The following is a 56,421-nucleotide window of genomic DNA, read 5'->3' on the forward strand; positions in this document are numbered from 1 at the left end:
CGCCGTGACCGCCGCCGTGGCCGTGACCGCCGCCATTACCATCGCCGTCGCCGTGACCGCCACCATGGCCGTGGCCACCGCCGTCACCATCGCCGTGGCCGTGACCGCCGCCGTGGCCGTGACCACCGCCATCACCATCACCGTCGCCATGACCGCCGCCATGGCCGTGACCGCCGCCATCACCATCGCCGTCGCCATGGCCGCCACCATGACCGTGACCGCCGCCGTCACCATCGCCACCACCACCGTGGCCACCGCCACCCGAAGTGCCGCCACCTGAGGTACCACCACCTGAGGTACCGCCACCTGAGGTACCGCCACCCGAGGTACCGCCACCCGAGGTACCGCCACCCGAGGTACCGCCACCCGAGGTACCGCCACCCGAGGTACCGCCACCCGAAGTGCTGCCACCCGAGGTACCGCCACCCGAAGTGCCGCCACCCGAGGTACCGCCACCCGAAGTGCCGCCACCCGAGGTACCGCCGCCCGAAGTGCCACCACCCGAAGTGCCACCACCCGAAGTGCCGCCACCCGAAGTGCCGCCACCTGACCCACCGTTGCCGGACGCATTGCCTCCGCGGCCCGTGCCGCTCGTACTGCCTGACGTTCCACCTGTCGTTCCACCGACACCGGCAGGTCCGACGGCGCCGTTTCCGTTGTTGCCGCCGCTACCGCTGCCATTCCCGTTGCCACTACCCGTGCCACCGCCGTTCCCATTGCCGCTACCGGTACCGCTACCGCTCGCACCGGCACCGCCATTCCCGACGCCGCGGCCGGCAAAAACGTGCACCGCGCACGCAGCCGGATTGGCGGCGCACGGCGATGCGTTCTCGACCAGCGTCATGATGGTGTCCGCGCTGGCATTCGCGTCGGACGCGGCGTCGGGCTTCGTGTTCTGTGCGACGGCATACGAGCAGCAGCACGCAAACGCGGCCGCGGCCAGCAAGGTTGCACGAGGGCGCCGTCCCGCCGCGCGGAACGGTTGTTTCGTCTTATGCATCATGGCCTCCCCATGCGCGCGATGCCTCGTTGTCGCGCGACGATCTACGTGTGGTGCAGGGGGGCGTAAAAGATTCGTTGTCCTATCGTCGGCCGATAGCCTCCGGGCCGGCGCTTGACGCCAGCCGCGGATGCGGATCGGCACGCGGGCCCGCCGTGCGAATCCCTATCAGCGAGATTCGTGCCATCGGCCGCTCGGGCCCGTGGCGAAAGGCGGGGGCCGTCGCGTGATCACGCGTGCAACGTCGTTGGGGAGCGTTTTGTTTCCGGAATGAAACGTAGAGGTGTGTCGTTCAGCGTGCCGGCGCGCCGGCCGCGCGTTGCCAGCGGTGGAACAGGATCGACGCGATCCAGCAGACGAGGAACAGCGCGACGATGCCGTAGCCGATCGACCCGAAGCGTTCGCCGAGCGCATCGAGCGTGTCGCGCACGGGGCCCGTCAGCGACAGCTTGTCGGCCAGCAGGCCGGCCGCCTCGATCCCGCCGATCGCCAGCGCGACGGCCGCCGACACGAACGTGATGCTCGCGTTGTAGAGCAGCTTGCGCCGCGGATCGTCCATCGCCCAGCCGTATGCGTGAATCATCAGGACGTTGTCGGTCGAGTCGATCAGCGTCATGCCGGCGGTGAAAAGCGCGGGGAACAGCATGATCGTATAGACCGGCAGCCCCTGGCTCGCCTGCGCGGCGGCGATCGCGAGCAGGCCGATTTCGGTTGCAGTATCGAAACCGAGCCCGAACAGCACGCCGACCGGATACATGTGCCAGCTCTTCGACACGAACCGGAACAGCGGGCGCAGCAACCGCGATACGAGTCCGGTAGGACGATGATCATGTGCGCCGTCGTGCGTGTGCCCGGATGCACCGCGATAGCGTCGCCACACGTCGCGCAGGATCATCAGGTTCACGCATGCGAGCGCAAGCAGGAACGTGGCCGATACCGCCGTGCCGATCGTGCCGCCGATCTCGCGGAACGCATCGAACCGGTCGCGCAGCGCGAACGCGGTCAGCGCGATGCCGAGCGTCGCGGCGATCACGATCGTCGAATGGCCGAGCGAGAAGAACAGGCCGACGCTCACCGGACGCTGGCCGTCCTGCATCAGCTTGCGCGTCGCGACGTCGATCGCGGCGATGTGATCCGCGTCGACCGCATGCCGCAGCCCGAGCCCGTACGCGATCGCCGCGGTGCCGAGCAGCAGCGGATGGTCGCGCAGCACCGCGAGCGCCCACAGCCAGACGGCGACGTTCGCGGCGATCAGGCCGGCATAGAGAGTCAGCAGGCGGCGCAGGGCAGGGGTGGGAGGCATCGGGCGGTTCCATCTGACGAATCGCCGTCCATTGTGGCACGCGAAAAAAAGCTCGGTGCGCCGACCAACAAGCCGCGAACGCGATGCGCGCCGGATGAAAAAAAGCCCGTCCGGAACCGGACGGGCTTCGCGTGCATGCGCCAGGAAGGGCGCGCGCGGCGCTTACTTCGTCTTCGCGTTGATCACGGCTTCCGACACGTTCGTCGGCGTTTCCGCGTAATGCTTGAACTCCATCGTATACGTCGCACGACCTTGCGTCGCCGAGCGCAGCGACGTCGAATAGCCGAACATCTCCGCGAGCGGCACCTCGGCACGCACCAGCTTGCCGCCGCCGCCCGCGATGTCCTCCATCCCCTGCACGATGCCGCGCCGGCTCGACAGGTCGCCCATCACGTTACCCATGAAGTCCTCGGGCGTCTCGACCTCGACGGCCATCATCGGCTCGAGCAGCACGGGCTTTGCCTTGCGCATCGCTTCCTTGAACGCCATCGAGCCGGCCATGCGGAAGGCGTTTTCGTTCGAGTCGACGTCGTGGTACGAGCCGAACGTCAGCGTGACCTTCACGTCGACAACCGGGTAGCCGGCCAGCACGCCGCTCTTCAGCGTTTCCTGGATCCCCTTGTCGACCGACGGAATGTATTCGCGCGGAATCACGCCGCCCTTGATCGCGTCGACGAACTCGTAGCCCTTGCCGGGGTTCGGCTCGAGCGTGATCACCGCGTGCCCGTACTGGCCGCGGCCGCCCGACTGCTTGACGAACTTGCCCTCGACGTCCTTCGCCGGCGTGCGCACCGTCTCGCGATACGCGACCTGCGGCTTGCCCACCGTCGCTTCCACGCCGAATTCACGCTTCATCCGGTCGACCAGGATTTCGAGGTGGAGCTCGCCCATCCCCGAAATGATCGTCTGCCCCGATTCCTCGTCGGTCTGCACGCGGAACGACGGGTCTTCCTGAGCCAGACGGTTGAGCGCCAGGCCCATCTTTTCCTGGTCGGCCTTCGTCTTCGGCTCGACGGCCTGCGAAATCACCGGCTCCGGGAAAATCATGCGTTCGAGCACGATCGGGTGAGCCGGATCGCACAGCGTGTCGCCCGTGGTCGCTTCCTTCAGGCCGACCGCGGCAGCGATGTCGCCCGCGCGCACTTCCTTGATTTCCTTGCGCTCGTTCGCGTGCATCTGCAGGATCCGGCCGAGCCGCTCCTTCTTGTCCTTCGTCGCGTTGAGCACCGTGTCGCCGGATTCGACCACGCCCGAATACACGCGGAAGAAGATCAACTGGCCGACGAACGGGTCGGTCATGATCTTGAACGCGAGCGCGGAGAACGGGTCTTCGTCATTCGGATGACGTTCCGCCTCCTTGTCGTGCAGGTCGTGGCCGAGGATCGCGGGCACGTCGACCGGCGACGGCAGGTAGTCGATCACCGCGTCGAGCATCGCCTGCACGCCCTTGTTCTTGAACGCGCTGCCGCACAGCATCGGCACGATCTCGTTCGCGATCGTGCGCTTGCGCAGCGCGGCCTTGATTTCGTCCTCGGTCAGCGATTCATGGTCGTGCAGATACTTCTCGAGCAGTTCCTCGCTCGCTTCGGCCGCGGCCTCAACCATCTTCTCGCGCCATTCGTGCGCGAGCTCGACCAGGTTCGCGGGGATGTCCTCGTACGTGAACTTCACGCCCTGGCTTTCGTCGTCCCACACGATCGCCTTCATCTTCACGAGATCGACGACGCCCTGGAAATGATCTTCCGCGCCGATCGGAATCTGGATCGGCACGGCGACGCCTTTCAGGCGCTCGCCGATCTGCTTCTGCACGCGGAAGAAGTCGGCGCCGATCCGGTCCATCTTGTTGACGAACGCGATGCGCGGCACCTTGTACTTGTTCGCCTGGCGCCACACGGTTTCCGATTGCGGCTGCACGCCGCCGACCGAGTCGTAGACCATGCACGCGCCGTCGAGCACGCGCATCGAGCGCTCGACCTCGATCGTGAAGTCGACGTGCCCGGGCGTATCGATGATGTTGATCCGGTGTTCCGGATAGTTGCCGGCCATGCCCTTCCAGAAGGCCGTGGTAGCAGCCGACGTGATCGTGATGCCGCGTTCCTGCTCCTGCTCCATCCAGTCCATCGTGGCCGCGCCGTCGTGCACTTCACCGATCTTGTGGCTCACGCCGGTGTAAAACAGGATGCGCTCGGTCGTCGTGGTCTTGCCGGCATCGATGTGAGCGCTGATCCCGATATTTCGATAGCGCTCGATGGGGGTTTTGCGGGGCACGTGAACCTCCTGGTGGTTCGGATCGTAAGCGGGCCGGCTGGGGCCGACCCGGGCTGAAACAAGCGAGACTTCAAGCATAGCGCTTGCGCGTGGCTTTTGCAGATGCGGCCGGCGCCGGCGGAATCAAGGCGTGCATCGCCGCCGGCGGGCGAAAAAAAGCCGGCGCGCAACGGGCGGCCGGCTTTCGGTCGGTGCGCGGCGCGATGCCGCCGCGCGGGCCGTTGCCGTTATTGGGCCCGCGGCAGGCCGTCGAGCTTCATGCCGGGCTTGATGCCCTTCGCGGCGAACCAGCCCTTGCTCATTTCGAGCGCATAGACGCCGTTGTTGCGCGGACAGTGGTTGTCGGTGGTTTCCGCGCGCATCTCGTCGATGTCGGTGATCGTGCCGTCCGCGCGGATGAACGCGATCGACAGCGGAATCAGCGTGTTCTTCATCCAGAAGCAGTGCACGGCGTTCTCGTTGAAGACGAACAGCATGCCTTCGTTCGGCGCGAGCTGCGAACGGTACATCAGCCCCTGTTCGCGATCGGCGTCGTTGGCGGCGACGGCCGCGTCGATCACATACATGCCGGCGCGCAGCTTCACGCGCGGGAACTCGCTCGGCTGCTTGGCGCCGGGCGGCACTTGCGCGCCGGCGGCCTGCATGCCGAGCGCGAGGACGGCGAGGGCGGCGGGAAACACGGCGGCGCGCGCAAGGCGGCCGAGCGACGAGCGCAGGGAGAATGACACAGCATGGCTCCTGTCTGGAAAACGAGACCCGCATGGTACGCGATGCGCGCCGGCGGGCACAAAAAAGAAAAAGGCAGATCGCCTTGCGGTGATCTGCCTTTCAACGCCGTAAGAACGGCAGAACTGCGTGTTCTTGACTGCGTTATTACAGCTTGCTTACTTAGTTCGAAGCAGCTGCCGGTGCTGCTGCGTCGCTTGCTGCAGCCTTCTTCGATGCCTTGTGGTGCTTCTTGGCAGCGTGGTGCTTCTTGGCAGCGTGCTTGGCCGGTGCCGAAGCAGCTTCTGCTGCTGCCGGAGCAGCTTCCGGAGCCGAAGCTTGTGCGAAAGCAGCCGTTGCGAAGAGGCCAGCGACCAGAGCGGCGATCAGTTTGTTCATGTTGTGTTCCTCAGCTTTAGTTAATTAACCAAATGACCCGGCAATAGGAGTCATGTCGTCTAACGGTGCCATCCACCTTTCGGTTGACAGACGCTTCGAGAAATTTCTCTTTGCGCTGCGGGCGCCGAATCGTATTCGAATAAAACGTCGCTTTCGTGACGCAAACACGGGGTTCGGCTGCCAATGCCGGATAGCTAAGGTTGGCATCTGCGTGGTTTAACGCGCGATCTCGGGGGGCGGTTGACGAAAAAGATGACGAAAAATTCGTGCATTCCCGGATTCGTCATCCGGCGGATGCGAAACCGTCCCACGGCGCGCGCGGCGGCAGGGCGATCGTTTCGCCCGGTGCAATGCCGAGCGCGAATATATCGAGCGCGCCGATGCCGACGCGCACCAGACGCAACGTCGGGAAGCCGACGGCCGCCGTCATCCGGCGCACCTGCCGGTTCTTGCCCTCGGTGATCGCCAGCTCGATCCACGTGGTCGGGATCGCGGCGCGGTAGCGGATCGGCGGATTGCGCGGCCACAGCGTGTCGGGCGGCTCGATGAATTCGGCGCGGCACGGGCGCGTCACGTAGTCGCCGAGGTCGACGCCGCGTGCGAGCGCCTTCAGGTCGGCGGGCCCCGGCGCGCCGTCGACCTGCGCCCAGTAGCGCTTCACCAGCTTGTGGCGCGGCTCCGCGATGCGGGCCTGCAGCGCGCCGTCGTCGGTGAGCAGCAGCAGCCCCTCGCTGTCCGCGTCGAGCCGGCCGGCCGCGTACACGCCGGGCGTTTTTACCCAGTCGCCGAGCGACGGCCGCGTCTCGTGCGCGGAAAACTGGCAAATCGTGCCGAACGGCTTGTTGAGGGCGATCAGGTTCATGGCGGGGCGCCCACCGGCGCCCCGCGGAGAGCGGGGGCGGGCGGTCTATGGCAAATGGCGGAATCTTAATGCATAATACGGAACGGCAAGTCCTCTGTCTTATATAAGACATAAGTGAGGTCTTGATACGCAGTGCCGCGGTTCGCGCCGAAGTGCCCGGTTGGGGCGCTAGAATAGCGGCTCGCTGTTGCCGTCACGGGGTGGCCATGCCGCGCCCCCGCCGCGCGCGCAGCTTCGACCAGCATCACCTGCTCAGCCACGTCACTGGAGTCGATCATGCCGTATCAGCACATCAAGGTTCCGGAGGGCGGTGACAAGATCACCGTCAACAAGGACTTCTCGCTCAACGTTTCCGATCAGCCGATCATTCCCTATATCGAAGGCGACGGTACGGGCTTCGATATCACCCCGGTCATGATCAAGGTCGTCGACGCGGCGGTCGCGCATGCGTACAAGGGCAAGCGCAAGATCCACTGGATGGAGATTTTCGCGGGCGAGAAGGCGACCAAGGTGTACGGTCCGGACGTGTGGCTCCCGGACGAAACGCTGCAGGTGCTGAAGGAATACGTGGTGTCGATCAAGGGGCCGCTCACGACCCCGGTCGGCGGCGGCATCCGTTCGCTGAACGTCGCGCTGCGCCAGGAGCTCGACCTGTACGTGTGCCTGCGCCCGATCCAGTACTTCAAGGGCGTGCCGTCGCCGGTGCGCGAGCCGCAGAAGATCGACATGGTGATCTTCCGCGAGAACTCGGAAGACATCTACGCGGGCATCGAATGGGCCGCGGGCTCCGAGCAGGCGAAGAAGGTGATCAAGTTCCTGCAGGACGAGATGGGCGTGAAGAAGATCCGCTTCCCGGAAACCTCCGGGATCGGCGTCAAGCCCGTGTCGACCGAAGGCACCGAGCGCCTCGTGCGCAAGGCGATCCAGTACGCGATCGACAACGATCGCAAGTCGGTCACGCTGGTGCACAAGGGCAACATCATGAAGTTCACGGAAGGCCTGTTCCGTGACGCCGGCTACGCGCTCGCGCAAAAGGAATTCGGCGGCGAGCTGATCGACGGCGGCCCGTGGATGCGCGTGAAGAACCCGAAGACGGGCAACGAGATCACGATCAAGGATTCGATCGCCGACGCATTCCTGCAGCAGATCCTGCTGCGCCCGGCCGAATACGACGTGATCGCGACGCTGAACCTGAACGGCGACTACGTCTCCGACGCGCTGGCCGCGCAGGTCGGCGGCATCGGGATCGCGCCGGGCGCGAACCTGTCGGATTCGGTCGCGATGTTCGAAGCGACGCACGGCACGGCGCCGAAGTACGCAGGCAAGGATTACGTGAACCCGGGTTCCGAGATCCTGTCGGCGGAAATGATGCTGCGCCACCTCGGCTGGACGGAAGCAGCCGACACGATCATCGCCGCAATGGAAAAGTCGATCCTGCAGAAGCGCGTCACGTACGACTTCGCGCGCCTGATGGAAGGCGCGACGCAGGTGTCGTGCTCCGGCTTCGGCGAAGTGCTGATCGAGAACATGTAAGACCCCTTCCGGGGTGGGCCGGCACGTTGCCGGCCGCTCCGGCGCTGACTGCCGGCGCCGGAGCGTTTCGTGGATGGCAGGTTTGTTGGCAGGGCGGCCCGGCATGCGGGCCGCGGCGCCGCGATGCGGCCCGCGAGCCCTGCAAGGTAAAACATGACGGCCCTCGCAACACCACCGCCCGGCTGAACCGGCGCGCCCCTTTCGCGATCGACCCGGTCGCTCCCCGCCGGTTACCGCCGGCGCTCTTCAGTTCCACCATCACGTAGCAATGCTTTGACCACCATGTCCACTTCGCCCAAGATCATCTACACCCTCACCGACGAAGCGCCGGCGCTCGCGACCTATTCGCTGCTGCCGATCGTCAAGGCCTTCACGCGTTCGTCCGGCGTCGCCGTCGAAACGCGCGACATCTCGCTCGCCGGCCGCATCATCGCGGCATTCGCAGACGTCCTGCCGTCGGAGCAGAAGGGTTCCGACGATCTGGGCGAGCTGGGACAGCTCACGCTGAAGCCGGAAGCGAACATCATCAAGTTGCCGAACATCAGCGCATCGGTGCCGCAGCTGAAGGCCGCGATCGCCGAATTGCAGGCGCAGGGCTACGCACTGCCGGCCTATCCGGAAGATCCGTCGACGGACGAAGAGAAGGCCGTCAAGGCCCGCTACGACAAGATCAAGGGCAGCGCGGTGAACCCGGTGCTGCGCGAAGGCAACTCCGACCGCCGCGCGCCGCTGTCGGTCAAGAACTACGCACGCAAGCATCCGCACAAGATGGGCGCGTGGAAGTCCACGTCGAAGTCCCACGTCGCGCACATGACCGAAGGCGACTTCTACGGCAGCGAGAAATCGGCGCTGATCGCCGATGCCGGCAGCGTGAAGATCGAACTCACGACGACCGACGGCGTGAAGAAGGTGCTGAAGGAAAAGACGGCCGTGAAGGCCGGTGAAGTGATCGACGCATCGGTGATGAGCCGCCACGCGCTGCGCAGCTTCATCGAAGCGCAGATCGCCGACGCGAAGGCGCAGGACGTGCTGTTCTCGGTGCACCTGAAGGCGACCATGATGAAGGTCTCGGACCCGATCCTGTTCGGTCACTTCGTGTCGGTGTTCTACGGCGACGTGCTCGCGAAGCACGCGGACGTGCTGGCGAAGGTCGGCTTCAACCCGAACAACGGGATCGGCGATCTGTACGCGCGCCTGAAGGATCTGCCGGCCGACACGCGCGAAGCGATCGAAGCCGACGTCAAGGCCGAATACGCGGTGCGCCCGCGCCTCGCGATGGTCAACTCGGACAAGGGCATCACGAACCTGCATGTGCCGAGCGACGTGATCGTCGACGCATCGATGCCGGCGATGATCCGCGATTCGGGCGGCATGTGGGGCCCGGACGGTCAACTGTACGACGCGAAGGCCGTGATTCCGGACCGCTGCTACGCGGGCGTCTACCAGGCCGTGATCGAGGACTGCAAGCAGCACGGCGCGTTCGATCCGGTCACGATGGGCAGCGTGCCGAACGTCGGCCTGATGGCGCAGGCAGCCGAAGAATACGGTTCGCACGACAAGACGTTCCAGATCCCGGCGGACGGCGTCGTGCGCGTCGTCGACGAAGCCGGCAACGTGCTGCTGGAGCACGCGGTCGAGTCGGGCGACATCTGGCGCATGTGCCAGACGAAGGACGCACCGGTGCAGGACTGGGTCAAGCTCGCGGTGAACCGCGCCCGCGCCACCGGCGCCCCGGCGGTGTTCTGGCTCGACCCGGCGCGTGCGCACGATGCGCAGATCATCGCGAAGGTCGAACGCTACCTGAAGGATCACGACACGAACGGCCTCGACATCCGCATCATGACGCCGGTCGACGCCACGCGTTTCTCGCTCGAGCGCATCCGCGCGGGCAAGGACACGATTTCGGTCACCGGCAACGTGCTGCGCGATTACCTGACCGACCTGTTCCCGATCATGGAACTCGGCACCAGCGCGAAGATGCTGTCGATCGTGCCGCTGATGGCCGGCGGCGGGATGTTCGAAACGGGGGCGGGCGGCTCCGCGCCGAAGCACGTTCAGCAGTTCGTCGAGGAAGGCTTCTTGCGCTGGGATTCGCTCGGCGAATTCCTCGCGCTGGCCGCGTCGCTCGAACATCTCGGCAACGCTTACCAGAACCCGAAGGCGCTCGTCCTCGCGAAGACGCTCGACCAGGCGACCGGCAAGTTCCTCGACGAGAACAAGTCGCCGGCGCGCAAGGTCGGCGGCCTCGACAACCGCGGCAGCCATTTCTACCTGTGCCTGTACTGGGCGCAGGCGCTGGCCGAGCAGACCGAGGACGCCGCGCTGAAGGCGCAGTTCGAAGGCGTGGCGAAGGCGCTGTCCGACAGCGAAGCGCGCATCCTGGAAGAACTGGCGGCCGCGCAAGGCAAGCCGCAGGCGATCGGCGGCTACTACCGTCCGAACGTCGAGCTGACGAGCCAGGCAATGCGCCCGAGCGCGACGCTGAACGGCATCGTCGACGCGGTTGCCTGACACCGGCCGCGCAATCGCGCGAGCCGATGCAAGTGCCGGCGCGGCGGGTTGAACCTTTCGCCGCCCGGCACTCAAGAAAAACGCCCCGGTCGCCCGGGGCGTTTGTCGTTGCAGGCTTGCCATTCAGACGTGAACGATTTCCCATTCCGTGATTTCGTCCGGCACTTCGAGTGTGGCCGTGTCGAGTTCGGACGGCTGCTCGCAGTCGCCGCGGGAGATGCGGTCGGCAGCCACTTCCGGACACGAGAATGCGCCGAGCAGGGCGTTGCCGAACGTCGCTTCCCAGCCGCCGTTTGCCGGCAGGATGTAGAACGACCCGAGCGCTGAACCAAAGCGAAATCCCTTCATTTCCGTTCTCCCATTCTGATTACGAGCGATTCTGTTGTGCCGCCTGCCGGCTCGGCCGGCTGTGGCCCGACTGGCTGCTTGCGCCGGTGTCCGTATCGAACGGGGTGGCGAAGCGTCAGTGCATGGAACAAAGTCTACGTCCGCGACCTGCTCGGATGGTGCATGTAGAACGGCTTCTCGAAACAAAAATTCTCTTTTAAAAACAATTAATTACTCACGTCGTTTTGCATTGCGGAACGTTTTTCGGCATCGCGAAACGGGAAATTTGTGCCCTGCACCACGAATTTTTATAACGCAGTGACTTATTCCGCATCGTGAAAAAACGGCGGATTGACGGATCGTCGATGCAGCGGGTGCGAACGTGAGGGGCGAGCGGAAGGCGCGAACGGGCGATCGGTGACCGGCAGCGGTTGCCGAAGCGGCGATCGGCGATGTCGGTCGTGGCGCCGTATCCGGCGCGGTAGCGCGGCTTGCTGCGGCGTATCGCCGCCCGACAGGCGGCGGCGTTTTTCGATCGGGCCCTGCGGTTATGATGACGCGACCGCCGCGGCTGTCGCGTGGCGCCGCATGAATAACGAGGATTGATTGATGAGACGGAGAACCTTCCTGTCGCGCGCCATCGGTGTCGCGGCCGCGTCGCTGTTCGCGCGCACTGCATGGGCGCAGCATGCCGGTCATGCTGGCATGGCCGGCATGGATTCGATGGACGACATGCCCGGCATGTCGGGCATGTCAGGGATGCCGGGTCACGCGCAGCACGGCACGCCCGCGCCGGTCGCGCTCGCGCCCGCCGACGCACTGCCGGCCGGCGCGCCGCTCGGGACGTTGCGTACGCTGCCCAACGAAAGTCGTGAGCCCGGCACGTTCCGGGCCACGCTCGTCGCTCAACCGGTGGCGCGACCGCTGCTGCGCGGCGCGCGGCCGACGACGTTCTGGCAGTTCGGCGCGGGCACGCAAGGCCCGGTCGTCGGCCCGCTGATCGACGTGCGCGAGGGCGATACGGTCGAGATCCGGTTCGTGAACAAGCTGCCGCAGCCGTCGACGATCCACTGGCACGGCCTGCCCGTGCCGCCCGATCAGGACGGCAACCCGTCCGATCCCGTCGCGCCCGGAGCGTCGCGCGTGTATCGCTTCACGTTGCCGAAGGGCAGCGCCGGTACCTACTGGTACCACCCGCATCCGCACATGATGACCGCCGAGCAGGTGTTCCGCGGGCTGGCCGGCCCGTTCGTCGTGCGTGCCGCAGACGATCCGCTTGCCGGCTGGCCCGAGCGCCACCTGTTCGTGTCGGATCTGAAGCTTGCACGCGACGGCACGATTGCGCCGAACGACATGATGGACTGGATGAACGGCCGTGAAGGTCAATTCGTGCTGGTCAACGGCGCGCGCCGGCCGCGCATCGACGTCGCGGGCGACGAACGCTGGCGTGTCTGGAACGCGTGCAGCGCACGCTACCTGCGCATCGCATTCGACGACGGCCGCGTGTTCGAGCACGCGGGCACCGACGGCGGATTGTTCGATGCGCCGCGGCGCGTGACGTCGCTGCTGATCGCGCCGGGCGAGCGCGCGGAGGTGCTGGTGCACGCCGGCGACCGCGCGTCGCGCGCGGTGCTGCAGGCGGCCGAGTACGACCGCCGCAAGATGGCGATGTCGCACGACGACGGCCACGGCAGCCTGCCGCCCGATCCGGCGCTCGCGCTGGCCGATGTCGCGTTCGTACCCGCCGAGGCCCGTGCGCTGCCTGCCACGCTGCGCGCGGTGCGGCCGCTGGGCGAACCGGTGGCGCACAAGACGGTCGCGTTCGGCGAGGAAATGGACATGGACGCGATGATGAAGGGCGCGGCGCACGGCCGGCCGGCGGGCATGCGCTTCACGATCAACGGCGACACCTACGCGCCGCACCGCGCGACGCTGACGAGCCGTCGCGGCGACGTCGAGCGCTGGGAGATCCGCAATACGACCGACATGGACCATCCGTTCCATCTGCACGGCACGCAGTTCCAGGTGATCGAGCGGGCGTCGGCCGGTTCGCGCACGAGCGAACCGTTCCGCGCATGGCGCGATACCGTGAACGTGCGCAGCGGTGAAACCGTGTCGATTCTCGTCACGCAAGACATGCCCGGAGAGCGTATGTTTCACTGCCACATTCTCGAACACGAGGATCTCGGGATGATGGGGACGCTGAGGGTCGTCTGAACCGTGGGCGGCGCACGATATGTCATGTGTCGCCGACGGTCGAAATCGAATGCTGCAGACAAGCCGCGCATCGTATTCGGTGCGCGGCTTTTTTCGTATCCCCGCTTGAACGCGCGTTTTATGTCGGCCGCGCATACGACCGGCACGTGGTTTAAAGGGACTCTTAGTCGCCGGAACGCAAAATAGAACTTGTCCTATTTTCCGGGGCGTCTGTGCTTCCTATACTGGTCCGCGATCACCTTGGAAGGTGACACGCTCGGATTGCCAGGCGCGGCGGAAGGGCGACATTTCGGGAATACCGGATGCATGGTCAACCCCCGATGTTTCGGCAAAACGCGGAAGTGCGGCGCTAACAATATTGAGATTTGCTGGGTGGAGTCTCACGCCGGAATGTTTGATGTGGATTTGGTTAGGAATATCATGAAAATAATTAGTAATCCGAATGGAATGCGGGAAATGAAAGGCGGGCGCTCTGTTTCGGATGCCGCACGTGTGCTCGCCATGCGTGCGATCGCGTCCGGTGTGGCTGGCATGCTCGGATTGATGCTCGTGGACGCGAACGCTCAAACGATTAGCGAACGGGTGGACTCGCTGGAAAACAGTGTGTCGACGATCAACGGTAGGCTGTCGGGCCTGCAGAGCGATGTCTCCAACCTGAAGAATCGCCTCGAAGGTTCGCTGCCGTCTCCCGGCACTGGCAAGGACAGTGTCGCGGTTGGCAAGAATTCGAATGCATCCGGGGCGGGGAGTACGGCAGCGGGTGTGAACGCCTCGGCGACGGGCGACTCGAGCACGGCAAACGGGGCGCGGTCGAAGGCGACCGGCCAATCGAGCGTGGCCGCCGGTGCCGATTCGGAGGCGTCTGGTACGGACAGCACGGCCAATGGTGCGCGGTCGAAGGCAAACGGCGAATCGAGCACGGCCGCCGGTGCTGATTCGGAGGCGTCCGGTACGGACAGCACGGCAAACGGCGCCCGCTCGAAGGCAAACGGCGAATCGAGCACGGCCGCCGGTGCCGATTCGGAGGCGTCTGGTACGGACAGCACGGCCAATGGTGCCCGCTCGAAGGCAACCGGCCAATCGAGCGTGGCCGTCGGTGCCGATTCGGAGGCGTCTGGTACGGACAGCACGGCAAACGGTGCGCGGTCGAAGGCAAACGGCGAATCGAGCACGGCCGCCGGTGCCGATTCGGAGGCGTCCGGTACGGACAGCACGGCAAACGGTGCGCGGTCGAAGGCGACCGGCGAATCGAGCACGACGACGGGCGTCAATTCGGAGGCGTCCGGTATGAACAGCACGGCAAACGGTGCGCGATCGAAGGCGACCGGTGAATCAAGCACAGCCGCCGGTGCCGATTCGGAGGCGTCGGGCACGAACAGCACGGCGAACGGTGCACGCGCGAGGGCGACCGGCCGCGACTCGACGGCAATGGGCGTGAGCGCAGAGGCGCTCGGCGACGGCAGTTCGAGCTTCGGTGTCGGCGCGTCGTCATCAGGCACGAATAGCACGGCGCTCGGCACGGACGCGGTCGCGGCCGGCCGGAATTCGGTTGCGCTCGGGCACGGCTCGATTGCCGATCGTGACGACACCGTGTCGATCGGGGCGCCGGGCCAGGAGCGCAAGCTCGCGAACGTCGCCGACGCGGTTCTGCCTCACGATGCGGTCAACCTGAAACAGTTGAACGCAGTAGCCCGGCGGGCGTACAGCGGTGTGGCCGCGGCGACCGCATTGTCGATGATTCCGGATGTCGATCTGGGCAAGACGATCGCAGTGGGCGTCGGCATGGGCAGCTATCTCGGCTACCAGGCCGTCGCGCTGGGTGCGTCGGTGCGGCTCGGCGAAAACCTGAAGGTGCGCGCCGGAGCCGGCATGAGTTCGGCTTCGACGACGTGGGGTGCGGGCGCGTCGTACAGCTGGTAAGCCACGCGGGGCAGGCGCAGGCTTTGACTGCTGCGGCAAGCCCGTTAGGTCGCCGCACGGCAGTCCTCCGTGCGGTGACAACTGACGATCTGTATGCCTGACCCGACAATCGCACTTCTTTCGCTGAAATTGTGCGAATCCGGCAGCTAATCGAAAAAGAAAGTGCCGATTGCAATAACAAAAATCCAATAGACAAAAAAGAAACCCGGCGCGGTGCGCCGGGTTTCTTCGTCCGATATCCGATGCCTTTATGCGGCCTGGATGTTCGACGCTTGCTTGCCCTTCGGTCCTTGAACGACGTCAAAGCTCACCTTCTGGCCTTCCTTCAGCGTCTTGAAGCCATTCATGGTGATAGCCGAGAAGTGCGCAAACAGATCCTCACCGCCCTCGTCGGGAGTGATGAAACCGAAGCCCTTCGCGTCGTTGAACCACTTAACGATACCAGTTGCCATTTTCCTACTTCCCCTGTCACACAGTCGCTGCTACTTACCACGAGCACGCTCGAAAAGCTAAACGACTGAAAATACAGTCGTTCCCCCCTCACAAGCTCACCTCGGCCTCTTTCGTTTCGCCAATCGGCGAATTGAAAAAAGTGCCAGCTTGATTGTTGGCGCTCTTTATTGGAGTGTCAAGTGGAATTTTTAGACGTTTAGAGGGTCGTTGTAAAGAACCCATTTTCAGGGTTTTTCCGGCTTTGCTTTGCAGCATGCGGCCAAGCGCGGGGGCTTGAAAAGCCGCATAATCGGCTCATATACCAGGCTCGAGTGACACGCGTTCGAGTCGTCCCGGCTTGTGGGATACTGGATGCGGACACGACGTTCCGGTGCGATTCCCCCTGACGGTTCGTGTTCCGCGCCATGCGTGAAAGCCGGCACCGCAGCCGGCTTTCGTATGGCGCGAGGACGATCGCGTGTTCCGGGATACCGGGGAGGGCGCCGGCCGGTCGGTCGGGTAATGGCAGGATTGCGGGCCTGTCCGAGTTGTTTAGAATGGGTGTATGGCGATTATCCCGGACAAGCAGGACAGTACCGTCCTGGAACGCAAGCAGCAGAAGCTCAAGCCGCCTTCGATGTACAAGGTGGTGCTGCTGAACGACGACTTCACGCCGATGGAGTTCGTCGTGATGGTGGTCCAGGAGTATTTCAAGAAGGATCGCGAGACGGCCACGCAGATCATGCTGAAGGTCCATCGCGAAGGGCGAGGGGTTTGTGGGGTCTATACGCGGGACATCGCGTCGACCAAGGTTGAGCAAGTCGTTACCCATGCGCGGCAGGCAGGGCATCCGCTGCAGTGCGTGATGGAGGAAGCATGATTGCCCAGGAATTGGAAGTCAGCCTGCACATGGCGTTCATGGAAGCACGCCAGGCGCGCCATGAGTTCATTACGGTCGAGCATTTGCTGCTCGCCCTGCTGGATAATCCGACGGCGGCCGAGGTGTTGCGCGCGTGCGCGGCAAACATCGAGGACCTGCGTCAGAACCTGCGCAATTTCATCCACGACAACACACCTACCGTCCCGGGCACCGACGATGTCGACACCCAGCCGACGCTCGGTTTCCAGCGCGTGATCCAGCGCGCGATCATGCACGTCCAGTCGACGTCGAACGGCAAGAAGGAAGTGACCGGCGCGAACGTGCTGGTCGCGATCTTCGGCGAGAAGGATTCGCACGCCGTGTACTACCTGCAGCAGCAGGGCGTCACGCGCCTCGACGTGGTGAACTTCATTTCGCACGGCATCGCGAAGACGAACAACGGCGAAGCCGCGAAGTCGACCGACGCGAACGCGGAAAGCGAAGACGCGAATGCGCAGAAGGAAACGCCGCTCGCCCAGTTCACGCAGAACCTGAACCAGATGGCGAAGGACGGCCGCATCGATCCGCTGATCGGTCGCGAGCCCGAGGTCGAGCGCGTCGTGCAGGTGCTGTGCCGCCGCCGCAAGAACAATCCGCTGCTCGTCGGCGAAGCCGGCGTCGGCAAGACCGCGATCGCCGAAGGGCTCGCGTACCGGATCACGCGCGGCGAGGTGCCGGACATCCTCGCGAACGCGCAGGTGTACTCCCTCGACATGGGCGCGTTGCTGGCAGGCACCAAGTATCGCGGCGATTTCGAGCAGCGCCTGAAGACGGTGCTGAAGGAGCTCAAGGAGCGCCCGCACGCGATCCTGTTCATCGACGAAATCCATACGCTGATCGGCGCGGGCGCCGCATCGGGCGGCACGCTCGACGCGTCGAACCTGCTGAAGCCGGCGCTGTCGTCGGGCACGCTCAAGTGCATCGGCGCGACCACGTTCACCGAATATCGCGGCATCTTCGAGAAGGATGCGGCGCTGTCGCGGCGCTTCCAGAAGGTCGACGTGACGGAGCCGAGCGTCGAGCAGACGGTCGCGATCCTGCGCGGGCTGAAGTCGCGCTTCGAGGAGCACCACGGCGTGAAGTATTCGTCGGGCGCCCTGTCGGCCGCGGCCGAACTGTCGGCGCGCTTCATCACCGACCGTCACCTGCCGGACAAGGCGATCGACGTGATCGACGAGGCGGGCGCCGCGCAGCGCATCCTGCCGAAGTCGAAGCAGAAGAAGACGATCGGCAAGGGCGAGATCGAGGAAATCATCTCGAAGATCGCGCGCGTGCCGGCGCAAAGCGTGTCGCAGGACGATCGCAGCAAGCTGCAGACGCTCGATCGCGACCTGAAGAGCGTCGTGTTTGGCCAGGATCCGGCGATCGACGCGCTCGCGGCCTCGATCAAGATGGCGCGCGCGGGCCTCGGCAAGATGGACAAGCCGATCGGCGCGTTCCTGTTCTCCGGCCCGACGGGCGTCGGCAAGACCGAAGTGGCGCGCCAGCTCGCGTTCACGCTGGGCATCGAGCTGATCCGCTTCGACATGTCGGAATACATGGAGCGTCACGCGGTGAGCCGGTTGATCGGTGCGCCGCCGGGCTATGTCGGGTTCGACCAGGGCGGCCTCTTGACCGAAGCCGTCACGAAGAAGCCGCATTGCGTGCTGCTGCTCGACGAAATCGAGAAGGCGCATCCGGACATCTTCAACGTGCTGCTGCAGGTGATGGACCACGGCACGCTGACGGACAACAACGGCCGCAAGGCGGATTTCCGCAACGTCATCATCATCATGACGACGAACGCGGGCGCCGAGTCAATGCAGAAGGCGACGATCGGCTTCACGACGCGCCGCGAAACCGGCGACGAGATGACCGACATCAAGCGCCTGTTCACGCCGGAGTTCCGTAACCGGCTGGATGCGATCATCAGCTTCCGCTCGCTCGATGAGGAAATCATCATGCGCGTGGTCGACAAGTTCCTGATCCAGCTCGAGGAACAGCTGCACGAGAAGAAGGTCGACGCGCTCTTCACCGACGCGTTGCGCAAGCATCTCGCGAAGCACGGCTTCGACCCGCTGATGGGCGCGCGGCCGATGCAGCGGCTGATCCAGGACACGATCCGGCGCGCGCTGGCCGACGAACTGCTGTTCGGCAAGCTGCTCAACGGCGGCCACGTGACGGTCGACGTCGACGAGGGCGACAAGGTGCAGCTGTCGTTCGACAAGCTGGCGAATCCGCCGCACAAGCCGAACGAAGAGACGGTCGAAGTCGAGTAAGCGATAATTCGTTGTTCATGCGAACGGCGCGGGAAGTTCTCCGCGCCGTTTCGTTTTATCCGGCGCCGGCGGCGCGATGGTGGTGCAGGGGAGTGGTAACGCAGTGACACAACAACAACGGTCGTTCGACGATATCGTCGCGCGCGAACAAGGGTTGCGCCACGCGCTGACGTCGGGGCAGATGGCGATGATCGCGATCGGCGGCGCGATCGGCACGGGGCTGTTCCTCGGCAGCGGGTTCGCGATCGGGCTCGCCGGCCCGAGCGTGCTGGTTTCGTATGCGATCGGCGCGCTGATCGCGCTGCTGCTGATGGGCGCGCTCGCGGAAATGACGGTCGCGCATCCGACGGCCGGCTCGTTCGGCGCCTATGCCGAGCACTACGTCGGCCCGCTCGCGGGTTTTCTCGTGCGTTATGCGTACTGGTTCGCGGTCGTGTTCGCGATCGGCACCGAGATCAGCGCGATCGCCGTGTTCATGAAGTACTGGTTCCCGGCGGTGCCCGGCTGGTACTGGGTGATCTGCTTCTCCGCGCTGCTGATCGCGGTGAACCTCGCGAGCGTCACGTTGTACGGGACGGTCGAATACGCGTTTTCGCTGCTGAAGATCGCGGCGATCGTCGTGTTCATCGTGCTCGGCGCGTATCTCGTCTGGTCGGCGCCGGCCGCATCGGGCGTCGGTTTCGCGAACTACACCGCGCACGGCGGCTTCATGCCGAAGGGGCCGTGGGGTACGTGGGTCGCGGTGATCGTCGCGATCTTCAGCTACATGAGCATCGAAGCCGTCGCGATCGCGGCCGGCGAGGCGCGCGATCCGCAGCACGCGGTCACGCGCGCATTCCGGTCGACCGTGTTCCGGCTCGTGCTGTTCTACCTGCTGACACTCGCGCTGATGCTCGCGATCGTGCCGTGGACGCAGGCCGGCACCGACGAAAGCCCGTTCGTGAAGGTAATGGCCGCGACGCACGTGCCGTACGCGGCGGGCGTGATCAACTTCGTGCTGTTGATCGCGGCGCTGTCGGCGATGAACAGCCAGCTCTACGTGACGACGCGGATGATGTTCAGCCTGTCGCGCGCGCGTCTCGCGCCCGCGGTGTTCGGCCGGCTCGGCACGAACGGCGTGCCGCGCGCGGCGCTGTGGATCTCGACGAGCGGCGTCGCGGTGGCGGCCGTGCTGGTCGCGCTTGCGCCCGACACCGCGTTCACGGTGATGATGGCGATCGCGATGTTCGGCGCGCTGTTCACCTGGCTGATGATCTTCGTCACGCACCTGCGGTTCCGTTCGCGGTATCGCGGCCCCGCGCTCGCGTTCCGGATGTGGGGACACCCGTTCGGCAGCCTGCTCGGCGCGGGGCTCGTGGCCGCGATTCTGCTGACGACCGCTTTCACGCGCGAGTTCCGGATGACGATGGTGGTCGGCGTCGTATTCGTCGTGCTGCTGACGCTCGCCTACGCACTGCATTACCGGCACCAACACGCGCGCTGAGCGCGCCGGCGTGGCCGCCCACGCCGTTCTTCAGTCGCTAAGGTTCCGTTAAGCGAGCGGCGACTACATTCGATCCTGTCTGCAAGGCGTGCGGGTCCGTACCGGCGCGCCATTTCCTGTAAAAAGGGGTTCGAATGAACAAACTTCCCGAAATCACGCTCGCGTTCTGGATCATGAAGATCTGCGCGACGACGCTCGGCGAAACGGGCGGCGACCTGCTGTCGATGACGCTGAACGTCGGCTACGCGGTGAGCTCGATCCTGCTGTTCGGCTTCTTCCTCGTGACGCTGGGTGCGCAGCTCAGGACGACGCGTTATCGTCCGGCGATCTACTGGGCCGTGATCGTCGCGACGAGCACGGCCGGCACGACAATGTCCGATTTCATGGATCGCACGCTCGGGCTCGGCTATGCGGCCGGCTCGTCGATTCTGGTCGCGATCCTGCTGGCGATCTTCGCGGTCTGGCGCCTCAGCGGCGAATCGCTGTCGGTCGACCTGATCCGGACGCGCAAGGTCGAGCTGCTGTACTGGATCGCGATCCTGTTCTCGAACACGCTCGGCACCGCGCTCGGCGACTTCCTCGCCGACAGCTCGGGGCTCGGTTTCGGCGGCGGCGCACTGCTGATCGGCGGCCTGCTGGCGGCGATCGTGCTCGCGCACTACTTCACGCGCATTTCCGGCGTGCTGCTGTTCTGGGCCGCGTTCGTGCTCACCCGTCCGTTCGGTGCAACGGTCGGCGACCTGCTGACGAAGCCGGTCGCGAAGGGCGGCCTCGCGCTCGGTACGGTCGGCTCGTCGGCCGTGCTGCTCGGCGTGCTGGCGGCGATGGTCGTCTATGCGAGCATCGCGCAGGCGCAGCGTCGCGAGCCGGCGCTCGCGCGAATCGCGCAATCGAGTGGCAAGTGAGTGATGGCGCGTGAAAAGGAAAGGGGCCGCGAGGCCCCTTTTTTCGTGCTGCGTGGCTCAGTGGCGGCCGGTGCTGCCGAAGCCGCCTGTGCCGCGATCGCTCTCGGCGAATTCGTCGACGATGTTGAACTGCGCCTGCACGACCGGCACGATCACGAGTTGCGCGAGCCGTTCGAACGGGTTCAGCACGAACTCGGTCTGGCCGCGGTTCCACGTCGAGACCATCAGCTGGCCCTGGTAGTCGGAGTCGATCAGGCCGACGAGGTTGCCGAGCACGATCCCGTGCTTGTGGCCGAGGCCCGAGCGCGGCAGGATCAGCGCCGCATAGCCGGGATCGGCAAGGTGGATCGCGAGGCCGGTCGGCACGAGCGTGGTTTCGCCCGGCTGCAGCGTGACCGGTGCGTCGAGGCATGCGCGCAGGTCGAGGCCGGCGCTGCCGGTGGTCGCGTAGGCGGGCAGGTAGTCGCGCATGCGCGCGTCGAGGATCTTCAGGTCGAGTTTCATGCGGTCGTCGAATCGGTCGGGAAGGGCGCGGCGGTGATGGCCGCCGCGCGGTAGATCAGATCAGGCGGTTGTCGGGCAGGCGCTTCGCGATTTCCGCGACGAGCGCATGCGCGAGTTCGTCTTTGGGCGCGCGCGGCAGGCGCGTGAGGCCGGCGGCCTCGAACAGCACGACTTCGTTGTCGTCGAGGCCGAACGTCAGCGGGCCGAGATTGCCGACGAGCAGCGGCACGTTCTTGCGCTTGCGCTTCTCGTCGCCGTGCACGTCGAGGTCGCCGCTTTCGGCCGCGAAACCGACGCAGAATGGCGCATCGGGCAGCGCCGCGACCGACGCGAGGATGTCGGGATTCTCGACGAACGCGAGCGCCGGCATCTTGTGGTCGGCCGTCTTCTTCATCTTGTGCTCGGCCGGCTGTTCGACGCGCCAGTCGGCGACCGCGGCCACCGCGATGAAGATGTCGGCGTCGGCGACCGCGTGCATCACCGCGTCGTACATCTGCTGCGCGGTCTGCACGTCCTGACGGTAGACGCCCCACGGCGTGTCGAGCGCCACCGGCCCGGCGACGAGATGCACGTCGGCGCCGGCCTGCTGCGCGGCGCGGGCGAGCGCGAAACCCATCTTGCCGCTGGAGCGGTTCGTCAGGCCGCGCACCGGGTCGAGCGGTTCGAACGTCGGCCCGGCCGTGATCAGCACGCGGCGGTGCGCGAGCACCTTCGGCGCGAAGTGCGCGACGATCGCTTCATAGATCGCCTCGGGCTCGAGCATGCGGCCATCGCCGACTTCGCCGCATGCCTGCGCGCCCGAATCCGGGCCGAGCACCGACACGCCGTCGGCGCGCAGCTGCGCGGCATTGCGTTGCGTGGCCGGGTTCTGCCACATCTGGCGGTTCATCGCGGGGACGACGAGCAGCGGACAGTCGCGCGCGACGCACAGCGTCGACAGCAGATCGTCGGCGAACCCATGCGCGAGCTTGGCGAGGAAATCCGTCGACGCGGGCGCGATCACGATCGCGTCGGCTTCGCGCGACAGGTCGATGTGCGCCATGTTGTTGTCGATGCGCGCGTCCCACTGGCTCGTATAGACGGGCCGGCCCGACAGCGCCTGCATCGTGACGGGCGTGATGAACTGGGTGGCGGCGTCGGTCATCGCGACCTGCACGGTCGCGCCGGCCTTCACGAGCAGCCGCGTGAGTTCGGCGATCTTGTAGCAGGCGATGCCGCCCGTCAGGCCGAGAACGAGGTGTTTTCCTGCGAGTTCTGCGTGTGCCAACTCAGGCCTCCTGGGGTCAAACGGAACGGCCGGCGCGAAGCCGGCCGTCGACACGGAGTATGCGCGCTCAGCGCGAGCCGCGCACGCGCCGCAGCTCGTCGTAGATCAGCAGCACCGCCCCGATCGTGATCGCGGAATCGGCGAGGTTGAACGCCGGGAAGTGCCACGCGCCGACGTGGAAATCGAGGAAGTCGATCACGTGACCGTAGACGAGCCGGTCGATCACGTTGCCGAGCGCGCCGCCGAGGATCAGCGCGAGCGACAGGCTGAACAGCCGCTGCTGGCCGTGACGGCGCAGCAGGAAGCAGATCACGAGCGTCGCGCCGATTCCGAGCGCGGTGAACGCCCAGCGCTGCCAGCCGCTCGCGGTCGACAGGAAGCCGAACGCGGCGCCGCGGTTGTACACCAGCACGAGGTTGAAGAACGACGTCAGCGCATGCTGCGCGCCGTACGCGAACGTTTTCAGGATCGCGATCTTCGACAACTGATCGAACAGGATCACGATCAGCGAAATACCGAGCCAGGGCGCGAGCGCGCCGCTGGCCGGTTTCGACAGGGTTTTCGCCATGGTTAAGCAGCGCTCCGGATTTCGCCGTTTTCAAACAGGTTCGAGAAGCAGCGGCCGCACAGCGTCGGATGCTCGGCGTGCGCGCCGACATCTTCGCGGTAGTGCCAGCAGCGCTCGCATTTCTGGTACTTCGACGCGGCCACGTCGACGCTTTCCTGCGCTTCGTCGTCGACCTTGACGACCGTCGCGGCCGACGTGATCAGCACGAACTTCAGGTCGTCGCCGAGGCTCGTGAGCGCGTCGTAGCGCGCGCCGCTCGCATGCACGGCCACTTCGGCCTGCAGCGACGAACCGATGCGGTTCGCGGTGCGCGCTTCCTCGAGCGCCTTCGTCACGTTGCCGCGCACGTCGCGCAGCAGCGCCCACTTCTCGATCAGCGCGGCCGAGCCGGCGACTTCCGGATACGCGTAGTAGGTTTCCGTGAAGATCGTGTCGCTCGCCGGCTGGAACACCTTCCATGCTTCTTCCGCGGTGAACGACAGGAACGGCGCGAGCACGCGCAAAAGGCCGTGCGTCAGGTGGTACAGCGCGGTCTGCGCGGAGCGGCGCGCGCGCGAATCGGCGGCGCTCGTGTACAGGCGATCCTTCAGCACGTCGAGGTAGAAGCCGCCGAGGTCTTCCGAGCAGTACGTCTGCAGCTTCGCGACGACCGGGTGGAATTCGTACTTTTCGTAGTGGCCGAGCAGCTCCGTCTGCAGTTGCTGCGAGAACGCGACCGCATAGCGGTCGATCTCGAGCCATTCGTCGACCGGCACCGCGTGCTGCGCGAAGTCGAAATCCGACAGGTTCGCGAGCAGGAAGCGCAGCGTGTTGCGGATGCGGCGATAGCCTTCGGTCACGCGCTTCAGGATCTCCTCGGAGATCGCGAGCTCGCCCGAGTAGTCGGTCGACGCGATCCACAGGCGGATGATTTCCGCGCCGAGGCGGTTCGCGACTTCATGCGGGTCGATGCCGTTGCCGAGCGACTTGCTCATCTTGCGGCCTTCGCCGTCGACCGTGAAGCCGTGCGTGAGCAGGCCCTTGTACGGCGCGCGGCCGTCGATCATCGATGCCGTGAGCAGCGACGAGTGGAACCAGCCGCGATGCTGGTCCGAGCCTTCGAGGTACAGGTCGGCCGGGAACTGCAGCTGATCCTTGTGCGAGCCGCGCAGCACGTGCCAGTGCGTCGTGCCCGAGTCGAACCACACGTCGAGCGTGTCGCGGTTCTTTTCGTACAGGTTCGCATCGTCGCCAATCAGCTCGCGCGGGTCGAGCGACTGCCACGCCTCGATGCCCGACTGCTCGACGCGCTTCGCGACTTCCTCGAGCAGCTCGAGCGTGCGCGGGTGCAGCTCGCCGGTTTCCTTGTGCACGAAGAACGCCATCGGCACGCCCCACTGGCGCTGGCGCGACAGCGTCCAGTCCGGACGGTTCGCGATCATGCTGAACAGGCGCTGCTTGCCCCAGGACGGGTAGAACGCGGTCGCGTCGACGCCTTCGAGCGCCGTCTCGCGCAGCGTCTTGCCGCCGTCGCGCGGCGTCACGTCCATGCCCGCGAACCACTGCGACGTCGCGCGGTAGATGATCGGCGTCTTGTGGCGCCAGCAGTGCATGTAGCTGTGCGTGTACTTCTCGCTGCGCAGCAGGGAGCCGGCCGCGTGCAGCGCGTCGACGATCTTCGGGTTCGCCTCCCAGATCGACAGGCCGCCGAACAGCGGCAGCGATTCGATATAGCGGCCGTCCCCCATCACCGGGTTGATGAAGTCGGAATCGGTCATCCCGTGCGCCTTGCACGACATGAAATCCTCGATACCGTACGCGGGCGACGAGTGCACGACGCCGGTACCGGTGTCGGTCGTCACGTAGTCGCCGAGGTAGACGGGCGCGGTGCGCTTGTAGCCGGGGTGAGCCGACGCGAGCGGGTGGTGGAAGCGCAGGTTCGCGAGCTTCACGCCGGGCGCGGTCGCGACGACGCGGCCGGTCAGCTTGAAGTCGGTCATGCAGGCTTCGACGCGCTCTTCGGCGATGATCAGCAGCCCGCGCTCGGTGTCGACGAGCGCGTAGACGATTTCCGGATGGAGGTTCAGCGCCTGGTTGGCGGGAATCGTCCAAGGCGTGGTGGTCCAGATCACGATGCCGCCCTCGGCGCGCGGCAGCGCCGGCAGGCCGAACGCCTGCGCGGTCTTTTCCGGTTCCGCGAACGCGAACATCACGTCGATCGTCGGATCGGTGCGGTCCTTGTATTCGACTTCCGCTTCCGCGAGCGCCGAGCCGCAGTCGAAGCACCAGTTGACCGGCTTCAGCCCGCGGTACACGTAGCCCTTCTCGATGATCTTGCCGAGCGCGCGGATTTCTTCCGCCTCGTTGACGAAGTTCATCGTCTTGTACGGGTTGGCCCAGTCGCCGAGCACGCCCAGGCGCTTGAAGCCGACCTTCTGCTTCTCGATCTGCTCGGTCGCGTACGCGCGCGCCTTGCTCATCACTTCGGCCGCCGGCAGCGACTTGCCGAACTGCTTCTCGATCTGGATCTCGATCGGCATCCCGTGGCAATCCCAGCCCGGCACGTAAGGCGCGTCGAAGCCGGCCATGTTGCGCGACTTGACGACGATATCCTTCAGGATCTTGTTGACCGCGTGGCCGAGGTGGATGTCGCCGTTCGCATACGGCGGGCCGTCGTGCAGGATGAACTTCGGGCGGCCCTGGCTGGCCGCGCGGATCTTGTCGTAGATGCCGCGCTCTTCCCACTCCTTGACCCACTGCGGCTCGCGCTTGGGCAGGTCGCCGCGCATCGGGAACGGCGTGTCGAGCAGGTTGACCGGATACTTGGCCTGCGGTTTCGAATCGGCTTTCTTGTTGCTCATGATGGGATCGCTATCTAAATCGGGGAGACGCTCGGGCGTCGTGAATCGGGGATGCGCGCGAGAGGGCGGCGCGAGGGTGCGGCGCCAGGGCGCCGCCGTCCGGATCAGCTAATTCGGTCGGTGGCCGACGTCGCGAAGCCCGTCGCGCGGCTGCCCGGCGCACGGTCGCGCTCGATGAAGTACGCGCGCGCATTCGCGACGTCCAGCGCGATCGCGCGCGACAGCGCCTCGAGATCGTCGAACTTCGCCTCGTCGCGCAGCTTCTTCAGGAATTCGACACGGATCAGCTTGCCGTACGCATCGCCGTGCCAGTCGAGCAGATGGACCTCGAGCAGCACGCGGCCCGAATCGTCGACGGTCGGGCGCAGCCCGAGGCTCGCGACGCCCGGCAGCGGCGCGGGGCCGAGGCCGTGCACCTGCACGACGAAGATGCCCGCGAGCGCCGGCCGCTTGTGCGCGATCGGCAGGTTCAGCGTCGGGAAGCCGAGGTCGCGGCCGAGCTTCAGCCCGTGCGCGACGTGGCCGCTGATCGCGTAGCCGTGGCCGAGCGCTTGCGCGGCCGTGTCGAGGTCGCCCGCGGCGAGCGCCGCGCGCACGCCGGAGCTGGAAATGCGCGTGCCGTCGCTGCCGGCCACCGTGCCCATTTGCTCGACCTCGAAGCCGTGCTGCTCGCCGGCCGCCTTCAGCGTGTCGAAGGTGCCCGCGCGCTTCGCGCCGTAGCAGAAATCGTCGCCGACCATCATCCAGCGCGTGTGCAGCCCGTTCACCAGCGTGCGCTCGACGAACGCCTGCGGCGACTGGCTCGCGAAGGTGTGGTTGAAGTGCTCGACGACGACGCGGTCGACCCCGTGGTCGCGCAGTGCCTCGAGCTTGTCGCGCAGCATCGCGATGCGCGGCGGCGCGCCGGCCGGGTTGAAGAATTCGCGCGGGTGCGGCTCGAACGTCATCACGCACACGGGCAGGCCGCGTGCGTCCGCTGCCGCGCGCACGCGCGCGAGCAGGGCCTGGTGGCCGCGATGGACACCGTCGAAGTTGCCGATCGTCAGCGCGCACGGGGCGCGGCTCTCGGCGTTGGGCAGGCCGCGGAAGACTTTCACGATAGCGGATGCAGCGTCGGGGGAATGGGCGGTGGGATGCCGCAAAGCAGAAGATTATAAACGTTCGGGCGGGCCGGCGGCCGAGAAGGCGGGAAACGCGAGGGCGAATGGTAAAATTCGCGGATGAAAAAAATCGTGATCCTGATTTCCGGTCGCGGCAGCAACATGGAGGCCATCGTCCGCGCGTGCGCGCGGGAACGCTGGCCGGCCCGGATTGCCGCCGTGATCGCCAACCTGCCCGATGCGGCCGGACTGGCTTTTGCCGCGTCGCACGGGGCGGCGACGGCGGTGGTCGACCACCGGTCGTTCGATGGCCGCGACAGCTTCGACGCGGCGCTCGCCGCCGAGATCGACCGTTTCGCGCCCGATCTCGTCGTCCTCGCCGGCTTCATGCGTATCCTCACGCCCGCATTCGTCAGACGATACGAGGGCCGGCTGCTGAATATCCATCCGTCGCTGCTGCCGAGCTTCAAGGGCATCCATACGCACCAGCAGGCGCTGGATGCCGGCGTCGCGCTGCATGGCGCGAGCGTGCATTTCGTCATTCCCGAGCTCGACAGCGGCGCGATCGTCGCGCAGGGCGCGGTGCCCGTGCGCGCCGGCGACGACGCGGCCGCGCTCGCGCAGCGCGTGCTGACGATCGAGCACGTGCTGTATCCGCGTGCGGTGCGCTGGTTCGTCGAGGGGCGCCTGCGCCTCGAGAACGGCCGTGCAGTGGTGGCGCCCGACGAGGCGCGCTGGATTTTCGCGGATCAACCGCATACCGAAACGAGTGAGGGTGTATGAAGCTGCACGGATTCCTGATCGGCCAGACCGAGACTTTGCTGGCCGAGGTGCTGAAGTTCGCCGGCCCCGCCGACGCGACGACGAGCCGGTTCTTCCGCGCGCATCCGAAGCTCGGGCATGCCGAGCGCGGCGTGATCGCGGAGGCCGTGTTCGCGGTGCTGCGCCGGAAGATGGAGTTTTCGCATCTGGCCGAGAGCGGCACGGGCACGCCCGCGCGGCGCCTCACGCTGCTCGGCCTGATGCAGACGGTCGGTCGCAATGCGCTGAAGCCATTCCTGTCCGACACCGAGTCCGCCTGGCTCGAGCACGTGTCGAAGATCGACCCTGCGAGCCTGCCTGTGCGCATTCGCACGAATCTGCCCGACTGGATTCACCAGGCGCTGTCGGCCCGTTTCGACGCCGACGAGCTCGCGCAACTCGCCGCCGCGCTGAACTACCCGGCGCCGCTCGACCTGCGTGCCAACGCGCAGAAGGCGACCCGCGACCAGGTGATCGAAGCGCTGCGCGTGAGCGGCATCGAGGCGGGCGCGACGCCGTTCGCGCCGTTCGGCGTGCGCGTGGTCGGCAAGCCGGCGCTGACGCGCCTGAAGCTGTTCGAGGAAGGCGCGATCGAGGTGCAGGACGAAGGCAGCCAGCTGCTGTGCTCGCTGGTCGCGCCGCGGCGCGGCGAGATGGTCGTCGATTTCTGCGCGGGCGCCGGCGGCAAGACGCTCGCGCTCGGCGCGATGATGCGCTCGACCGGGCGCCTCTATGCGTTCGACATCTCGGAGAAGCGCCTTGCGAAGCTGAAGCCGCGCCTCGCGCGCAGCGGGCTGTCGAACGTGAACCCGGTGCTGATCGACAGCGAGCACGACGCGAAGATCAAGCGGCTCGCCGGCAAGATCGACCGCGTGCTGGTCGACGCGCCGTGCAGCGGCCTCGGCACGCTGCGCCGCAATCCTGACCTGAAGTGGCGGCAGACGCGCACGGCGATCGACGAGCTGACGCCGAAGCAGGCGTCGATCCTCGCGAGCGCCGCACGGCTCGTGAAGAAGGGCGGCCGGCTCATCTACGCGACCTGCAGCGTGCTCGACGCCGAGAACGAGCGCATCGTCGAACAGTTCCTGGCCGATCACCCCGAGTTCGTGCTGGTGCCGGCGCAGCAGGTGCTGGCCGACCAGCGCATCGAGCTCGAGACGGGCGACTACCTGTCGCTATGGCCGCACCGTCACGCGACCGACGGTTTCTTCGCGGCGGTGCTCGAACGCCGCGCCGCGCAGTAACGACGCGCGGACGGACGATGGAGAATCTGCAGAGCCGCCTGCTGTCGCACCGGCTGGCATCGGTGATTCGCGATTTCCACCAGCCGGTGATGATCTGGCAGGCGGCGCTCCTCGTCGGGGCGCTGTGTTTCGCGTGGGTGGCCGCGCGCTTCGTGCACGGCCGGATCGACGCTCGGCGCCGGGCAGCCGGACGCGCGCCGGGCGCGGGCGCGCAAAGCCTGAAGCGTGCGCTGTTTCCGCTGTTCGGCAGCGTGTTCGTCGGCGCCGCGCAGCTCGCGTTCGACCCGTTCATGTCGACGTCGCTGCTGTCGCTCGCGCTCGTGCCGCTGTTCGGCATCGGGCTGATCTACGTGCTGTTCTTCTTCGCGCGGCGCGTGTTCGCGCGCGACGGCCACACGCACGCATGGCTGTCGATCGTCGAGAAGATCGTGTCGACCGTCGTGTGGGCCGCGATGGCGATGACCGTGCTCGGCATCCAGCGCGACGTGCTCGGCTGGCTCGACAGCGTGCAGTTCCGGGTCGCGACCGCGCACCTCACGCTGCTGTCGGTGATCTCCGGTGCGCTGTGGGTATGCGTGACGCTGATGGTCGCGATGTGGCTCGGCTCGGTGCTCGAGGATCGCCTGTCGCGCGCGAGCACGCTCGACGCGAACCTGAAGGTCGTGCTGTCGCGGGTCGGCCGCGCGCTGCTCGTGTTCGCGGCGATCCTGATCGGGCTGTCGCTCGTCGGCATCGACGTGACGGTGCTCGGCGTGTTCGGCGGCGCGGTGGGCGTCGGCCTCGGTTTCGGGCTGCAGAAGATCGCGAGCAACTACGTGTCGGGCTTCATCATCCTGGTCGACCGCTCGCTGCGGCTTGGCGATGCGATCAGCGTCGGCGGGCTGCAGGGCGTCGTCACGCAGATCCGCACGCGCTACACGGTCGTGCGCGGCCTCGACGGCAACGAGACGCTGATCCCGAACGAGAAACTGATCACCGACGTCGTGCAGAACCAGTCGTCGTACCTGACGCGCGGCTATGCGAAAGTCGCGGTGCAGGTCGCGTACACGAGCGACGTCGAGCAGGCGCTCGCGTTGCTCGTCGCTGCCGCGAAGGACGTGCCGCGTGTGCTGGCCGAGCCGGCGCCGACCCCGTACCTCGTGAGTTTCGGCGCGGACGGGATCGACCTGGAGCTCGGCTTCTGGATCGAGGATGCGGCGAAAGGCACGTCGGGCGTGCGCTCGAGCGTGAACCGCAACATCTGGCGGCTGTTCAGCGAGCACGGGATTTCGATTCCGTTTCCGCAGCGCGAGGTGCGCGTGGTCGGGCTGCCGGACGGCTTTCCCGCGCCGGGCGTGGCGGCCGGGCTCGATCCGGCGCCCGCCGACGGTGCGCTGAACGGGCGCGCGCCGGCGGCGTAGCGGGCGGGCGCGGTCAATCGTACCGATTCCCCGGTCGAAACCGGATCGCGCGCCTTTCCGAGTCCGCCGGTGGACCGCGCGGATTGCGTCAGGGCAAGAAAATATTCATTTTTTACAAAGACTTGGAACGGTTGAAGTAAAATTCTGGTCTACACGCGGTATGCTTTCATTTTTATGACGCTGGCATGAGCCGGCGTCGCTCTCATCACGGGTAACTGCCTTGTTGAATTCCCTGCTCGATTTTCTTTCCCACGGGCTCCTGCGTTTTTCGTGGTGGCAGGTCGCGCTGTTCGCGCTTGCCGTCACGCACGTCACGATCATCGGCGTGACGGTCTACCTGCATCGCTGCCAGGCGCACCGCGCGCTGGAGATGCATCCGATCGCGAGCCATTTTTTCCGTTTCTGGCTGTGGATGACCACCGGGATGCTGACCGGCCAGTGGGCGGCGATCCATCGCAAGCACCACGCGAAGTGCGAAACCGAGGAAGATCCGCACAGCCCGCAGACGCGCGGCATCTGGAAGGTGTTCCTCGAGGGCGCCGAGCTGTATCGCGCGGAAGCGAAGAATGAAGAGACGATGCGCAAGTTCAGCCACGGCACGCCGAACGACTGGCTCGAGCGCAATCTCTACTCGAAGTACCCGATCCTCGGCATCAGCATGATGATGGTGATCGACGTCGCGTTGTTCGGCGTGCTCGGCCTGACCGTGTGGGCCGTGCAGATGGTGTGGATCCCGTTCTGGGCGGCGGGCGTCGTCAACGGCTTCGGTCATTTCTGGGGTTATCGCAACTTCAACTCGGCCGACGCCAGCACGAACCTGTTCCCGTGGGGCATCCTGATCGGCGGCGAAGAACTGCACAACAACCACCACACGTTCGCGACGTCGGCGAAGCTGTCGAACAAGTGGTACGAGTTCGATATCGGCTGGATGTACATCCGCATCATGTCGGCATTCGGTCTCGCCAAGGTGAAGAAGGTCGCGCCCACGCCGCGCCTGAACAAGCCGAAGACGGTGCTCGACCAGGAAACGCTGCAGGCCGTGCTGTCGAACCGCTATGAAGTGATGGCGAGTTACGGCAAGGCCGTGAAGCGTGCGTACCGCCAGGAGCTCGCGCACCTGAAGGAACTCGGTTCGAGCGAGAAGTACCAGCTGATGCGCGGCGCGCGCAAGTGGTTCCACAAGGACGCCGACGGCCTCGACGAGCCGCAGAAAAAGCTGCTGCCGGAAATCTTCGCGAACAGCCAGAAGCTGCATACGTACTTCCAGCTGCGCCAGGATCTCGCCGCGATCTGGGATCGTTCGACCGCGTCGCGCGAACAACTTCTCGCGCAATTGCAGGATTGGTGCCATCGCGCGGAACAAAGCGGCATCAAGGCGCTGCAGGAATTCGCGACGCGCCTGCGTCGCTACGCCTGATTCGAAATCGATTAGAATCTCAGGACGTCACAAACCCCGCGTTGGCGGGGTTTTTTCATTTGGGGCGCCGGTTTTTGACGGATCGGCGGCGCCGGTATTGGTATGAAGCTTTGGGGCGTGGCGAGTGGGTGCCCCGGACGAGTGCAAGGGATGGGATCGGGGCAGGCGCCAAAGCGCCGACGCTGATCGACCGCGAAGCATGGGATCAGAGTAAGCGCTGAAGCGCCAACTCTGATCGACAGGAGATATGGAGATGCAATCGACGATCAAACCCGTCGAGTACGACCGGCCCGTCGCAGCTGGGACCGTGTGCGGCGTGGGACAGGCATGGGCCAAGGTGCCCGAGGCGCCGTCCGCCGAGGAGCGCGCTTCGCTGAAGGCACGCATCAAGGCGTTGCTCGCCCGTGAAAAGGCCGTGCTGGTCGCCCACTACTACGTGGATGCCGAACTGCAGGAACTGGCCGACGAAACGGGCGGCTGCGTGGCCGATTCGCTCGAAATGGCCCGCTTCGGCCGCGATCACGACGCGCAGACGCTGGTCGTCGCGGGCGTGCGCTTCATGGGCGAAACCGCGAAGATCCTGAGCCCGAACAAACGGATCCTGATGCCCGATCTCGACGCGACCTGTTCGCTCGACCTCGGCTGTCCGGTCGACGAATTCTCGGCGTTCTGCGATGCGCATCCGGACCGTACCGTCGTCGTCTACGCGAACACCAGCGCGGCCGTGAAGGCGCGCGCGGACTGGATGGTCACGTCGTCGATCGGCCTCGAGATCGTGGCCGATCTGCACGCGCGCGGCGAAAAGATCATCTGGGCCCCGGACCGCCATCTGGGCAGCTATATCCAGAAGAAGACCGGCGCGGACATGCTGCTGTGGCAGGGCTCGTGCCTCGTCCACGACGAGTTCAAGGGCATCGAGCTCGACCTGCTGCGCGCCGAATATCCGGACGCGAAGGTGCTCGTCCATCCCGAGTCGCCGGAAAACGTCGTGGCGCAGGCCGATGTCGTCGGTTCGACCACGCAACTGATCGACGCGGCCGTCAAGTTCGACGCGAAGCGCTTCATCGTCGCGACCGATCTCGGCATCCTGCACAAGATGCAGCTCGCAGCGCCCGGCAAGACCTTCATCGCGGCGCCGACGGCCGGCAACAGCGCGACCTGCAAGAGCTGCGCGCACTGCCCGTGGATGGCGATGAACGGCCTCGCGAATCTCGCCGACGTGCTTGAACGCGGTCACAACGAGATCTTCGTCGATCCCGCGATCGGCGAGCGTGCGCGTTTGCCGATCGACCGGATGCTCGAATTCGCGGCTGCGCACAAGAAGCGCGTGCAGGCGAGCGGCGACTTGCAGCGCGACCAGCAACTGTTCGCGAACGTGGGGGCGGCGTAATGAACGGCCCCCACGCTCACATTCGTTCGCTGTCGACCGGAGTTGGCGCTTCAGCGCTTACTCCGGTCCCATGCACGGCTCCCCCCGAGGGGGCGGCCGCCTTCCTTGGGGGCGGCCCGGCGGAAGGCGCCGCGACTGCAGTCTCCCCTCTGTTCGAAGCCGTCCGCGCCCAATACGGCGCGGCATTCGACGAAGCGATCGCGCGCAACGTGGCCGATGCGATCGCCGAAGACGTCGGCACCGGCGACCAGACCGGGCGGCTCGTGCCGGCCGGCGAGCGCCGCCGTGCGCGGATCATCGTGCGCGAGGAAGCCGTGCTGTGCGGCGTGCCGTGGTTCGACGCCGTGATCGCCCGGATCGATCCGTCGATCGTCGTGCAATGGCGCTATCGCGAAGGCGACCGGATGACGGCCGATTCGACCGTGTGCGAACTCGAAGGGCCGGCGCGCTCGCTCCTGACCGCCGAGCGCAACGGGCTGAACTTCCTGCAGCTGCTGTCGGGCGTCGCGACCGCGACGCGCCGCTACGTCGATCGCGTCGAAGGCACGCGCGCGAAGATCCTCGATACGCGCAAGACGCTGCCGGGGCTGCGGCTCGCGCAGAAGTACGCGGTGCGCGTGGGCGGCGGCGAGAACCAGCGTCTCGCGCTGTACGACGGCATCCTGATCAAGGAGAACCACATCGCGGCGGCAGGCGGTGTCGGCGAGGCACTCGATGCGGCGTTCGCGCTGGAATCGGGCGTGCCCGTGCAGATCGAAGTCGAGACGCTCGCGCAGCTCGACACGGCGCTCGCGCATCGCGCGCAGTCGGTGCTGCTGGACAACTTCACGCTCGACATGATGCGCGAAGCGGTGAGTGTGGCTGCGGGCAAGGCCGTGCTCGAGGTATCGGGCGGCGTCAATCTCGATACGGTGCGCGCGTTCGCGGAGACGGGCGTCGATCGCATCTCGATCGGCGCGCTGACGAAGGACGTGCGGGCGACGGACTATTCGATGCGGATCGTCGACTGACCCAACGTCGTTCAATCAGACAAAAAGCCGCTGGCGCGCGAACGCCGGCGGCTTTTTTCTTGTGCTGCGGCCGCAGCGGGAAAGGGCGGCGTGCGGCTCAGCGGCGCACGCGCGGCGTGAGCACGCTCGGCAATGCCTTCGGCAGCGTATGCGGCCAGTCGCGGCTGTAGTGCAGCCCGCGGCTTTCGCGGCGGGAGTGCGCGCTCTTGACAATCAGCGTTGCCACGTCGACGAGGTTGCGCAGTTCGAGCAGGTCGCGCGTCACGCGGAAATTCGCGTAGTACTCGTGGATCTCGTCGCGCAGCAGCGACAGCCGGTGCTTCGCGCGCTCGAGGCGCTTGTCGGTGCGCACGATGCCGACGTAGTTCCACATCAGGCGGCGCAGTTCGTCCCAGTTATGTGCAACGACGACTTCCTCGTCCGCATCCGATACGCGGCTTTCGTCCCACGCGGGCAGCGTGGCGGGCGTGTCGGTATCGAAGCCGGCCGCCTCGATCGCCTCGGCTGTCGCGCGGCCGATCACGAGGCATTCGAGCAGCGAGTTGCTCGCGAGCCGGTTCGCGCCGTGCAGCCCCGTGTACGATGTTTCGCCGACCGCATACAGGCCGGCGAGATCGGTGCGCCCCGCGAGATCGGTGACGACGCCGCCGCACGTATAGTGCGCGGCCGGCACGACGGGGATCGGCTGTTTCGCGATGTCGATGCCGAATTCGAGGCAGCGCGCATGAATCGTCGGGAAATGTTCGCGCAGGAACGCTTCCGGCTGATGGCTGATGTCGAGATACACGCAGTCGATCCCGCGCTTCTTGATCTCGAAGTCGATCGCGCGTGCGACGATGTCGCGCGGCGCGAGCTCGGCGCGCGGATCGTGCGCGGGCATGAAGCGCGTGCCGTCGGGCAGCTTCAGCAGGCCGCCTTCGCCGCGCACGGCTTCCGAAATCAGGAACGACTTCGCGTACGGATGGAACAGGCAGGTCGGGTGGAACTGGATGAATTCCATGTTCGACACGCGGCAGCCCGCCCGCCACGCCATCGCGATGCCGTCGCCGGTCGCGGTGTCGGGGTTCGTCGTGTACAGGTAGACCTTGCCGGCGCCGCCGGTGGCGAGCACCGTATGCGGCGCCTCGATCGTAATCGTACGGTCGTTGTCGACGTCGAGCGCATACAGGCCGTGACAGCGGCGGCCGGGCAGGCCGAGGCGGTCCGACGTGATCAGGTCGATCGCATGGTGGTTTTCGAAGAACGTGATGTTCGGATGCTGGCGCGCGCGCTCCGACAGCGTCGCAAGCACCGCATGGCCGGTCGCATCGGCCGCATGGATGATCCGGCGATGGCTGTGGCCGCCTTCGCGCGTCAGATGAAAGCCGAGTTCGGCCGCGTCGTCCTTCGTGAACGGCACGCCTTGCGAGATCAGCCATTCGATTGCTTCGCGGCCGTGCTCGACGATGTAGCGCGTCGCGCCTTCGTCGCACAGGCCGCCACCGGCGACCAGCGTGTCGTCGACGTGGTTCTCGATGCTGTCCGTCGAGTCGAGGACCGCCGCGATGCCGCCCTGCGCGTTATCGCTCGCCCCCTCCATCATCGAACGTTTCGCGATCAGCGCGACACGTCGCGTGCTGGCCAGGTTGAGTGCGACCGATAGCCCTGCCAGGCCGCTGCCGACGATCGCCACGTCGAATTTCATGCTGCATCTCCATCGTTACGCTTTTGATCTTGTGCGTTCCGGCGGCCGCGGCCGCGGAAAGGGGAGAGCATACCGCGTCGGGCCCGAGCGTGCGCGCAAAACAAAAAGCCCCGCAGGAGCGGGGCTTTTCGGTCGCCGTCAGGCTGGCAGAAACCGGAGATTACTTGATCTTGGTTTCTTTGTATTCCACATGCTTGCGGACGACGGGATCGAACTTCTTGATCGCCATCTTTTCCGGCATGTTGCGCTTGTTCTTCGTGGTCGTGTAGAAGTGACCCGTACCAGCGGTGGACTCGAGCTTGATCTTGTCGCGTGCGCCTTTTGCCATGATTGTGCTCCTTGGGCTTAGGCTTCGCCGCGTGCGCGCAGGTCAGCGAGCACGGAATCGATGCCGTTCTTGTCGATCAGGCGCAGGCCGGCGTTCGAGACGCGCAGGCGCACCCAGCGGTTTTCGCTTTCAACCCAGAACCGGCGGTTTTGCAGGTTCGGCAGGAAGCGACGCTTGGTCTTGTTGTTGGCGTGGGAAACGTTGTTGCCGCTCATCGGCGCTTTCCCAGTTACTTGGCATACGCGTGCCATGAGAGCACTCCTAATACGCTAAATTCGGGGTTCGATCGCCGGTGAAGGTTCCATCGCGCCGCCACGTGATCCATGGTTGCACTCAGAACGCCGTAGCCCTTGCAGACGAGGCCCTTCGATGGCTAGAACTGGTTGGAAAAAATACAGACGGCGATTCTAGCAGAAAAAGTTCAGAAAAATCAAACCTAATTTCACTTCGCCGTTGCGGCGCCCTGGGACGGGCCGCCGCGCCACAGTTTACAGCCAACCGGCCCGCGCGAACGAAAAAGTATCGCTGACGCCGACGACGACGTGATCGAGCAGCCGCACGTCGACGAGTTCGAGCGCGTCTTTCAGCACGCGGGTCAGGCGGCGGTCTTCCGCGCTCGGCTGCACCGCGCCCGACGGATGGTTGTGCGCGACGATCAGCGCCGCGGCGTTATGTTTCATCGCGCGGCGCACGATCTCGCGCGGATAGACGGCCATGCGCGTGAGCGAGCCGCGCGCGATTTCCTCCATGTCGATCAGGCGGTTGCGCGCGTCCAGATAGACCGCGATGAACACTTCGTACTGGCGCGTGCCGATCTTCAGTCGCAAACAATCCTCGACGGCACCGGGCGAGTCGATCGGCGTCCGTTCCTCCGCTTTCTCCACCAGCATGCGCCGCGCGATCTCGGTGACCGCGACGAGCCGCGCGGAGCGCGCGGGACCGATGCCGGGGTGCGCCTCGAAATCGCCGGTGGTCGCTTCGAGCAGCCCGCTCAGCGTGCCGAACTGCTCGACCAGTTTGCGGGCGGTGACGAAGACATCGTGACCGGGCTTGCCGGTGCCGAGCAGCAGCGCGATCAGCTCGTCGTCGGTCAGCGCGGTCGGCCCGCGTTCCACCAGCCGTTCGCGCGGCCGCTCGGGCCGCCAGCCGGCCGGGCGGCGCCTGTGCCGGTTGATCGGGATGACGCGGCCGGGCGGATCGGTCGGCGTGTCGGCGGTGTCGCGGCATTCGGCCGACGGCAGGATGAGGCGGGGTGACGGCATGCTCGGAACTCCATTGGGCGCGGGCGGCGTGCGCGACGTCGTCGCACTTTCCTCCTTGCCCGCTCAGGTGACTTACAATATTGGCTTTGCGCCGGGCCATTCGGCCGTATCGGGCGCCGACTGAACGAGTAATTCATGAGCCTCATCGATCTATCCGAAGTGAAGCCCGGTTCCCACGTCACGTTGCATTACCGGCTGGCACTGGCCGACGGCGCCGACATCGTCAACACCTTCTCGGACAAGCCGGCCACGCTGCTGCTGGGCGCGGGGCAACTGGCGCCGTCGCTGGAACAGATTCTGCTCGGGCTCAGGGTTGGCGACCACTCGACTTTTCAGCTAGCCCCCGATCAGGGGTTCGGCCCCCGCAATCCCGACATGCTCCAGCGCGTGACGCTGTCGACGCTGCGCGAGAACGGGATGGTCGGCGACGATTTCACCCCGGGCGAACTCATCGAGTTCAATGCACCGGATGGCGGTCGCTACGCGGGGGTGCTGAAGGAAGTCAGCGAGACCTCGGCGCTGTTCGACTTCAATCATCCGCTCGCGGGCCAGGCGCTCACGTTCGAAGTGAAAATCATCGGAATCCTGTAATCATGAGTACCACCGATACGCTGTCCGGGCAGACCGTCGCCGCCGACGCCGAAATCCTGCTGGCCCAGCCGCGCGGCTTCTGCGCGGGCGTCGACCGCGCGATCGAGATCGTCGAGCGCGCCATCGCGATGCACGGTGCGCCGATCTACGTGCGTCACGAAATCGTCCACAACAAGTACGTGGTCGAGGATCTGAAGAAGAAGGGCGCGATCTTCGTCGAGGAACTCGAGGAAGTGCCGGCCGGCAACACCGTGATCTTCAGTGCGCACGGCGTGTCGAAAGCCGTGCGCGACGAGGCCGACGTGCGCGGGCTGCGCATTTACGACGCAACCTGCCCGCTCGTCACGAAGGTGCACGTCGAGGTGGCGAAGATGCGCCAGGACGGCGTCGACATCGTCATGATCGGGCACAAGGGCCATCCCGAAGTCGAAGGCACGATGGGCCAGGTCGAGCGCGGCATGCACCTCGTCGAAAGCGTCGAGGACGTGCAGAAGCTCGAACTCGCCGATCCCGAGCGCATCGCGCTCGTCACGCAGACGACGCTGTCCGTCGACGACGCGGCCGAGATCATCGGTGCGCTGAAGGCGAAGTATCCGAAGATCCGCGAACCGAAGAAGCAGGACATCTGCTACGCGACGCAAAACCGCCAGGACGCGGTGAAGTTCATGGCGCCGCAATGCGATGTCGTGATCGTGGTCGGGAGCCCGAACAGCTCGAACTCGAGCCGGTTGCGCGAAGTGGCCGAAAAGCGCGGGGTGGCCGCGTACATGGTCGACGCGCCCGACCAGATCGATCCGGCATGGGTCGCCGGCAAGCGCCGCATCGGCGTGACGGCCGGCGCGTCGGCGCCCGAGGTGCTCGCCCAGGCCGTGATCGCACGGCTGCGCGAACTCGGCGTGCGCAACGTCCGGGCGCTCGACGGCATCGAGGAAAACGTGTCGTTTCCGCTGCCGCGCGGGTTGAACCTGCCGCCCGCCGCCTGATTGCCGCATCGCACTCGCGGAACACCGAAGCGCGCCTCCCGGCGCGCTTTTTTTGTGGTCTCGAAATTGCAATCGCAACCATTATTCCCAATCGTGGTGCAACCCGGTTGCTCCCGCCGCGCGTAATCGTGTCTCAAAATTGGTTGCAATGCAGGAAAACCCCATCGAATCAGGAATATTGGCGTCCTATAAATGGAGTTACAATGCGCCCGTTTTCAAGCCGGAATGGCTTTGAAATCGGGTTTTTGGCAAGGCGCGGGAGACCATTCAATGCATGTGAAGTTGGCTTACGCCGTGTCCGTCGCCGCACCGGTTGCAATCCATGCCGGCTGCAGCAAAAAGAGCGACGACGGGGCGGGCAGGGAGGCGGCGGGGTTCGCGGCGCCATCGGCCAGCGGCGTGCGCGTCGCCGGAAGCGGACGCGCGGCGCCATCGGCACGCCGTATCGCGCAACTGGGCAGGGACAAGGAACACGGGGCACGTTTGACGATCGAGGAAATCAACGCGCGCGGCCCGACGACCGGGCCGGCAGCGGGCATGCAGGCTGCGCCGCGGCCAGCGGCCGGTCGATGGATGCCGGACGATCGCGGCGTTGCCGGCAGCGTGCCGATGCCACTGTCCCGCCTTCAATTCGATTCGACGAAACAGCGCGTTGCCGCGACCGCCCATGGCGTGGCGCGCAGTCTGGTTCGTACGATGGATTCCGATGCAGTCCTGACGCAAGTCGGGCGCGGCTGCCGCAACGCCTTGCCGGGCGACGCGGCGCGGAATCCGCTCCGTCCGGGCGCGATGCTTGCATGGCACCGGACGGGCCAGGGCACGGATGCCGGGAAACCGGACGACGGCCGTCTCGGCATGCTGCCCCACGACTTCAAGGAGGCCACGAACACCGTCCTCGATGTCGTGACGATTTAGCGACGGGACTCATGACGGCACCGAAACAGTGCGGTGCCGTTTTTGTATCCGCTCCGGCGGCAGGTCCGGCCGTACAGGCCGGGCGGCGCGCGCCGGGACGATCCACCCTTACCGGTATCGACTAGTACCCGCAGTGTCGCCGAGAAGGCGCGATGCCTCGCTTACCCGCGGCGCAACGACCTCCGGCAGCATGGGCCAAGGAGCTTTAAATGGATATTTTCGTCCAGCAGGTTCTCAACGGGCTGGTGCTCGGCAGTGTGTACGCCATCATCGCGTTGGGATACACGATGGTGTACGGCATTCTCGGCATCATCAACTTCGCGCACGGCGACGTGCTGATGATCGGCGCGATGGTCGCGCTGTCGGCCATCACCGTGCTGCAGAACCACTTTCCCGGCCTCGGCAACGTCGCGACGCTGACGATCGGCCTGGGCATCGCCGCGGTCGTCTGTGCGTTCGTCGGCTTCACGATCGAACGGGTCGCGTACCGGCCGCTGCGCCGCGCGCCGCGCCTCGCGCCGCTGATCACCGCGATCGGCGTGTCGATCCTGCTGCAGACGGCTGCGATGATCATCTGGTCGCGCAACCCGCTGCCGTTCCCGCAATTGCTGCCGACCGACCCGATCAACGTGATCAAGGCCACCGACACCACGCCTGGCGCCGTGATCTCGGTCACTGAAATCGTGATCATCGCGGTCGCGTTCCTCGTGATGGCAGGCCTGCTGCTGCTCGTGCACAAGACCAAGCTCGGCCGCGCGATGCGCGCGATCGCCGAAAGCCCGAACACCGCCAGCCTGATGGGCGTGAACCCGAACTTCGTGATCTCCGCGACGTTCATGATCGGCTCCGCGCTCGCCGCGCTGGCCGGCGTGATGATCGCGTCCGAATACGGCAACGTGCACTTCTACATGGGCTTCATCCCCGGCATGAAGGCGTTCACCGCGGCGGTGCTCGGCGGGATCGGCAACCTCGGCGGCGCGATGGTCGGCGGCGTGCTGCTCGGCCTGATCGAGCAGCTCGGGGCCGGCTACATCGGCAACCTCACGGGCGGCGTATTCGGCAGCAACTATCAGGACGTGTTCGCCTTCATCGTGCTGATCATCGTGCTGGTGTTCCGTCCGTCGGGGCTGCTGGGCGAACGGGTCGCGGATCGCGCGTAACGGAAGGGGAGCAAACAACATGACATCCATTCAACCGATCGAATCGTCGACGTCGCTCGTCGAAGAGCGCAACACCGCCAAGACCGTGGTCATCGGCCTCCTCACCGCGGTCCTCGTGATCGCCGCGCCGATCCTGATCGGCTCTGCCGGCGGCAACTACTGGGTCCGCGTGCTCGACTTCGCGATGCTGTACGTGATGCTCGCGCTGGGCCTGAACGTGGTGGTCGGCTTCGCCGGCCTGCTCGACCTCGGCTACATCGCGTTCTATGCGGTGGGCGCATACGTGGCGGCACTCCTGAGCTCGCCGCACCTGACCTCGCAGTTCGAGTGGATCGCGGCGCTCGCGCCGAACGGCCTGCACGTGCCGTTCCTGCTCATCGTGCCGATCGCGATGGCGCTGGCGGCGACCTTCGGGATCCTGCTCGGCGCGCCGACGCTGCGCCTGCGCGGCGACTATCTGGCGATCGTGACGCTCGGCTTCGGTGAAATCGTCCGGATCTTCATGAACAACCTCGACCGTCCGGTGAACATCACCAACGGCCCGAAGGGGATCACGGGCATCGATCCGGTGCACGTCGGCGGCTTCAACCTGTCGCAGACGCATACGCTGTTCGGCTTCCAGCTGCCGTCGGTGTACATGTACTACTACCTGTTCGTGCTCTGCTCGCTGCTGGTGATCTGGGTGTGTACGCGTCTGCAGCACTCGCGTATCGGCCGCGCGTGGGCAGCGATCCGCGAAGACGAGATCGCCGCGAAGGCGATGGGCATCAACACCCGTAACGTGAAGCTGCTCGCGTTCGCGATGGGCGCGTCGTTCGGCGGCCTGTCGGGCTCGATGTTCGGCGCGTTCCAGGGCTTCGTGTCGCCCGAGTCGTTCACGTTCTGGGAATCGATCGTCGTGCTCGCCTGCGTGGTGCTCGGCGGCATGGGTCATATCCCGGGCGTGATCCTGGGTGCGGTGCTGCTCGCGATCTTCCCGGAATTCCTGCGCTCGACGATGAGCCCGCTGCAGCATGCGCTGTTCGGTCACGACATCGTCGATACGGAAGTGATCCGTCAGGCGCTGTACGGCCTCGCGATGGTGGTCATCATGCTGTACCGCTCGGAAGGCCTGTGGCCCGCGCCGAAGCATGAGGACAAGATCGCGAAACTGGCGAAGCGCAACAGCAAGAAGCCGGTGCGCGCTTAACCAACGGACAAGGGGATAACACACATGAGCGACAAGCAAATCCGACTGTCCGTGCAGGGCGTGAACAAGCGCTTCGGCGGGCTGCAGGCACTGTCCGACGTCGGCCTGCAGATCCGCGAAGGCGAGATCTATGGCCTGATCGGCCCGAACGGCGCCGGCAAGACGACGTTCTTCAACGTGATCACGGGCCTCTACACGCCGGACTCCGGCGACTTCAAGCTGGACGGCACGAACTACACGCCGACGGCCGTGCACCAGGTGGCCAAGGCCGGCATCGCGCGCACGTTCCAGAACATCCGCCTGTTCGGCGGGATGACGGCGCTCGAGAACGTGATGGTGGGCCGCCACGTGCGCACCAAGCACGGGCTGCTCGGGGCGGTGTTCCAGACGCCGGCCGAACGTCAGGAAGAGCGCGAGATCAAGGAACGCGCGATCGAGCTGCTCGAATACGTCGGCGTGCTGCAGTACGCCGACTACACGTCGCGCAACCTGTCGTACGGTCACCAGCGTCGTCTGGAAATCGCACGGGCCCTGGCGACCGACCCGAAGCTGCTCGCGCTCGACGAGCCGGCAGCCGGGATGAACGCGACCGAGAAGGTCGAACTCACGCGCCTGCTCGACAAGATCCGCTCGGACGGCCGCACGATCCTGCTGATCGAGCACGACGTGAAGCTCGTGATGGGGCTGTGCAACCGGATGACGGTGCTCGATTACGGCAAGGTGATCGCCGAGGGTCTGCCGCAGGACGTGCAGAAGAATCCGAAGGTGATTGAGGCATATCTCGGCGCAGGGGTGCACTGATGGCAGCGGCAATGTTGAAAATCAAGGGCTTGCAGGTCAACTATGGCGGCATCCAGGCCGTCAAGGGCGTTGACATGGAAGTCCGTCAGGGCGAGCTCGTGACGCTGATCGGCGCGAACGGCGCCGGCAAGACCACGACGATGAAGGCGATCACCGGCCTGAAGCCGTACTCGGCGGGCGACATCGAGTACGACGGCAAGTCGATCAAGGGCGTGCCGTCGCACGAACTGCTCAAGCGCGGCCTCGCGATGGTGCCGGAAGGCCGCGGGATCTTCGCGCGGATGTCGATCATCGAGAACATGCAGATGGGCGCGTACCTGCGCAACGACAAGGAGCAGATCAAGAAGGACGTCGACCGGATGTTCGGCTTCTTTCCGCGCCTGAAGGAACGGGCGACGCAGCTCGCGGGCACGCTGTCGGGCGGCGAGCAGCAGATGCTCGCGATGTCGCGCGCGATTCTCTCCAAGCCGAAGCTGCTGCTGCTCGACGAGCCGTCGATGGGCCTGTCGCCGATCATGGTCGAGAAGATCTTCGAAGTGGTGCGCGAGATCTCGAAGGAAGGCATCACGGTGCTGCTGGTCGAGCAGAACGCACGCCTCGCGCTGCAGGCGGCCGACCGCGGCTACGTGATGGATTCGGGCACGGTCACGATGGAAGGCGACGCCAAGCAGATGCTCGACGATCCGAAGGTGCGCGCCGCGTATCTGGGCGAGTAAGCGATCGAATGAACGGGCCGGTTGCGCAGGTCGCACCCGGGCTTTCAAAAAGCCGTCACGGGATAGCCGTGACGGCTTTTTTTTCGTATCGTGCGATTCGCGTCGAACTGTGCGCGCAAAGGCGACTCCATTCGATTGTTGCGCCGGCTAGCGTGCGGTCGTCCGCATGCGGTCGCCCGCAGCCGGTCGCCCGCAGCCGGTCGCCCGCAAACGGACACACGGGCCGCGTAGCATCGGCGGCTCATCGGGACACGGAGAACACGCATGAGTCTGGACTACGGTTTCGTGAAGGCGAAGGTGACGTCGGTGGCGCGGCTGAAGGGTTCGCCGCACGGCAGCGAGATCCAGTATCACATCCACCTGACGCTGGCGCTGCCGGCGGGCGACTGGGATGTCGCGATCAATGTCGGCACCAACGACGCGGACGACCTGCTGAACTACAAGCTCGTCTACGATTTCCACCATCCGGTCACGCAGACGCTCGCCGCCGCGGCCGAAGGCTTTACCGATCTCACGGGGCAGGCCGCGCTGCCCGCGCTCGACTACCTGCGCAGCGACATCCTGAACGAGACGGGCGCGTGGCGCGCGAGCGCGGTGATGGACGGCACCGAGCATCCGGAGCCGATCCCGTCGCTGCTGCGGCTCGTGAACGCCGCGCAGTCGCAGGGCCTCGACGTCGTCGTGTTCGGCCGCACCTATGCGCAAGGCAACGGCATCCACGACACGCACATGAACCAGGGCTCGACCGGCCCGAACTACCTGCATCGCGCGGGCGACGATCACAACGACCACAACGACGTGTGGCAGGACGGCGCGCTGATCGTGCGCGTGAGCGACACGCAGTGGGCCGCGTATTTCGCGGCGTTCGAGCAGCAGGCCGTGCCGACCGACGCGCTCGGCAACCCGCTGCCGGGCGCGGGGCCGATCACGCGCTGAGCCGTGCCGCTGCCGGCGGCCGCGTTACGCGGCGGGCAGCGTCTTGCCGAACGAGATGCGTTCCTCGACGCGATAGCCGAGCGCCGCGTAGAAGCGGCATGCGTCCTCGTTGCCGGGCAGCACCTGGAGGTTGATCTTCAGGCAGCCGCGCGCGGCGAGCGCGCGTTCCGCATGCGCGATCAGCGCGCGGCCGACGCCGAGCCGGCGTGCGTCGTTCGCGACGCCGAACGAGTAGAGCCAGCCGCGATGTCCGTCGAAACCGGCCATCAGCGTGCCGACGACGCGCGCCCCGCTGGTCGCGACGAAGAACAGTTCCGGCTGGGTCGCGAGCTTCAGCTCGATCGATCGCAGCGGATCGCGGTGCGGCGGCGCACCGGCTTCGTCGTACTGCGGGAACGCGTCGCGCCATACCGCGAGCACGGCATCGGTGTCGGCGCGTTCGAACGGGCGGATAGCGACAGCATCGGCGGCGGCATCCATCGCGGGGTCTCCTTACAGCGTGTCGAGGATCGACCGCAGCATCGCCATCATCCGGTCGATTTCTTCGGTCGTCACGTTCAGCGCGGGCATGAAGCGCAGCAGGTTCGGCCGTGCGGCGTTCAGCAGCAGGCCGTCGGGCTGCATGTCGCGCGCCTTCTCGACGATCTGCGGGCCGATGTCCTTGCCGAGCAGCAGCGCGCGCAGCAGGCCTTCGCCGCGTTCGCCCTCGAAGCCGCGCTCCTCCGACAGCTCGAGCAGCTTGCGCTTCAGGTATTCGCCGCGCTCGCGCACGCCTTCCAGGAAGCCGGGCGCGACGAGCTGCGAGATGACCGAATGACCGGCCGCCGTCATCAGCGGGTTGCCGTTGTACGTGCCGCCCTGGTCGCCGGCCTCGAACACCGCGACATCGGCCTTCGACAGCAGCGCCGCGAGCGGCACGCCGCTGCCGATGCCCTTGCCGAGCGTCATGATGTCCGGCTCGATATCGGCGAGTTCGTACGCGAACAGCGTGCCCGCGCGGCCGCAGCCGCTCTGCACTTCGTCGACAATCAGCAGCAGGTTGTGCTGTTTCGTCAGCGCGCGCAGCTCCTGCATGAATTCGCGCGTGGCCGGAATCACGCCGCCTTCGCCCTGGATCGGTTCGAGCATCACCGCGACGGTCTTGTCGGTGATCAGCTTCTCGACCGAGTTGATGTTGTTCAGTTCGGCCTTCGGGAAGCCCGGCACCTGCGGCGCGTAGATCGTGTCCCAGCCCGGCTTGCCGCTGGCCGACATCGTCGCGAGCGTGCGGCCGTGGAAGCTGTGGTCGAACGTGATGATCTCGTACGCGCCGTTCCTGAACTTGCGGCCCCACTTGCGCGCGAGCTTGATCGCGCCTTCGTTCGCCTCGGCGCCGCTGTTCGTGAAGAACACCTTGTCGAACACGCTCTGCTGCGTGAGCAGGGCCGCGAGCTTCGCCATCGGCTCGTTGTAGAACGCCGGCGACGGGTTCAGCAGCTTTTCGGCCTGCGTTTTCAGTGCTTCGACGACACCGTCGTTGCAATGGCCGAGGCTGTTGACGGCCCAACCCTGGATGAAGTCCAGATAGCGCTTGCCCGTGTGATCGTAGAGCCACGAACCCTTGCCGTGCGTAAACACGATGTCGGGGCGGTTCGTGATGTACATCAGCGAGTCGATCGGATAATCGTTCAGGGGCATGGCAGCAGACTCCAGCGGGCGTTGAAAGGGAAACGGGCAATAAAAAAGCCACGGAAGGCCGTGGCTGGTGGGTCGAACAGCTTGTGCGTAACCGGTGAAGCGGAGGAGGGTTACGCGCGAGTCCGTGACGAGCCGGCGGCATCCGGGCGGAGCGGCGAGCGGCGACGTCGGAGAGCGGACAGGAAGCGGTTCATGTGCGCAAGCATAAGGCATCCCGCGCCCCACTGTAAACCGCCGCGATGCCACGGATGTGACACGGGCGGCGCGCGGCGGGGACGCGGGCGCGCCCGGTGCTCAGACCGGATGCGCGAGATCGGCGGCGCTCGTGAACGAGTCCGCGTAGAACTCCTCGGCCGGCAGCGCGTGGTGCTGCGTGAAGTCGCGCTGCGCGGATTCGACCATCACCGGCGCCCCGCACGCGTACACCTGGTGGCCGGACAGATCGGGCAGATCATCGATCACCGCGCGATGGACGAAACCGGTGCGGCCCGTCCACTGGTCGGCGTCGTCCGGCTCGGAGAGCACCGGCACGTACTTGAAGTTCGGGATGTCGCGCGCCCACTGCTCGGCGAGCTCGGCGAGGTAGATGTCCTTCTTGCGGCGCGCGCCCCAGTAGAGCGTCATCGGGCGCGTGATGCCCGAGTGCTTCACATGCTCGATGATCGCCTTGATCGGCGCGAAGCCGGTGCCCGACGCGAGCAGCACGATCGGCTTGTCGGAGTCCTCGCGCAGGAAGAACGTGCCGAGCGGGCCTTCGAAGCGCAGGATGTCGCGCTCCTTCATCGCGCCGAACACGTGGTCGGTGAACTTGCCGCCCGGCATGTGGCGGATGTGCAGCTCGATCGGGCCTTCCTCGTGCGGCGCGTTCGCCATCGAGTAGCTGCGGCGCGAGCCGTCCTTCAGGATGAATTCGACGTACTGGCCGGCGAGGTACTGCAGGCGTTCGTTGGCTGGCAACTGCAGCTTCACGACCATCACGTCGTCCGCCTTGCGTTCGAGCGCGGCGATCCGACACGGCAGCTTCTTGACCTGCACGCCGTCGACGCCGGCGATCTCGCGCACGTCGATCTCGAGATCGCATTGCGCCTTCGAGCAGCACAGCAGCGCGAGGCCGCGCGTGCGTTCGTCGTTGGACAGCGCCGACGCGGCGTGCGGGCCCTGTTCGATCTGGCCCGACACGATCTGGCCCTTGCAGGAGCCGCACGCGCCGTTCTTGCAGCCGTACGGCAGATGGACGTTCTGACGCAACGCGGCCGCCAGCACGGTTTCGTCCGACTCGACCTGGAATTGCCGGCCGCTTTGCTTGAGAGTGACGTTGAATGCCATAGAACCAAACTAGAACAAAATGGGGGAACCGTGCATGTCGCGCACGGCAGCTACAATGCAAAACCGTTGCGCGTCGCGCAACGGCGGCTACTGATTTCGCAACCAACATGATCGCGACACGAATCCTGCGCCGGCCGCGCGTACTGATCGTCGGCTGCGGCGACGTCGGCATGCGCTGCGTCGCGCAATGGCGTGACGCGCGCCGCGACTTGCGCATCCTCGCGCTGACGAGCCACCCGGCCCGCTGCGACGAATTGCGCGCCGCGGGCGCCACGCCGATCGTCGGCGATCTCGATCGCCCGGCGACGCTCGGCCGTCTCGCGGGCCTCGCCCGCACGATCCTGCATCTCGCGCCGCCGCAATCCGACGGCCGCGACGATCGACGCACGCGTGCGCTGATCGCCGCAACGTCCATGCCCGCGCGTCGGCCGGCGGCACCGCCGGCATCGGCGGTCGGCCGGCTCCGAACGCTGCGCATCGCGGCGCGACAGGCCGGCGCGCCCGTTCGGGCAGCGCGTATTGTACCCGAGGGTCTTCGCGCGCCGAGGCTCGTCTACGCCAGTACGACGGGCGTCTACGGCGACTGCGGCGGCGCGCGCATCGACGAAACGCACCCGCTGCGCCCCGCGAATCCGCGCGCGTTCCGGCGCGTGTCGGCCGAGCGACAACTGCGCGCGGCGACGGTGCGCGGCGTGCTGTCCGCGCGCATCGTGCGCATTCCCGGCATCTACGCGGCGAACCGCCTGCCGGTCGCGCGGCTCGAGCGCGGCACGCCGGCGCTCGAGCCGGCCGACGACGTGTACACGAACCACATTCACGCGGACGATCTCGCGGCGATCCTGCGCCGTGCGGCCGAGCGCGGCAAGCCGGCGCGCGTCGTGCACGCGTCGGACGACACCGAACTGCGGATGGGGGAGTATTTCGACCGGGTCGCGCAGGGGCTCGGCCTGCCGAGGCCGCCGCGCGTCAGCCGCGCGGACGCGGAGCGCCTGCTCGAGCCGACGCTGCTGTCGTTCATGCGCGAGTCGCGGCGCCTGTCCAACGCACGGCTCAAGGCCGAATTGTGCGTGACGTTGCGCTATCCGACCGTAGACGATTTCCTTCAAACGCTCGCGCCGGGCAGCGCGTCAGGTGAGCGCCGGTAACGCCTCGATCAGCAGGAAGCACAGCAGCGCACCGATCAGCGCGCCGATCAGGTTCGGATGATATTTGTGCTTCAGATGCATCGTGGCCAGCAGGCCGCCGATCACGATGACGCCGATGACCGCGAACGCGATCATCGCCGACGACAGTGCGAAAGAATGGTTGATGTTCATGATGTCTCCCCCTGCATCGCTGCTCTTGCAGCTTGTGATTTCAGTATAGCGGGGGAACCTGCGGCGCAGGGGCGGCCGGACACCGAGCGGTCGTGCGGATTTTCCCTTACAGGGTTTGGACGGGATTGCGCAGCGCGGCAAGGTCGGCTTCGTCGAGCCACCGCCATGCGCCGGGTGCGAGGTCGGCCGGCAGCACGAAGCCGCCGATGCTTTCGCGGTGCAGCAACTCGACGCGATTGCTCGCCGCCGCGACCATCCGCTTGACCTGGTGGTACTTGCCTTCGAGCACGGTCAGCGCGAGCGCGTGCGTGTCGCGGGCGTCGGCGGCGACGGCCGCGATCGGCTTCGGCTCGCCATGCAATTGCACGCCGGTGCGCAGCGCGTGCAGTTGCGCGTCGTCGAGCGGGTGGCGCACGGTCGCGACGTAGGTCTTCGGCACCTTGCGCTTGGGCGACGTGTACGCGTGCACGAACTGGCCGTCGTCGGACAGCAGCAGCAGGCCGGTCGTGTCCTGGTCGAGCCGGCCGACGCATTGCACGCCGCGCGCGACGAGCGGCGCGGGCAGCAGGCTGAACACGCTCGCATGGTGCTGCGGATCGCGCGAACACTCGTAGCCGGCCGGCTTGTTGAGCGCGAGATACGCGCGCGCATGGAACGGCCATGCCGTATCGTCGACCGAGAACACGAGGCCGTCGGTGTCGAAGGCGGCGTCCGGGTCGGTCGCGGCGGCGCCCGCGACGGCGACGCGGCCCGCTTCGATCAGGCCGCGGCACTGGCGGCGCGAGCCGAAGCCCTGAGTGTAGAGAATGCTTTCGAGATCCATAGCGCGCGCATTCTATCAAGCACCGGCGCATGGCCGGCATGAACCCGCATGCGCTGGTAAGCTGCCGGAACGCTGCGCGGCGCGCGGCGCCGTTCATTCTTCACGGAAAGTCCATGCCTTTCGATTCATTCCCGTTCGGCCGCCAGGCTGCCGCCGTCATCGTCGCCGCGACCGTTTCGTCGACCGCGTTCGCGCATGCGCATCTCGCGAAGAGCGACCCGGCGGCGGGCGCCGCGCTGGCTGCCGCACCGGCGGCCGTCACGCTCGACTTCACCGAGCCGCTGGAGCCGGCATTCAGCTCGATCGTCGTCGTCGATGGCGAGGGCAAGACGGTGTCGGACGGCCGAGCGCGGATCGACGCGTCGATGCGCAAGCGGATGACGGTGCCGCTCGCGGCGCTCGGCACGGGCGCGTACATGGTGAAGTGGGTGGCCGTCGCGACCGACGGGCATCGCACGCAGGGCGCTTACGGCTTCAGCGTGAAGTGACGCAACGGCGGCGGCAGGCCCGTGCCAGGGTTGCCGCCCGCCTTATCCGACCAGGAGTCCTGCATGAATCCGACGACGCTCGACGCACTCGCCGATTTCCCCCGTCAGCTCGAAGCGCATTTCGCGGCCGTGCCCGACGGCTATGCGCGCTGGACTCCCGACGACTGGGCCGGCATCCCGAGCGAGCATTTCTCGCCGCTCGGGCAGCTCTGCCATGTGCGCGACATCGAGATCGACGGCTATCACGTACGGCTGCGGCGCATGCTCGACGAGGACCGGCCGCTGCTCGTCTCGATCGACGGCGACGCGCTCGCGACCGAGCGGCGCTACAACGACGCGTACGCGTCCGACGTGCTCGCGGCGATTCGCGACGCACGACGCGAGACGCTGGCGCTGCTGTCGAGCCTCACGCCCGAACAGTTCGAGCGTACCGGCGAGTTCGACGGCTACGGTTCGCTGACCGTGCGCGGGCTCGTCCATTACCTGTGCAGCCACGACCAGCAGCATCTGGCCGGCATGCAGTGGCTGCTCGGCAAGATCGACGCGGCGCTGTACGCGCGCTGAGCCGGCCGGCGGCCGCGCTTCGATAGCGGAATCGGGTGCCGCCGTCGGTGCGGCAGACCACATTGCACGGCTTCGATTGGATCGATTTTCTGGATAATCCATCCAGCCGCGGCCGGCTGACCGGCGCGGCGCGCATGCCTACACTCCTAGCTTCGTTCAACGAAAAAGGAGTCAACCGTGGCAACTCATACGCTCGCAGACAAGGTCGTCCTGATCGCAGGCGGCGCAAAGAATCTCGGCGGCCTGATCGCCCGGGACCTGGCGGGCCACGGCGCGAAGGCGGTGGCGATTCACTACAACAGCGCGGCGTCGCAGGCGCAGGCCGAGGAGACCGCCGCCGCGGTACGTGCGGCCGGTGCTCAAGCGGCGACGTTCCAGGCGGACCTGACGACCGCCGCCGCGGTCGAGAAGTTGTTCGACGACGCGAAGCAGCGCTTCGGCAAGATCGACATCGCGATCAACACGGTCGGCAAGGTGCTGAAGAAGCCGTTCACCGAGATCAGCGAAGCCGAGTACGACGAGATGTTCGCGGTCAACAGCAAGTCGGCGTTCTTCTTCATCAAGGAAGCCGGGCGGCACCTCGAGGATCACGGCAAGCTCGTCACGCTCGTGACGTCGCTGCTCGGCGCGTTTACACCGTTCTACGCGGCGTACGAAGGATCGAAGGCGCCGGTCGAGCACTTCACGCGCGCGGCGTCGAAGGAATACGGCGCGCGTGGAATCTCGGTGACGGCCGTCGGGCCGGGCCCGATGGACACGCCGTTCTTCTATCCGGCCGAAGGCGCCGATGCGGTCGCATATCACAAGACGGCCGCCGCGCTGTCGCCGTTCAGCAAGACAGGGCTGACCGACATCGAGGACGTCGTGCCGTTCATCCGTCATCTCGTGACCGACGGCTGGTGGATCACGGGCCAGACGATCCTGATCAACGGCGGCTATACGACCAAGTAACCGGCCCGTTTGCGGCAGCGCGGCGCACCGCAATGGCGCGTTTGCGTGGACAATGGACGGGCGCGTGGCCACGAGGCCGCGCGTCCGTTTTCTCCGTGTCGCCGAAGCCGGCCGGCCGCGATGCGCGCCAGCCGGCTGGCGACTGCCGTTCGAACCCGGGTTTCCCGCCGATGGACAAGCTGGATCAGGTCAGGATCTTCCTGCAGGTTGCCGAGATGGGCAGCTTCATCAAGGCCGCGCATGCGCTCGGCGTGCCGCGCGCGACCGTGTCGGCGGCCGTCCAGCAACTCGAGACGGCGCTCGGCACGCGTCTGTTGCACCGCACGACGCGTCAGGTGCAGCTGACCGCCGACGGCGCGCTGCTGCTCGAACGCGGCCGGCGCCTGCTCGCGGAGGCCGACGAGCTCGACCGTCTGTTTCGGCGCCGCGACCGCGACGTGGTCGGGCGGCTGAACGTCGACGTGCCGAGCCGGATCGCGCGCCGCGTCGTGGCACCCGCGCTGCCGTCGCTGTTTCGCCGCCACCCGAAGCTGCAACTGTCGCTCGGCTCGACCGACCGCACGATCGACCTCGTGCAGGAGGGCGTCGATTGCGCGATCCGCGTCGGGCGGCTCGCGGACAGCAGCCTCGTCGTGCGGCCGCTCGGGCAGTTCACGCTGATCAATTGCGCGAGCCCCGACTACCTGCGCGAATGCGGCGTGCCCGAGCATCCGGATGCACTCGCGCACGGGCACTGGGCGATCGGCTATGCGTCTCCGACGACGGGGCGCGAGCTAGGCTGGGAATACTGCGCGGACGGACGGCGGCACATGCTGACGCTGCCGAGCCGCGTGATCGTCAACAACGCCGAGACCTATATCGCCAGCTGCATCGCGGGAATGGGGCTGATCCAGATTCCGCGCTTCGACGTCGAGCATCTGCTGGCAAGCGGCGCACTCGTCGACGTGATGTCCGGCCACCGCGCCGAGCCGATGGACGTGGCGGCCGTGTATCCGCACCGCCGGCATCGTTCGAGGCGGCTCAACGCGTTCATCGAGTGGTTCGGCGAGTTGATGGCGGAGGCATTGAACGACGCGGGTGCGAGCGGCAGCGGCGACTGAAAGCGGCATCGTGCCGGTGCCTGCGGGCCGTCCCGCGCCGTTCTCCGGCTCGTGACGCCGCCCGATCGGTACCGGCGCGACGTGGCACCTGCGGCGACTGCGGCGACTGCGCCGCGCGTGCTCAGGCAGCGAACTGCCGCGTGCGCCCGGTGGCCCGAACCGCGTCGATCAGCGCGGCGCCGACGCCCGAGGGTTTCGACGCGAATGCGTAAAAGCGTGCGGCCGGCAGCGCCGGGAGGCCGTCGTGCGGCCCGCACTCGCGCAGGCCGTCGCGTAGTTGGCTGCGCGCGAGCGCCGTGACCGCGAAACCGGCGAGCGCGGCTGACATGCACCCGGCCATGCTCCCGCTTTCGAACAGCACGCGAAACGGCTGCAGCGCCGCGGCGAGCGCGGAAACCGCGGCTTGCCGATACACGCACGGCTCCGGAAACAGCGCGAGCGGCACGCCTTCTTCGGCATCGAGCGCCGTATCGGCCGCGAATGCCCACACGAGCGGCTCCTCCCACAGCAATTCGCCGGGCGTGTCGACCTGTCGGCACTGCTTGCCGAACACGACGTCGAGCCGGCCCAGCGATTGCTCCCGCAGCAGCGACGCGGTGATGCCGACCTTCAGTTCGATCGAGGTGCGCGGATGGCTGTCGCGGAACGTGCGCAGCACCTGCGGCAGCCACGTGCCCGCGAAATCCTCCGATGCGCCCACCCGCAGCGGCCCGTGCGCCGGCGCGCCGCGCAGCCGCGCGCGCACTTCGCGCTCCATGTCGACGATGTTGCGCGCGTACGCGTACAGCGTGTCGCCGGCCGGCGTCAGCGCGATACGGCGTGTCGTGCGCGCGAGCAGCACGGTGCCGGCCGCCTGTTCGAGCCGCTTGATGTGGCCGCTGACGGCGGACGGCGTCAGCGCGAGGCGTTCCGCGGCCGGCGCGAATCCGCGGCTGTCGACCACTTCGAGAAAGGTGCGCAGCAGCCCGATGTCGAGCGCGGTCGACGCAGGATTGGTCGGCGGTTCCATGGATCGATTCAACGCGATATCTAAAGAGTAAATCATGATACTCCGTGAATCGTGATGAAAGGCCGACCTACCATCGTAGGTTCATGCTGACTGACGGAGTACCCGATGACGACCTATGCACATGCGACGACCGCGTCGCTCGACATTGCCTATCTCGAATGGAATCCGCACGGCGAACACGTGGCCGTGCTGCTGCACGGATGGCCGGACAGCCCGGTCGGCTGGGAGGCGGTGGCATCGGCACTCGTCGCACGCGGCTACCGCGTGCTCGCGCCAGCGCTGCGCGGTTTTGCGCCGACGCGCTTTCGCGACGCGTCCGTGCCGCGCAGCGGCCAGCTCGCGGCGCTCGGGCGCGACCTGCTCGAATTCGTCGACGTGCTCGGTATCGAGCGGCCCGTGCTGGTCGGGCACGACTGGGGCGCCCGCGCGGCCGCGAACGCCTGCGGGCTGCGCGGCGGTGCCGCATCGCAGCTCGTGATGCTGTCGGTCGGGTACGGCACCAACGATCCCGCTCAGCCGCTGTCGCTGCAGCAGGCGCGCAACTACTGGTATCACTGGTTCATGGCGACGCCGCGCGGCGAGCAGGCGCTGCGCGACGACCGCCGTGCATTTGCGCGCCTGATGTGGGATACGTGGTCGCCGCCGGGCTGGTATCGCGACAGCGATTTCGACGCGGCGGCCGTTGCGTTCGACGGACCCGACTGGATCGACGTCGTGCTGCATTCGTACCGGCAGCGCTGGGGCTTCGCGGCGGGTACGCCGGCCTATGCCGCCGACGACGCGCGGCTGAACCCGGCGCCCGTGCTGACGGTGCCGACGCTCGTGCTGCATGGCGGCGCGGACGCCTGCAATCATCCGGACAGCTCGGCCGGGCGCGAACGGTTCTTCGCCGGGCGCTACGAGCGGCAGGTGCTCGACGGAGTGGGGCACTTCCCGCAGCGCGAGTCTCCGGCGGCGGTCGCGGACGCGATCCTCGGGTTCTGCGAGCGGGATTGACCCGCGCCGGCCGGCCCGGCGCGGGAAGGATCAGCCGCCCGCGCGCGGCGCGAGCAGGTCGCCGAGGCCGAGGTTCCGGAACATCTCGCGGCGGATGCGATCGCCGACGCGGAATACTTCCTCCGCGCCGTCCTGCGACGGATCGACGAAGACGCGGTATGGGCGCTTGCCGTGCGGAGCGGCGACGATATCGACGATCGCCGTCGCGACCGCGCCGGCATCGGCGTCCGCGGGTTCGAGCGCAGCGAGGCCCTTCAGCGCCTGATCGGCAACGCCCGCATAAGGGCCGCTGTCGTAGAGCGCCTCAGCCGCCGCATCGGCCGGCTTGCCCGCATGGGCGAAGTGATTCGTCCCCTTGGTGAATGCGCCCGGCACGACGATCGACGTTTCGATGCCCCAGCGGGTGAGCTCGGCAGCGTAGGACACCGCGAGCGAGTCCATCGCGGCTTTCGCGGCGAAGTAGGGGGCCAGGAACGGCGGGGTGCCGCCGCGCGCCGACGAGGACGATACCCATACGAGCAGGCCGCGGCCCTGGCCGCGCAGGTGCGGCAGCGCCGCGCGGTTCACGCGCTGGGTCGACACGACGTTGATGTCGTAGAGCTGCGCCAACTGCTCGGGCGTGAACGCTTCGGCCGGCCCGAACACCATGTGGCCGGCGTTGTGAACGACGACGTCGAGGCGGCCGTGGTCGGCGATCACGCGATCGATCGCGGCGTCGACCGATGCGTCGTCGCCGACGTCGAGTTCGAGGCTGCGCAGGTCGACGCCGTGTTCTTGCGCATAGGTGGCGACGGCGGCGACGCGCGGTGCGTTGCGCCCGGCGCTCTCGCGCATCGATGCGTAGACCGTGTGACCGGCGCGGGCGAGCGCCTGGGCCGTCAGCAAGCCGAAGCCGCTGGACGCGCCGGTGACGAGGACGACTTCCTTCATGAGCGATCTCCTGGTGGAAAGACGAGGGGCAGCGGGCGGTCCGTTAGCACATGCCGCCGTTGGCGCGCAGGATCTGGCCGTTGATCCACGCGC

54 protein-coding genes (1 of these 54 only partly in view) are annotated in these 56,421 nt (G+C 66.4%); 29 read left to right on the forward strand and 25 right to left on the reverse strand.

All coding sequences use genetic code 11. The features are described 5' to 3' along the window. Positions 1-280, forward strand: a 280-nt coding sequence (locus tag HWX09_RS28900) for a hypothetical protein (protein ID WP_175888614.1), incomplete at its 5' end; no start/stop codon positions are given. A gap of 1,012 nt (positions 281-1,292) precedes the next feature. Here HWX09_RS28900 and HWX09_RS28905 read toward each other — a convergent pair. The 5 genes from HWX09_RS28905 to HWX09_RS28925 all read right to left on the reverse strand — a co-directional run bounded on the left by HWX09_RS28905 (position 1,293) and on the right by HWX09_RS28925 (position 6,537). Further along, on the reverse strand, positions 1,293-2,303 hold the full coding sequence (locus HWX09_RS28905) for a HoxN/HupN/NixA family nickel/cobalt transporter (protein WP_027785221.1): 1,011 nt from the start codon (positions 2,301-2,303) through the stop codon (positions 1,293-1,295). Positions 2,304-2,465: 162 nt separating this feature from the next. Beyond that, positions 2,466-4,571, reverse strand: coding sequence for an elongation factor G (gene fusA, locus HWX09_RS28910; RefSeq protein ID WP_027785220.1), 2,106 nt, complete (start codon positions 4,569-4,571; stop codon positions 2,466-2,468). Positions 4,572-4,798: 227 nt separating this feature from the next. After that, positions 4,799-5,299, reverse strand: a complete 501-nt coding sequence (locus HWX09_RS28915; RefSeq protein ID WP_027785219.1) for a DUF192 domain-containing protein — start codon at positions 5,297-5,299, stop codon at positions 4,799-4,801. A 160-nt stretch (positions 5,300-5,459) separates the two neighbouring features. Next, positions 5,460-5,675, reverse strand: a complete 216-nt coding sequence (locus HWX09_RS28920) for a hypothetical protein (protein ID WP_011352970.1) — start codon at positions 5,673-5,675, stop codon at positions 5,460-5,462. A 283-nt stretch (positions 5,676-5,958) separates the two neighbouring features. After that, positions 5,959-6,537 carry a pseudouridine synthase gene (locus HWX09_RS28925; protein WP_027785218.1) on the reverse strand — a complete coding sequence of 193 codons (579 nt, stop codon included), beginning with the start codon at positions 6,535-6,537 and terminating at the stop codon, positions 5,959-5,961. 276 nt (positions 6,538-6,813) lie between these two features. Here HWX09_RS28925 and icd point away from each other — a divergent pair, with 276 nt between their 5' ends. Further along, on the forward strand, positions 6,814-8,070 hold the full coding sequence (gene icd / locus HWX09_RS28930) for an NADP-dependent isocitrate dehydrogenase (protein ID WP_027785216.1): 1,257 nt from the start codon (positions 6,814-6,816) through the stop codon (positions 8,068-8,070). A gap of 282 nt (positions 8,071-8,352) precedes the next feature. After that, the gene (locus tag HWX09_RS28935) at positions 8,353-10,581 is read left to right on the forward strand and encodes an NADP-dependent isocitrate dehydrogenase (protein WP_027785215.1); all 2,229 of its coding nucleotides are present in this window, start codon (positions 8,353-8,355) and stop codon (positions 10,579-10,581) included. A gap of 123 nt (positions 10,582-10,704) precedes the next feature. Here the strand turns inward: HWX09_RS28935 and HWX09_RS28940 are convergent, their stop codons facing one another. Further along, positions 10,705-10,929 (reverse strand): hypothetical protein, encoded by a 225-nt coding sequence (locus tag HWX09_RS28940; protein ID WP_027785214.1) that lies wholly within the window; start codon positions 10,927-10,929, stop codon positions 10,705-10,707. 588 nt (positions 10,930-11,517) lie between these two features. Here HWX09_RS28940 and HWX09_RS28945 point away from each other — a divergent pair. Together HWX09_RS28945 and HWX09_RS28950 are read left to right on the forward strand one after the other, a co-directional pair. After that, positions 11,518-13,125, forward strand: coding sequence for a multicopper oxidase family protein (locus tag HWX09_RS28945; protein ID WP_027785213.1), 1,608 nt, complete (start codon positions 11,518-11,520; stop codon positions 13,123-13,125). 306 nt (positions 13,126-13,431) lie between these two features. Then, entirely contained in the window at positions 13,432-15,045 is a 1,614-nt protein-coding gene (locus HWX09_RS28950) for a YadA C-terminal domain-containing protein (RefSeq protein ID WP_230469136.1), read from the forward strand. 248 nt (positions 15,046-15,293) lie between these two features. Here HWX09_RS28950 and HWX09_RS28955 read toward each other — a convergent pair whose 3' ends face one another. Continuing rightward, the gene (locus HWX09_RS28955; RefSeq protein WP_006478030.1) at positions 15,294-15,497 is read right to left on the reverse strand and encodes a cold-shock protein; all 204 of its coding nucleotides are present in this window, start codon (positions 15,495-15,497) and stop codon (positions 15,294-15,296) included. Positions 15,498-15,585: 88 nt separating this feature from the next. Next, positions 15,586-15,753, reverse strand: coding sequence for a hypothetical protein (locus HWX09_RS28960; protein ID WP_154316536.1), 168 nt, complete (start codon positions 15,751-15,753; stop codon positions 15,586-15,588). A 289-nt stretch (positions 15,754-16,042) separates the two neighbouring features. On the opposite strand from HWX09_RS28960, the gene clpS reads away from it, so the two are divergent. From clpS to HWX09_RS28980, 4 genes are all read left to right on the forward strand, one after another. Beyond that, a complete protein-coding gene (gene clpS / locus HWX09_RS28965) occupies positions 16,043-16,357 on the forward strand; it encodes an ATP-dependent Clp protease adapter ClpS (protein WP_006398529.1) in 315 nt (104 codons plus the stop codon). Beyond that, a complete protein-coding gene (gene clpA, locus HWX09_RS28970; protein ID WP_027785211.1) occupies positions 16,354-18,654 on the forward strand; it encodes an ATP-dependent Clp protease ATP-binding subunit ClpA in 2,301 nt (766 codons plus the stop codon). The genes clpS and clpA overlap by 4 nt, the downstream gene beginning before the upstream one ends. A 103-nt stretch (positions 18,655-18,757) precedes the next feature. Next, positions 18,758-20,137, forward strand: a complete 1,380-nt coding sequence (locus HWX09_RS28975) for an amino acid permease (RefSeq protein ID WP_027785210.1) — start codon at positions 18,758-18,760, stop codon at positions 20,135-20,137. A 134-nt stretch (positions 20,138-20,271) separates the two neighbouring features. Beyond that, positions 20,272-21,042, forward strand: a complete 771-nt coding sequence (locus tag HWX09_RS28980; RefSeq protein WP_027785209.1) for a membrane protein — start codon at positions 20,272-20,274, stop codon at positions 21,040-21,042. A 57-nt stretch (positions 21,043-21,099) separates the two neighbouring features. Here the strand turns inward: HWX09_RS28980 and dut are convergent, their stop codons facing one another. The 5 genes from dut to HWX09_RS29005 form a co-directional block, all read right to left on the reverse strand. Further along, a complete protein-coding gene (dut, locus tag HWX09_RS28985) occupies positions 21,100-21,546 on the reverse strand; it encodes a dUTP diphosphatase (RefSeq protein ID WP_027785208.1) in 447 nt (148 codons plus the stop codon). Between the two features lie 55 nt (positions 21,547-21,601). Beyond that, positions 21,602-22,813, reverse strand: a complete 1,212-nt coding sequence (coaBC, locus tag HWX09_RS28990; RefSeq protein ID WP_027785207.1) for a bifunctional phosphopantothenoylcysteine decarboxylase/phosphopantothenate--cysteine ligase CoaBC — start codon at positions 22,811-22,813, stop codon at positions 21,602-21,604. A 67-nt stretch (positions 22,814-22,880) separates the two neighbouring features. Continuing rightward, positions 22,881-23,381: a signal peptidase II gene (gene lspA, locus HWX09_RS28995; protein ID WP_027785206.1), complete on the reverse strand. Its 501-nt coding sequence runs from the start codon at positions 23,379-23,381 to the stop codon at positions 22,881-22,883. Positions 23,382-23,383: 2 nt separating this feature from the next. Then, positions 23,384-26,221 (reverse strand): isoleucine--tRNA ligase, encoded by a 2,838-nt coding sequence (gene ileS, locus HWX09_RS29000; RefSeq protein WP_027785205.1) that lies wholly within the window; start codon positions 26,219-26,221, stop codon positions 23,384-23,386. 104 nt (positions 26,222-26,325) lie between these two features. Further along, positions 26,326-27,318: a bifunctional riboflavin kinase/FAD synthetase gene (locus tag HWX09_RS29005; RefSeq protein WP_027785204.1), complete on the reverse strand. Its 993-nt coding sequence runs from the start codon at positions 27,316-27,318 to the stop codon at positions 26,326-26,328. A gap of 123 nt (positions 27,319-27,441) precedes the next feature. On the opposite strand from HWX09_RS29005, the gene purN reads away from it, so the two are divergent. The 6 genes from purN to nadC all read left to right on the forward strand — a co-directional run bounded on the left by purN (position 27,442) and on the right by nadC (position 34,583). Then, entirely contained in the window at positions 27,442-28,104 is a 663-nt protein-coding gene (gene purN / locus HWX09_RS29010) for a phosphoribosylglycinamide formyltransferase (protein WP_027785203.1), read from the forward strand. Continuing rightward, positions 28,101-29,366 (forward strand): RsmB/NOP family class I SAM-dependent RNA methyltransferase, encoded by a 1,266-nt coding sequence (locus tag HWX09_RS29015; RefSeq protein WP_027785202.1) that lies wholly within the window; start codon positions 28,101-28,103, stop codon positions 29,364-29,366. The genes purN and HWX09_RS29015 overlap by 4 nt, the downstream gene beginning before the upstream one ends. A gap of 17 nt (positions 29,367-29,383) precedes the next feature. Further along, positions 29,384-30,766, forward strand: a complete 1,383-nt coding sequence (locus HWX09_RS29020) for a mechanosensitive ion channel domain-containing protein (RefSeq protein ID WP_027785201.1) — start codon at positions 29,384-29,386, stop codon at positions 30,764-30,766. Between the two features lie 220 nt (positions 30,767-30,986). After that, the gene (locus tag HWX09_RS29025) at positions 30,987-32,183 is read left to right on the forward strand and encodes an acyl-CoA desaturase (protein ID WP_027785200.1); all 1,197 of its coding nucleotides are present in this window, start codon (positions 30,987-30,989) and stop codon (positions 32,181-32,183) included. A gap of 253 nt (positions 32,184-32,436) precedes the next feature. Next, positions 32,437-33,573, forward strand: a complete 1,137-nt coding sequence (nadA, locus tag HWX09_RS29030) for a quinolinate synthase NadA (protein ID WP_027785199.1) — start codon at positions 32,437-32,439, stop codon at positions 33,571-33,573. After that, positions 33,573-34,583, forward strand: coding sequence for a carboxylating nicotinate-nucleotide diphosphorylase (nadC, locus tag HWX09_RS29035; RefSeq protein WP_080681360.1), 1,011 nt, complete (start codon positions 33,573-33,575; stop codon positions 34,581-34,583). The genes nadA and nadC overlap by 1 nt, the downstream gene beginning before the upstream one ends. A gap of 97 nt (positions 34,584-34,680) precedes the next feature. Here nadC and nadB read toward each other — a convergent pair whose 3' ends face one another. From nadB to radC, 4 genes are all read right to left on the reverse strand, one after another. Further along, positions 34,681-36,267, reverse strand: coding sequence for an L-aspartate oxidase (nadB, locus tag HWX09_RS29040; RefSeq protein ID WP_027785197.1), 1,587 nt, complete (start codon positions 36,265-36,267; stop codon positions 34,681-34,683). A 160-nt stretch (positions 36,268-36,427) separates the two neighbouring features. After that, positions 36,428-36,595, reverse strand: coding sequence for a 50S ribosomal protein L33 (gene rpmG / locus HWX09_RS29045; protein ID WP_006478046.1), 168 nt, complete (start codon positions 36,593-36,595; stop codon positions 36,428-36,430). A gap of 17 nt (positions 36,596-36,612) precedes the next feature. Next, positions 36,613-36,846 carry a 50S ribosomal protein L28 gene (gene rpmB, locus HWX09_RS29050; protein ID WP_004186391.1) on the reverse strand — a complete coding sequence of 78 codons (234 nt, stop codon included), beginning with the start codon at positions 36,844-36,846 and terminating at the stop codon, positions 36,613-36,615. A gap of 237 nt (positions 36,847-37,083) precedes the next feature. Beyond that, complete coding sequence (radC, locus tag HWX09_RS29055) at positions 37,084-37,857, reverse strand: DNA repair protein RadC (RefSeq protein WP_027785196.1); 774 nt, start codon at positions 37,855-37,857, stop codon at positions 37,084-37,086. Between the two features lie 135 nt (positions 37,858-37,992). Here radC and HWX09_RS29060 point away from each other — a divergent pair, with 135 nt between their 5' ends. The 8 genes from HWX09_RS29060 to HWX09_RS29095 all read left to right on the forward strand — a co-directional run bounded on the left by HWX09_RS29060 (position 37,993) and on the right by HWX09_RS29095 (position 45,148). Continuing rightward, complete coding sequence (locus tag HWX09_RS29060) at positions 37,993-38,448, forward strand: peptidylprolyl isomerase (RefSeq protein ID WP_006488950.1); 456 nt, start codon at positions 37,993-37,995, stop codon at positions 38,446-38,448. A 2-nt stretch (positions 38,449-38,450) separates the two neighbouring features. Then, on the forward strand, positions 38,451-39,431 hold the full coding sequence (gene ispH / locus HWX09_RS29065) for a 4-hydroxy-3-methylbut-2-enyl diphosphate reductase (RefSeq protein ID WP_006488968.1): 981 nt from the start codon (positions 38,451-38,453) through the stop codon (positions 39,429-39,431). A gap of 270 nt (positions 39,432-39,701) precedes the next feature. After that, entirely contained in the window at positions 39,702-40,346 is a 645-nt protein-coding gene (locus HWX09_RS29070) for a hypothetical protein (protein WP_027785195.1), read from the forward strand. 209 nt (positions 40,347-40,555) lie between these two features. Next, a complete protein-coding gene (locus tag HWX09_RS29075) occupies positions 40,556-41,506 on the forward strand; it encodes a branched-chain amino acid ABC transporter permease (RefSeq protein ID WP_027785194.1) in 951 nt (316 codons plus the stop codon). 19 nt (positions 41,507-41,525) lie between these two features. Continuing rightward, entirely contained in the window at positions 41,526-42,695 is a 1,170-nt protein-coding gene (locus HWX09_RS29080) for an ABC transporter ATP-binding protein (RefSeq protein WP_027785193.1), read from the forward strand. 24 nt (positions 42,696-42,719) lie between these two features. Then, on the forward strand, positions 42,720-43,496 hold the full coding sequence (locus HWX09_RS29085; RefSeq protein WP_027785192.1) for an ABC transporter ATP-binding protein: 777 nt from the start codon (positions 42,720-42,722) through the stop codon (positions 43,494-43,496). Further along, positions 43,496-44,212 carry an ABC transporter ATP-binding protein gene (locus HWX09_RS29090; protein ID WP_027785191.1) on the forward strand — a complete coding sequence of 239 codons (717 nt, stop codon included), beginning with the start codon at positions 43,496-43,498 and terminating at the stop codon, positions 44,210-44,212. The genes HWX09_RS29085 and HWX09_RS29090 overlap by 1 nt, the downstream gene beginning before the upstream one ends. Positions 44,213-44,476: 264 nt before the next feature. After that, the gene (locus tag HWX09_RS29095) at positions 44,477-45,148 is read left to right on the forward strand and encodes a DUF2278 family protein (RefSeq protein ID WP_027785190.1); all 672 of its coding nucleotides are present in this window, start codon (positions 44,477-44,479) and stop codon (positions 45,146-45,148) included. A gap of 24 nt (positions 45,149-45,172) precedes the next feature. Here the strand turns inward: HWX09_RS29095 and HWX09_RS29100 are convergent, their stop codons facing one another. The 3 genes from HWX09_RS29100 to HWX09_RS29110 all read right to left on the reverse strand — a co-directional run bounded on the left by HWX09_RS29100 (position 45,173) and on the right by HWX09_RS29110 (position 48,151). Further along, complete coding sequence (locus tag HWX09_RS29100) at positions 45,173-45,628, reverse strand: GNAT family acetyltransferase (protein ID WP_027785189.1); 456 nt, start codon at positions 45,626-45,628, stop codon at positions 45,173-45,175. A 12-nt stretch (positions 45,629-45,640) separates the two neighbouring features. Next, positions 45,641-46,825: an acetylornithine transaminase gene (locus HWX09_RS29105; protein ID WP_027785188.1), complete on the reverse strand. Its 1,185-nt coding sequence runs from the start codon at positions 46,823-46,825 to the stop codon at positions 45,641-45,643. A gap of 294 nt (positions 46,826-47,119) precedes the next feature. Continuing rightward, on the reverse strand, positions 47,120-48,151 hold the full coding sequence (locus HWX09_RS29110) for a CDP-6-deoxy-delta-3,4-glucoseen reductase (RefSeq protein WP_027785187.1): 1,032 nt from the start codon (positions 48,149-48,151) through the stop codon (positions 47,120-47,122). Between the two features lie 107 nt (positions 48,152-48,258). Here HWX09_RS29110 and HWX09_RS29115 point away from each other — a divergent pair, with 107 nt between their 5' ends. Then, positions 48,259-49,296 (forward strand): NAD-dependent epimerase/dehydratase family protein, encoded by a 1,038-nt coding sequence (locus HWX09_RS29115; protein WP_027785186.1) that lies wholly within the window; start codon positions 48,259-48,261, stop codon positions 49,294-49,296. Here HWX09_RS29115 and HWX09_RS29120 read toward each other — a convergent pair. Continuing rightward, a complete protein-coding gene (locus HWX09_RS29120; RefSeq protein ID WP_027785185.1) occupies positions 49,279-49,467 on the reverse strand; it encodes a hypothetical protein in 189 nt (62 codons plus the stop codon). The two genes, HWX09_RS29115 and HWX09_RS29120, sit on opposite strands and share 18 nt — an antisense overlap. A 106-nt stretch (positions 49,468-49,573) precedes the next feature. Next, entirely contained in the window at positions 49,574-50,290 is a 717-nt protein-coding gene (locus tag HWX09_RS29125) for a 16S rRNA pseudouridine(516) synthase (RefSeq protein ID WP_027785184.1), read from the reverse strand. Between the two features lie 113 nt (positions 50,291-50,403). Between HWX09_RS29125 and copC the strand changes: the two genes are divergently transcribed. From copC to HWX09_RS29145, 4 genes are all read left to right on the forward strand, one after another. Beyond that, the gene (gene copC / locus HWX09_RS29130) at positions 50,404-50,778 is read left to right on the forward strand and encodes a copper homeostasis periplasmic binding protein CopC (RefSeq protein ID WP_027785183.1); all 375 of its coding nucleotides are present in this window, start codon (positions 50,404-50,406) and stop codon (positions 50,776-50,778) included. Positions 50,779-50,841: 63 nt separating this feature from the next. Further along, entirely contained in the window at positions 50,842-51,342 is a 501-nt protein-coding gene (locus HWX09_RS29135) for a DinB family protein (RefSeq protein ID WP_027785182.1), read from the forward strand. 177 nt (positions 51,343-51,519) lie between these two features. Next, on the forward strand, positions 51,520-52,293 hold the full coding sequence (locus HWX09_RS29140) for an SDR family oxidoreductase (RefSeq protein ID WP_027785181.1): 774 nt from the start codon (positions 51,520-51,522) through the stop codon (positions 52,291-52,293). Positions 52,294-52,463: 170 nt separating this feature from the next. Continuing rightward, positions 52,464-53,393 (forward strand): LysR family transcriptional regulator, encoded by a 930-nt coding sequence (locus HWX09_RS29145; protein ID WP_027785180.1) that lies wholly within the window; start codon positions 52,464-52,466, stop codon positions 53,391-53,393. 121 nt (positions 53,394-53,514) lie between these two features. Here the strand turns inward: HWX09_RS29145 and HWX09_RS29150 are convergent, their stop codons facing one another. Next, a complete protein-coding gene (locus tag HWX09_RS29150) occupies positions 53,515-54,402 on the reverse strand; it encodes a LysR substrate-binding domain-containing protein (protein WP_034185436.1) in 888 nt (295 codons plus the stop codon). A 105-nt stretch (positions 54,403-54,507) separates the two neighbouring features. Here HWX09_RS29150 and HWX09_RS29155 point away from each other — a divergent pair, with 105 nt between their 5' ends. Then, on the forward strand, positions 54,508-55,398 hold the full coding sequence (locus HWX09_RS29155) for an alpha/beta hydrolase (protein WP_027785178.1): 891 nt from the start codon (positions 54,508-54,510) through the stop codon (positions 55,396-55,398). A gap of 30 nt (positions 55,399-55,428) precedes the next feature. On the opposite strand, the gene HWX09_RS29160 is transcribed toward HWX09_RS29155, so the two are convergent. Beyond that, on the reverse strand, positions 55,429-56,328 hold the full coding sequence (locus HWX09_RS29160; RefSeq protein WP_027785177.1) for an SDR family oxidoreductase: 900 nt from the start codon (positions 56,326-56,328) through the stop codon (positions 55,429-55,431). Positions 56,329-56,371: 43 nt separating this feature from the next. After that, positions 56,372-56,421, reverse strand: the 3' end of a protein-coding gene (locus HWX09_RS29165; RefSeq protein WP_027785176.1) for an SDR family oxidoreductase. It continues 688 nt past the right edge of the window; only the last 50 of its 738 coding nucleotides appear in the window; its start codon lies beyond the right edge, outside the window — the gene reads right to left on this strand; its stop codon occupies positions 56,372-56,374.

It is taken from the genome of Burkholderia sp. BCC1208 (genome assembly GCF_902833095.1).
In the GTDB taxonomy this organism is placed as follows: Bacteria; Pseudomonadota; Gammaproteobacteria; order Burkholderiales; family Burkholderiaceae; genus Burkholderia.

Bases quoted from the DNA above. Each gene is read 5' to 3' on its own strand.
- HWX09_RS29085 (WP_027785192.1), top strand. From the start codon at position 42,720: ATGAGCGACAAGCAAATCCGACTGTCCGTGCAGGGCGTGAACAAGCGC.
- HWX09_RS29115 (WP_027785186.1), top strand. From the start codon at position 48,259: ATGATCGCGACACGAATCCTGCGCCGGCCGCGCGTACTGATCGTCGGC.
- clpS (WP_006398529.1), top strand. From the start codon at position 16,043: ATGGCGATTATCCCGGACAAGCAGGACAGTACCGTCCTGGAACGCAAG.
- HWX09_RS29120 (WP_027785185.1), bottom strand. From the start codon at position 49,467: ATGAACATCAACCATTCTTTCGCACTGTCGTCGGCGATGATCGCGTTC.
- HWX09_RS29155 (WP_027785178.1), top strand. From the start codon at position 54,508: ATGACGACCTATGCACATGCGACGACCGCGTCGCTCGACATTGCCTAT.
- HWX09_RS28960 (WP_154316536.1), bottom strand. From the start codon at position 15,753: ATGCTGCAAAGCAAAGCCGGAAAAACCCTGAAAATGGGTTCTTTACAA.
- HWX09_RS28980 (WP_027785209.1), top strand. From the start codon at position 20,272: ATGAACAAACTTCCCGAAATCACGCTCGCGTTCTGGATCATGAAGATC.
- dut (WP_027785208.1), bottom strand. From the start codon at position 21,546: ATGAAACTCGACCTGAAGATCCTCGACGCGCGCATGCGCGACTACCTG.
- lspA (WP_027785206.1), bottom strand. From the start codon at position 23,381: ATGGCGAAAACCCTGTCGAAACCGGCCAGCGGCGCGCTCGCGCCCTGG.
- HWX09_RS29100 (WP_027785189.1), bottom strand. From the start codon at position 45,628: ATGGATGCCGCCGCCGATGCTGTCGCTATCCGCCCGTTCGAACGCGCC.
- nadB (WP_027785197.1), bottom strand. From the start codon at position 36,267: ATGAAATTCGACGTGGCGATCGTCGGCAGCGGCCTGGCAGGGCTATCG.
- HWX09_RS29015 (WP_027785202.1), top strand. From the start codon at position 28,101: ATGAAGCTGCACGGATTCCTGATCGGCCAGACCGAGACTTTGCTGGCC.
- HWX09_RS29060 (WP_006488950.1), top strand. From the start codon at position 37,993: ATGAGCCTCATCGATCTATCCGAAGTGAAGCCCGGTTCCCACGTCACG.
- nadA (WP_027785199.1), top strand. From the start codon at position 32,437: ATGCAATCGACGATCAAACCCGTCGAGTACGACCGGCCCGTCGCAGCT.
- ispH (WP_006488968.1), top strand. From the start codon at position 38,451: ATGAGTACCACCGATACGCTGTCCGGGCAGACCGTCGCCGCCGACGCC.
- HWX09_RS28955 (WP_006478030.1), bottom strand. From the start codon at position 15,497: ATGGCAACTGGTATCGTTAAGTGGTTCAACGACGCGAAGGGCTTCGGT.
- rpmB (WP_004186391.1), bottom strand. From the start codon at position 36,846: ATGGCACGCGTATGCCAAGTAACTGGGAAAGCGCCGATGAGCGGCAAC.
- purN (WP_027785203.1), top strand. From the start codon at position 27,442: ATGAAAAAAATCGTGATCCTGATTTCCGGTCGCGGCAGCAACATGGAG.
- rpmG (WP_006478046.1), bottom strand. From the start codon at position 36,595: ATGGCAAAAGGCGCACGCGACAAGATCAAGCTCGAGTCCACCGCTGGT.
- ileS (WP_027785205.1), bottom strand. From the start codon at position 26,221: ATGAGCAACAAGAAAGCCGATTCGAAACCGCAGGCCAAGTATCCGGTC.
- HWX09_RS28945 (WP_027785213.1), top strand. From the start codon at position 11,518: ATGAGACGGAGAACCTTCCTGTCGCGCGCCATCGGTGTCGCGGCCGCG.
- HWX09_RS28940 (WP_027785214.1), bottom strand. From the start codon at position 10,929: ATGAAGGGATTTCGCTTTGGTTCAGCGCTCGGGTCGTTCTACATCCTG.
- HWX09_RS29135 (WP_027785182.1), top strand. From the start codon at position 50,842: ATGAATCCGACGACGCTCGACGCACTCGCCGATTTCCCCCGTCAGCTC.
- icd (WP_027785216.1), top strand. From the start codon at position 6,814: ATGCCGTATCAGCACATCAAGGTTCCGGAGGGCGGTGACAAGATCACC.
- HWX09_RS29095 (WP_027785190.1), top strand. From the start codon at position 44,477: ATGAGTCTGGACTACGGTTTCGTGAAGGCGAAGGTGACGTCGGTGGCG.
- HWX09_RS29070 (WP_027785195.1), top strand. From the start codon at position 39,702: ATGCATGTGAAGTTGGCTTACGCCGTGTCCGTCGCCGCACCGGTTGCA.
- HWX09_RS28920 (WP_011352970.1), bottom strand. From the start codon at position 5,675: ATGAACAAACTGATCGCCGCTCTGGTCGCTGGCCTCTTCGCAACGGCT.
- HWX09_RS28925 (WP_027785218.1), bottom strand. From the start codon at position 6,537: ATGAACCTGATCGCCCTCAACAAGCCGTTCGGCACGATTTGCCAGTTT.
- HWX09_RS29075 (WP_027785194.1), top strand. From the start codon at position 40,556: ATGGATATTTTCGTCCAGCAGGTTCTCAACGGGCTGGTGCTCGGCAGT.
- HWX09_RS29125 (WP_027785184.1), bottom strand. From the start codon at position 50,290: ATGGATCTCGAAAGCATTCTCTACACTCAGGGCTTCGGCTCGCGCCGC.
- HWX09_RS29105 (WP_027785188.1), bottom strand. From the start codon at position 46,825: ATGCCCCTGAACGATTATCCGATCGACTCGCTGATGTACATCACGAAC.
- HWX09_RS29145 (WP_027785180.1), top strand. From the start codon at position 52,464: ATGGACAAGCTGGATCAGGTCAGGATCTTCCTGCAGGTTGCCGAGATG.
- HWX09_RS28935 (WP_027785215.1), top strand. From the start codon at position 8,353: ATGTCCACTTCGCCCAAGATCATCTACACCCTCACCGACGAAGCGCCG.
- clpA (WP_027785211.1), top strand. From the start codon at position 16,354: ATGATTGCCCAGGAATTGGAAGTCAGCCTGCACATGGCGTTCATGGAA.
- HWX09_RS29160 (WP_027785177.1), bottom strand. From the start codon at position 56,328: ATGAAGGAAGTCGTCCTCGTCACCGGCGCGTCCAGCGGCTTCGGCTTG.
- HWX09_RS28950 (WP_230469136.1), top strand. From the start codon at position 13,432: ATGGTCAACCCCCGATGTTTCGGCAAAACGCGGAAGTGCGGCGCTAAC.
- HWX09_RS29150 (WP_034185436.1), bottom strand. From the start codon at position 54,402: ATGGAACCGCCGACCAATCCTGCGTCGACCGCGCTCGACATCGGGCTG.
- radC (WP_027785196.1), bottom strand. From the start codon at position 37,857: ATGCCGTCACCCCGCCTCATCCTGCCGTCGGCCGAATGCCGCGACACC.
- copC (WP_027785183.1), top strand. From the start codon at position 50,404: ATGCCTTTCGATTCATTCCCGTTCGGCCGCCAGGCTGCCGCCGTCATC.
- nadC (WP_080681360.1), top strand. From the start codon at position 33,573: ATGAACGGCCCCCACGCTCACATTCGTTCGCTGTCGACCGGAGTTGGC.
- HWX09_RS29020 (WP_027785201.1), top strand. From the start codon at position 29,384: ATGGAGAATCTGCAGAGCCGCCTGCTGTCGCACCGGCTGGCATCGGTG.
- HWX09_RS28905 (WP_027785221.1), bottom strand. From the start codon at position 2,303: ATGCCTCCCACCCCTGCCCTGCGCCGCCTGCTGACTCTCTATGCCGGC.
- HWX09_RS29110 (WP_027785187.1), bottom strand. From the start codon at position 48,151: ATGGCATTCAACGTCACTCTCAAGCAAAGCGGCCGGCAATTCCAGGTC.
- HWX09_RS29090 (WP_027785191.1), top strand. From the start codon at position 43,496: ATGGCAGCGGCAATGTTGAAAATCAAGGGCTTGCAGGTCAACTATGGC.
- HWX09_RS29080 (WP_027785193.1), top strand. From the start codon at position 41,526: ATGACATCCATTCAACCGATCGAATCGTCGACGTCGCTCGTCGAAGAG.